The 55226-nt window shown below is 65.6% G+C and carries 53 protein-coding genes and 1 riboswitch (1 of these 54 only partly in view); of the genes, 26 read left to right on the top strand and 27 right to left on the bottom strand.

Going from position 1 to position 55226, the window contains the following annotated elements; translation table 11 throughout:
• Both mgtA and AC4ELH_RS32390 read right to left on the bottom strand, forming a co-directional pair.
• Nucleotides 1–964 carry the 5' portion of a magnesium-translocating P-type ATPase gene (gene mgtA, locus AC4ELH_RS32385; RefSeq protein ID WP_498888906.1) on the bottom strand. It extends 1721 nt beyond the left edge of the window, so 964 of the gene's 2685 nt are visible here — the first part of the coding sequence; the start codon lies at nt 962–964; its stop codon lies off the left edge, out of view.
• A gap of 167 nt (nt 965–1131) precedes the next feature.
• Nucleotides 1132–1305, bottom strand: a complete 174-nt coding sequence (locus AC4ELH_RS32390) for a hypothetical protein (protein WP_088304959.1) — start codon at nt 1303–1305, stop codon at nt 1132–1134.
• A gap of 285 nt (nt 1306–1590) precedes the next feature.
• Nucleotides 1591–1762: riboswitch (M-box (ykoK) riboswitch) on the bottom strand.
• Nucleotides 1763–1984: 222 nt separating this feature from the next.
• Between AC4ELH_RS32390 and AC4ELH_RS32395 the strand changes: the two genes are divergently transcribed.
• Both AC4ELH_RS32395 and AC4ELH_RS32400 read left to right on the top strand, forming a co-directional pair.
• A complete protein-coding gene (locus AC4ELH_RS32395) occupies nt 1985–2725 on the top strand; it encodes an ATP-binding cassette domain-containing protein (protein ID WP_498888909.1) in 741 nt (246 codons plus the stop codon).
• Between the two features lie 14 nt (nt 2726–2739).
• Complete coding sequence (locus AC4ELH_RS32400) at nt 2740–4734, top strand: YhgE/Pip domain-containing protein (protein WP_064887330.1); 1995 nt, start codon at nt 2740–2742, stop codon at nt 4732–4734.
• 95 nt (nt 4735–4829) lie between these two features.
• Here AC4ELH_RS32400 and AC4ELH_RS32405 read toward each other — a convergent pair whose 3' ends face one another.
• Nucleotides 4830–6302 carry a carboxyl transferase domain-containing protein gene (locus AC4ELH_RS32405; RefSeq protein WP_448441717.1) on the bottom strand — a complete coding sequence of 491 codons (1473 nt, stop codon included), beginning with the start codon at nt 6300–6302 and terminating at the stop codon, nt 4830–4832.
• A 72-nt stretch (nt 6303–6374) separates the two neighbouring features.
• Nucleotides 6375–7799 carry an RNA-guided endonuclease InsQ/TnpB family protein gene (locus AC4ELH_RS32410; RefSeq protein WP_498888912.1) on the bottom strand — a complete coding sequence of 475 codons (1425 nt, stop codon included), beginning with the start codon at nt 7797–7799 and terminating at the stop codon, nt 6375–6377.
• 151 nt (nt 7800–7950) lie between these two features.
• Between AC4ELH_RS32410 and AC4ELH_RS32415 the strand changes: the two genes are divergently transcribed.
• The 5 genes from AC4ELH_RS32415 to AC4ELH_RS32435 all read left to right on the top strand — a co-directional run bounded on the left by AC4ELH_RS32415 (nt 7951) and on the right by AC4ELH_RS32435 (nt 13064).
• Nucleotides 7951–8685 (top strand): enoyl-CoA hydratase, encoded by a 735-nt coding sequence (locus tag AC4ELH_RS32415; RefSeq protein WP_498888913.1) that lies wholly within the window; start codon nt 7951–7953, stop codon nt 8683–8685.
• 1 nt (nt 8686) lies between these two features.
• Entirely contained in the window at nt 8687–9802 is a 1116-nt protein-coding gene (locus tag AC4ELH_RS32420; protein ID WP_498888915.1) for an MBL fold metallo-hydrolase, read from the top strand.
• A 66-nt stretch (nt 9803–9868) separates the two neighbouring features.
• The gene (locus AC4ELH_RS32425; protein ID WP_498888917.1) at nt 9869–12361 is read left to right on the top strand and encodes a cation-translocating P-type ATPase; all 2493 of its coding nucleotides are present in this window, start codon (nt 9869–9871) and stop codon (nt 12359–12361) included.
• A gap of 70 nt (nt 12362–12431) precedes the next feature.
• On the top strand, nt 12432–12611 hold the full coding sequence (locus AC4ELH_RS32430) for an antitoxin (RefSeq protein WP_055117413.1): 180 nt from the start codon (nt 12432–12434) through the stop codon (nt 12609–12611).
• A 3-nt stretch (nt 12612–12614) separates the two neighbouring features.
• Nucleotides 12615–13064 carry a type II toxin-antitoxin system Rv0910 family toxin gene (locus AC4ELH_RS32435; protein WP_036447721.1) on the top strand — a complete coding sequence of 150 codons (450 nt, stop codon included), beginning with the start codon at nt 12615–12617 and terminating at the stop codon, nt 13062–13064.
• Nucleotides 13065–13104: 40 nt separating this feature from the next.
• Here AC4ELH_RS32435 and AC4ELH_RS32440 read toward each other — a convergent pair whose 3' ends face one another.
• The 13 genes from AC4ELH_RS32440 to AC4ELH_RS32500 form a co-directional block, all read right to left on the bottom strand.
• Complete coding sequence (locus AC4ELH_RS32440; RefSeq protein WP_498888920.1) at nt 13105–13674, bottom strand: isomerase; 570 nt, start codon at nt 13672–13674, stop codon at nt 13105–13107.
• Complete coding sequence (locus AC4ELH_RS32445; protein ID WP_498888922.1) at nt 13671–14888, bottom strand: cytochrome P450; 1218 nt, start codon at nt 14886–14888, stop codon at nt 13671–13673. The genes AC4ELH_RS32440 and AC4ELH_RS32445 overlap by 4 nt, the downstream gene beginning before the upstream one ends.
• The gene (locus tag AC4ELH_RS32450; protein WP_498888924.1) at nt 14881–15294 is read right to left on the bottom strand and encodes a hypothetical protein; all 414 of its coding nucleotides are present in this window, start codon (nt 15292–15294) and stop codon (nt 14881–14883) included. Before AC4ELH_RS32450 ends, AC4ELH_RS32445 begins: the two co-directional genes overlap by 8 nt.
• Nucleotides 15291–16349 (bottom strand): NAD(P)H-dependent amine dehydrogenase family protein, encoded by a 1059-nt coding sequence (locus AC4ELH_RS32455; RefSeq protein WP_498888926.1) that lies wholly within the window; start codon nt 16347–16349, stop codon nt 15291–15293. Before AC4ELH_RS32455 ends, AC4ELH_RS32450 begins: the two co-directional genes overlap by 4 nt.
• A complete protein-coding gene (locus AC4ELH_RS32460; protein ID WP_498888928.1) occupies nt 16342–17391 on the bottom strand; it encodes an NAD(P)H-dependent amine dehydrogenase family protein in 1050 nt (349 codons plus the stop codon). The genes AC4ELH_RS32455 and AC4ELH_RS32460 overlap by 8 nt, the downstream gene beginning before the upstream one ends.
• Nucleotides 17388–18608, bottom strand: coding sequence for a cytochrome P450 (locus AC4ELH_RS32465; RefSeq protein WP_498888930.1), 1221 nt, complete (start codon nt 18606–18608; stop codon nt 17388–17390). Before AC4ELH_RS32465 ends, AC4ELH_RS32460 begins: the two co-directional genes overlap by 4 nt.
• 8 nt (nt 18609–18616) lie before the next feature.
• Nucleotides 18617–19045: a hypothetical protein gene (locus tag AC4ELH_RS32470; protein WP_064887320.1), complete on the bottom strand. Its 429-nt coding sequence runs from the start codon at nt 19043–19045 to the stop codon at nt 18617–18619.
• Between the two features lie 32 nt (nt 19046–19077).
• On the bottom strand, nt 19078–19779 hold the full coding sequence (locus tag AC4ELH_RS32475; RefSeq protein ID WP_064914346.1) for a hypothetical protein: 702 nt from the start codon (nt 19777–19779) through the stop codon (nt 19078–19080).
• Entirely contained in the window at nt 19776–19907 is a 132-nt protein-coding gene (locus AC4ELH_RS32480; protein WP_269085858.1) for a hypothetical protein, read from the bottom strand. The genes AC4ELH_RS32475 and AC4ELH_RS32480 overlap by 4 nt, the downstream gene beginning before the upstream one ends.
• A 15-nt stretch (nt 19908–19922) precedes the next feature.
• The gene (locus AC4ELH_RS32485) at nt 19923–20723 is read right to left on the bottom strand and encodes a CbbQ/NirQ/NorQ/GpvN family protein (RefSeq protein ID WP_498888933.1); all 801 of its coding nucleotides are present in this window, start codon (nt 20721–20723) and stop codon (nt 19923–19925) included.
• Entirely contained in the window at nt 20720–22249 is a 1530-nt protein-coding gene (locus tag AC4ELH_RS32490; RefSeq protein WP_498889518.1) for a nitric oxide reductase activation protein NorD, read from the bottom strand. Before AC4ELH_RS32490 ends, AC4ELH_RS32485 begins: the two co-directional genes overlap by 4 nt.
• 151 nt (nt 22250–22400) lie before the next feature.
• Entirely contained in the window at nt 22401–23003 is a 603-nt protein-coding gene (locus AC4ELH_RS32495) for a TetR/AcrR family transcriptional regulator (protein ID WP_064887318.1), read from the bottom strand.
• 56 nt (nt 23004–23059) lie between these two features.
• On the bottom strand, nt 23060–23791 hold the full coding sequence (locus tag AC4ELH_RS32500; protein ID WP_064887317.1) for a hypothetical protein: 732 nt from the start codon (nt 23789–23791) through the stop codon (nt 23060–23062).
• A 151-nt stretch (nt 23792–23942) separates the two neighbouring features.
• On the opposite strand from AC4ELH_RS32500, the gene AC4ELH_RS32505 reads away from it, so the two are divergent.
• From AC4ELH_RS32505 to AC4ELH_RS32515, 3 genes are all read left to right on the top strand, one after another.
• On the top strand, nt 23943–24731 hold the full coding sequence (locus AC4ELH_RS32505; RefSeq protein ID WP_498888935.1) for an SDR family NAD(P)-dependent oxidoreductase: 789 nt from the start codon (nt 23943–23945) through the stop codon (nt 24729–24731).
• An 18-nt stretch (nt 24732–24749) separates the two neighbouring features.
• Nucleotides 24750–25823 (top strand): NAD(P)H-dependent amine dehydrogenase family protein, encoded by a 1074-nt coding sequence (locus tag AC4ELH_RS32510; protein WP_498888937.1) that lies wholly within the window; start codon nt 24750–24752, stop codon nt 25821–25823.
• Nucleotides 25824–26451: 628 nt separating this feature from the next.
• Entirely contained in the window at nt 26452–27276 is an 825-nt protein-coding gene (locus AC4ELH_RS32515) for a DUF4231 domain-containing protein (protein WP_498888939.1), read from the top strand.
• 355 nt (nt 27277–27631) lie between these two features.
• Here AC4ELH_RS32515 and AC4ELH_RS32520 read toward each other — a convergent pair whose 3' ends face one another.
• From AC4ELH_RS32520 to AC4ELH_RS32540, 5 genes are read right to left on the bottom strand one after another with little or no spacing between them, the layout of a single operon-like run.
• On the bottom strand, nt 27632–29116 hold the full coding sequence (locus AC4ELH_RS32520; protein WP_498888941.1) for an acyl-CoA synthetase: 1485 nt from the start codon (nt 29114–29116) through the stop codon (nt 27632–27634).
• Complete coding sequence (locus tag AC4ELH_RS32525) at nt 29113–29880, bottom strand: SDR family NAD(P)-dependent oxidoreductase (RefSeq protein ID WP_498888943.1); 768 nt, start codon at nt 29878–29880, stop codon at nt 29113–29115. Before AC4ELH_RS32525 ends, AC4ELH_RS32520 begins: the two co-directional genes overlap by 4 nt.
• Entirely contained in the window at nt 29880–31436 is a 1557-nt protein-coding gene (locus AC4ELH_RS32530; RefSeq protein ID WP_448441749.1) for an AMP-binding protein, read from the bottom strand. The genes AC4ELH_RS32525 and AC4ELH_RS32530 overlap by 1 nt, the downstream gene beginning before the upstream one ends.
• A gap of 18 nt (nt 31437–31454) precedes the next feature.
• Entirely contained in the window at nt 31455–32192 is a 738-nt protein-coding gene (locus tag AC4ELH_RS32535; RefSeq protein ID WP_448441751.1) for a GntR family transcriptional regulator, read from the bottom strand.
• Between the two features lie 5 nt (nt 32193–32197).
• A complete protein-coding gene (locus tag AC4ELH_RS32540; protein WP_498888946.1) occupies nt 32198–33808 on the bottom strand; it encodes a Vgb family protein in 1611 nt (536 codons plus the stop codon).
• 153 nt (nt 33809–33961) lie between these two features.
• Between AC4ELH_RS32540 and AC4ELH_RS32545 the strand changes: the two genes are divergently transcribed.
• The 13 genes from AC4ELH_RS32545 to AC4ELH_RS32605 all read left to right on the top strand — a co-directional run bounded on the left by AC4ELH_RS32545 (nt 33962) and on the right by AC4ELH_RS32605 (nt 47968).
• Nucleotides 33962–34807: an SDR family NAD(P)-dependent oxidoreductase gene (locus tag AC4ELH_RS32545; protein WP_498888948.1), complete on the top strand. Its 846-nt coding sequence runs from the start codon at nt 33962–33964 to the stop codon at nt 34805–34807.
• Nucleotides 34807–36222: an aromatic ring-hydroxylating oxygenase subunit alpha gene (locus AC4ELH_RS32550; protein WP_498888950.1), complete on the top strand. Its 1416-nt coding sequence runs from the start codon at nt 34807–34809 to the stop codon at nt 36220–36222. Before AC4ELH_RS32545 ends, AC4ELH_RS32550 begins: the two co-directional genes overlap by 1 nt.
• 65 nt (nt 36223–36287) lie before the next feature.
• Complete coding sequence (locus AC4ELH_RS32555) at nt 36288–37460, top strand: LLM class flavin-dependent oxidoreductase (RefSeq protein WP_055117395.1); 1173 nt, start codon at nt 36288–36290, stop codon at nt 37458–37460.
• Nucleotides 37457–39313 (top strand): flavin-containing monooxygenase, encoded by a 1857-nt coding sequence (locus AC4ELH_RS32560; RefSeq protein ID WP_498888953.1) that lies wholly within the window; start codon nt 37457–37459, stop codon nt 39311–39313. Before AC4ELH_RS32555 ends, AC4ELH_RS32560 begins: the two co-directional genes overlap by 4 nt.
• Nucleotides 39310–40140: a TauD/TfdA dioxygenase family protein gene (locus tag AC4ELH_RS32565; RefSeq protein ID WP_498888955.1), complete on the top strand. Its 831-nt coding sequence runs from the start codon at nt 39310–39312 to the stop codon at nt 40138–40140. The genes AC4ELH_RS32560 and AC4ELH_RS32565 overlap by 4 nt, the downstream gene beginning before the upstream one ends.
• The gene (locus tag AC4ELH_RS32570; RefSeq protein ID WP_498888957.1) at nt 40137–41060 is read left to right on the top strand and encodes an SDR family NAD(P)-dependent oxidoreductase; all 924 of its coding nucleotides are present in this window, start codon (nt 40137–40139) and stop codon (nt 41058–41060) included. Before AC4ELH_RS32565 ends, AC4ELH_RS32570 begins: the two co-directional genes overlap by 4 nt.
• The gene (locus AC4ELH_RS32575; RefSeq protein ID WP_498888959.1) at nt 41057–42208 is read left to right on the top strand and encodes a CaiB/BaiF CoA transferase family protein; all 1152 of its coding nucleotides are present in this window, start codon (nt 41057–41059) and stop codon (nt 42206–42208) included. The genes AC4ELH_RS32570 and AC4ELH_RS32575 overlap by 4 nt, the downstream gene beginning before the upstream one ends.
• 33 nt (nt 42209–42241) lie before the next feature.
• The gene (locus AC4ELH_RS32580) at nt 42242–43411 is read left to right on the top strand and encodes an acyl-CoA dehydrogenase family protein (protein WP_498888961.1); all 1170 of its coding nucleotides are present in this window, start codon (nt 42242–42244) and stop codon (nt 43409–43411) included.
• Between the two features lie 5 nt (nt 43412–43416).
• Nucleotides 43417–44340, top strand: coding sequence for an acyl-CoA dehydrogenase family protein (locus AC4ELH_RS32585; RefSeq protein ID WP_448441770.1), 924 nt, complete (start codon nt 43417–43419; stop codon nt 44338–44340).
• The gene (locus AC4ELH_RS32590; RefSeq protein ID WP_498888964.1) at nt 44337–45500 is read left to right on the top strand and encodes an acyl-CoA dehydrogenase family protein; all 1164 of its coding nucleotides are present in this window, start codon (nt 44337–44339) and stop codon (nt 45498–45500) included. The genes AC4ELH_RS32585 and AC4ELH_RS32590 overlap by 4 nt, the downstream gene beginning before the upstream one ends.
• Nucleotides 45501–46544 (top strand): acyl-CoA dehydrogenase family protein, encoded by a 1044-nt coding sequence (locus tag AC4ELH_RS32595; RefSeq protein WP_498888966.1) that lies wholly within the window; start codon nt 45501–45503, stop codon nt 46542–46544. It abuts the gene before it with no gap.
• A gap of 18 nt (nt 46545–46562) precedes the next feature.
• On the top strand, nt 46563–47123 hold the full coding sequence (locus AC4ELH_RS32600; RefSeq protein ID WP_498888968.1) for a hypothetical protein: 561 nt from the start codon (nt 46563–46565) through the stop codon (nt 47121–47123).
• A gap of 71 nt (nt 47124–47194) precedes the next feature.
• Entirely contained in the window at nt 47195–47968 is a 774-nt protein-coding gene (locus AC4ELH_RS32605; protein ID WP_064887298.1) for a VOC family protein, read from the top strand.
• Here the strand turns inward: AC4ELH_RS32605 and AC4ELH_RS32610 are convergent.
• A complete protein-coding gene (locus AC4ELH_RS32610; protein WP_064936043.1) occupies nt 47943–48395 on the bottom strand; it encodes a cupin domain-containing protein in 453 nt (150 codons plus the stop codon). The genes AC4ELH_RS32605 and AC4ELH_RS32610 overlap by 26 nt on opposite strands.
• A gap of 19 nt (nt 48396–48414) precedes the next feature.
• Between AC4ELH_RS32610 and AC4ELH_RS32615 the strand changes: the two genes are divergently transcribed.
• Both AC4ELH_RS32615 and AC4ELH_RS32620 read left to right on the top strand, forming a co-directional pair.
• Complete coding sequence (locus AC4ELH_RS32615; protein WP_064881348.1) at nt 48415–48852, top strand: hypothetical protein; 438 nt, start codon at nt 48415–48417, stop codon at nt 48850–48852.
• On the top strand, nt 48852–49457 hold the full coding sequence (locus tag AC4ELH_RS32620; RefSeq protein WP_064881350.1) for a GNAT family N-acetyltransferase: 606 nt from the start codon (nt 48852–48854) through the stop codon (nt 49455–49457). Before AC4ELH_RS32615 ends, AC4ELH_RS32620 begins: the two co-directional genes overlap by 1 nt.
• Here AC4ELH_RS32620 and AC4ELH_RS32625 read toward each other — a convergent pair.
• Nucleotides 49454–49903 (bottom strand): Hsp20/alpha crystallin family protein, encoded by a 450-nt coding sequence (locus AC4ELH_RS32625; protein ID WP_064881352.1) that lies wholly within the window; start codon nt 49901–49903, stop codon nt 49454–49456. The two genes, AC4ELH_RS32620 and AC4ELH_RS32625, sit on opposite strands and share 4 nt — an antisense overlap.
• Nucleotides 49904–50441: 538 nt before the next feature.
• Between AC4ELH_RS32625 and AC4ELH_RS32630 the strand changes: the two genes are divergently transcribed.
• The gene (locus tag AC4ELH_RS32630) at nt 50442–51614 is read left to right on the top strand and encodes a Cmx/CmrA family chloramphenicol efflux MFS transporter (RefSeq protein WP_448441782.1); all 1173 of its coding nucleotides are present in this window, start codon (nt 50442–50444) and stop codon (nt 51612–51614) included.
• Here AC4ELH_RS32630 and AC4ELH_RS32635 read toward each other — a convergent pair.
• Genes AC4ELH_RS32635 through AC4ELH_RS32645 form a run of 3 tightly spaced genes read right to left on the bottom strand, consistent with a single transcriptional unit; the run spans nt 51580 to nt 55143 of the window.
• The gene (locus AC4ELH_RS32635) at nt 51580–52488 is read right to left on the bottom strand and encodes a winged helix-turn-helix transcriptional regulator (protein ID WP_498888972.1); all 909 of its coding nucleotides are present in this window, start codon (nt 52486–52488) and stop codon (nt 51580–51582) included. The two genes, AC4ELH_RS32630 and AC4ELH_RS32635, sit on opposite strands and share 35 nt — an antisense overlap.
• Entirely contained in the window at nt 52481–53932 is a 1452-nt protein-coding gene (locus AC4ELH_RS32640; RefSeq protein ID WP_448441786.1) for a carotenoid oxygenase family protein, read from the bottom strand. The genes AC4ELH_RS32635 and AC4ELH_RS32640 overlap by 8 nt, the downstream gene beginning before the upstream one ends.
• On the bottom strand, nt 53929–55143 hold the full coding sequence (locus AC4ELH_RS32645) for an acetyl-CoA acetyltransferase (protein ID WP_448441788.1): 1215 nt from the start codon (nt 55141–55143) through the stop codon (nt 53929–53931). The genes AC4ELH_RS32640 and AC4ELH_RS32645 overlap by 4 nt, the downstream gene beginning before the upstream one ends.
• Nucleotides 55144–55226 lie beyond the last annotated feature (83 nt).

The raw sequence follows: 55226 nt of genomic DNA on the forward strand, positions 1-55226 counted from the left end.
GGGTGAGCCCGACCGCGACGGCCAGTGCGAACAGGAATGCCTCGGGCCAGTCGCCCTTGGTGAAACCGTTGATGAACAACACGATCGGCACCATCACCGACATGAACCTGATCAGCAGCCAGCTGACGCTGTTGACGCCGCGGTCGAAGGCCGTCTCGGCGCGAGAGCCCACGACCGCCTTGGCCAGCGAGCCGAAATAGGTGTGTACGCCGGTCGATACGACGACCGCGCTGGCCGTGCCGCTCACCACATTGGTGCCCATGAAGCAGATGCTGGGCAGGTCGAGCGGATCGGCCGCGTCGTCGGCGCCGCAGGTGTCGTACTTCTCCACCGGCAGGGCCTCGCCCGTCAGCGCCGCCTGGCTGACGAACAGATCGCGAGAATCGAGCAGGCGGAGGTCGGCCGGAATCATGTCGCCGGCTGACAGTTGGACGATGTCACCGGGGACGATCTGCGCCATCGGGATCTCGGTGAGTTCGGGTGTGGCATCTGGGCTGGCCCGACGCCGGACTGTCGCGGTGGTCCGCACCATCGCCTTGAGTGTCTCGGCTGCCTTGCCCGAGCGGTACTCCTGCCAGAACCGGAGGAGGGCGCTGAGCGCGACCATGGTCACGATGATCAGCACACCGGTGTAGTCCGGCTCCTGCCCATCGCGCATCGGAAGGTAGATGTCGGTCACCGAGCTGATCGCGGCCAGCACCATGAGGACCGCGATGAACGGGTTCTTGAAGGCCTCCAGGAACTGGAGGATCGCGGGAGGCGCCTTGTCGTGGGCGACCTCGTTGGGGCCCTCGCCGGCGAGGCGTTCTGCGGCATCCTCGGATGTCAACCCGTCGAGGTGGCCTCTGACATTCGCCAGCGTGACCTCCACATCGTTGTGTGCTTCGGTGGCTGCGCGCAGGGAGAGTCGGCGGTCATCGTGCTTGGCGGGGGTCAGGGCGGTCTGCTCGACAGCGGTGTTCATGTGGCTGCTCCGGTCGGTGGTGCGCGCGCACCCCAAGTCACACCGAACCTCCTGGCGGAAGCCGTGATTCGGTGTGACTTGGGTGTGCTGTGCGGTATGGAAGGTGTCAGTTCACGTCGGTGATGGCGTGAAAGACAGTCGAATGAAGGGAATCTGGGATCACCCGGTTATCGGGCGGTATGCGAGCCGCCGCCCAGGGATGCGGTCAGGACCGCCACCGGGGTGTTGCTCATCCTCAGATTGTGCCGCTCCTGCGGGGTCAGCGACGCACGCGTGTGAATCCACGCGATGGGGCCCTTGACCGCGCTTTGGGCGTGACGAAGAAAGGTGTTGCGCTGCATTGGATCATCTCCAGTTCAATCGGAGCTCTCCGCGTCGATACGCATGCGGCAGCCTGCCACCACGGGTGTCTCGGGGTGGCGGCCCTAGCCGGTCATCGACAGCGGAAAGGCGTTTATGGACAGACGTTTTCGAATCGGACTGGGATACGGACTGTCACTCGACGTCATGTCGTCGTCACCTCCTCGCTGTCGGGCGCGCGGCGCGCCGCTGGTCTTGACGCAACCGTCAGATGCAAACACGCTGAAGAGGAAGTTTGGGCACATGGCCGAACGCGTCAACTGACGCGAGCACTTCCTCATCAGAGCTTTGGCACTACACGACGTGTCCCACCAGGATGGGAAGCCACTTCGGGTCATCCCTTAAGCCGGGAAGACCTGTCCTAATCCTGGGCGTCTCTCGACGTCGTCGGATCAGTGGCCTGTGTTCGTGTAGGAGCCTCACCTAACGAAGCGCGGTTTTCATTAGAGACCTTACACGAGCCAATTGTCAACACGGTTCGCGGTTGGATTTCAGTTCCCAAATGGGTTGTGTCAGTTGGGTAGTGACACATCTCGCCGTTTTGGTGACGGCCGTCACCGGAAGTCTCGGAGCGGTTCCACAGCATTCACCCAAGAATCGGCAGGGCAACGGGGTTTGCGGTTGCCTGTGCGCGCCCGCCGGATGTGTTGTGATGTGCCTATGCCTGAGCAAAGTCTCGAGCCTGACGCCGGCGAGGACGAGCAAAAGCCACCTGCCATCACTGCGCGCGGAATCATGATGCACGGGCCATGGGGCCCGGTGTACGGACCCATCGACCTCGACATCGACGAAGGCGGCGTCACGGTGCTGGTCGCGCCGTCGGGTACCGGGCGCACCGCACTGCTGATGACGCTGGCCGGGCGGATGAGAACCGCGCGCGGGCAGCTGACCGTGTTCGGGCGTACCCGGGCACCCGACATCTTCCGCTCCGCGGCGTTGGCCGGCATCGACGAACTCGACACGGTGTCGGAGTCGGTGACAGTGCGCGACCTCGTGACGGAGCAGCGTCGGTGGGACGCCCCCTGGTACACGCTCGTGGGTCGGGCCGACGAAGAGGCGCTGGCCGCGATGTGCGCGCCGGTGTTCGGTGAGCTGCCGCTGCCGTCGCTGACGTCGTACTTCGACGGCCTCACCGAACTTGACCAGATCCTGCTGCGCATCGCGCTGGCCAACACCGCGACCCCGCCGCTGCTGGTGGTCGGCAACCTCGACCACCTCACCGACGACCGCAACCGCGACATCCTGCTGGGGCGGCTGTTCGCGCTCGGGGAGAAGCAGACCGTGATCACCGCGACGGTCAACGGGGTGCCCGGCCATCTGGTCTCGGCCGTGCGGGCGCAGGTGGCAGTACCCAACACGACGCTGGCCGAGCTGGCCGGTTCGCAGAAAGGTGGCGAGTAACCGTGCTAGCCGGAATGTCGTTGGGCACTGACCTCAAACGATTCTCGCGCGGCACGATGCCGCGGATCGCGCTCGTGACGGTCATCCTGCTGCCGCTGTTGTACGGCGCGATGTACCTGTGGGCGTTCTGGAACCCGTTCGGCGAGGTGAACAAGGTTCCGGTGGCGCTGGTGAACGAAGATCAGGGCGCCGTCGCGGAGGGACAGCAGGTCAAGGCCGGGGACGAGGTCTCCGATGCCCTGGTGGATTCGGGTCAGCTTCAGCTGCATCGGGTTTCGGCGCAGGAGGCAGCCGAGGGGGTGGCTGACGGCAAGTACTACTTCTCGATCACGCTGCCGCAGGATTTCAGCACCAGCATCACGTCTCCGTCGGGTGGGTCGCCGCACCAGGCCAACGTGCGCTTCACGTTCAACGACGCGAACAACTACCTGGGCTCGATCATCGGCCAGAATGCCGCCCGTGAGGTGATCAACCAGATCAACGCGAAGATCGGCGAACGCACCCTCGGCACCGTGCTGACCGGGCTGACGGATGCCGGAACAGGTCTGGTGAAGGCGGCCGACGGCGCGCAGCAGCTGGCCACCGGCAGCGCGGCGGCCAATGACGGTGCGCACCGGTTGTCCACCGGCGCCAACGCCTTGACGGCGGGCCTGGTCACCGCGCGCGACGGGTCCGCGCAGCTGGCCGCGGGCACCAGGCAGCTGTCGACGGCGGTCGACACCGCGACCGATCCGCTGCTCACGGTGCTGGACCGGGTCAGCGGGCTCGGCCTGGACCCCAACGAGGTCGGCATGGCTGCGCAGCGGCTGTCGGGGGCGGTGCGCTCGACCACCGACCGGATCGCGGCGCTCAACATCGATCAGGCGCAGGCTGCGGCGATCGTCGATCAGGCGGTCGGTTTCTTGCGCAACAGCCCCGATCCCGCAGTGCGCGACACCGGGGAGTTCCTGGCCGGCGCGCAACGGCTGCTGCAGGCGCGCGGGCTCGACCCCACCACCGACGAGGGTCTCATCCGGTTGCGGGACAACGCCACCCAGTTGGAGAACGAGCTGGGCGACCCGAACAGCAAACTGCGGGTGTTCCTCACCAAGGCGGTCACCGGAGGTTTGCGTTCCGACGTCGTCAAATTGCGCGACGGTGCGCACCAACTCAACAGCGGCGCGCAGCGGCTCAACAGCGGTCTGGTGCAGCTGACCAACGGCGGGCGCCAACTGTCCAGTGGGGCAGGCGAACTGGCTGCCGGTACGGAGAAGCTGCAGGCCGGCAATCAGCAACTGGCGACCGCGCTCAAGGAAGGCTCGACCCAGGTTCCGTCGTGGACCCCGCAGCAGCGGACCGACGTCGCGCGGACCTTGGCCGCGCCGGTGGCGCTGGACATCCAGACGCACAACCCGGCCGCCACGTTCGGCACCGGTTTCGCGCCGTTCTTCCTGCCGCTGGCACTGTTCATCGGCGCGCTCATCATCTGGATGTTGTTGAAGCCGTTGCAGTCCCGTCCGGTGGTCAATGGGCTGGGGGCGCTGCGTGTGGTGCTCGCCTCCTACTGGCCTGCCCTGCTGATCGTGTTCTGCCAGGTCGTCGTGATGTATGTGGTGGTGCATTTCGGGGTGGGCCTGCAAGCCAAGTATCCGCTGTCCACCGTGGCGTTCCTGCTGTTGGTGGCGGGCACGTTCCTGGCGCTGATCCAGGCGTTCAACGCCTTGTTCGGGGTGTCGGTGGGCCGGGTGGTGACCCTGGCCTTCCTGATGCTGCAACTGGTCTCGGCCGGCGGTATCTATCCGGTGGAGACCACCGCGAAACCGTTCCAGATACTGCACCCGGTCGATCCGATGACCTACGCCGTCAACGGACTTCGCCAGCTGATCGTGGGCGGGATCGATTCCCGGCTGTGGATCGCGATCGCGGTGCTGCTCGGTGTGCTGGTGGTGTCGCTGGCCGCCAGTTCGTGGGCGGCGCGAAGAGACCGGCAGTACACCATGGACCGATTGCACCCACCGATCGAAGTGTGAGCCTCGCAAAAGCTCCCGAGAGCAACGTTATGGTCGTGAATCCTCGAGCCGAGCGACCACAGCGTTGATCTGGGCGGTGCCGGAATCGGAGAAGCTCAGGCCAACCCGATGCGCCGGTAGCGGTCCATCCGAGTCTGCAGTCGCTGCTCGCCGGGCACCGCACGCAACTGGGCAAGCTCGCTGCCGATCGCGGTCGACAGTCGCTGGGTGAAGGCCCGTGGCTCGTCCGCGGCGTCGGGATGTTCGGGCACGATCACATCGACGATGCCGGCCCGCAGCAGATCTGTCGACCGAACTCCTTGTGCGGCAGCCAGTTCCGGGGCGTGCGCGGTGTCGCGGAAGACGATCGCGCTGGCCCCCTCGGGCGGCAGGGGCGCCAGCCAGCCGTTGGCCGCGGCCAGCACCCGGTCGGCGGGCACCATCGCCAGGGCGGGCCCGCCGCTGCCCTGGCCCATCAGCACCGACACCGTCGGGGTGTCCAGCGTGACCAATTCGGCCAGGCAGCGGGCGATCTCACCGGCCAGCCCGCCCTGCTCGGCTTCGATCGACAGGGCCGGGCCGGGGGTGTCGATCACCAGGACCAGCGGCAGCTGCAGTCCGGCCGCCAAGGCCATGCCCCGGCGGGCCTCACGCAGCGCGCCGGGTCCGACCAGCCCACCCTCACTACGGCGCTGGCCGAGCACCACCGCGGGCTGCCCACCGAAGCGGGCCAGGGCCAGCAGCATCGTCGCGGCCTCGCCGCGTTCGGTCCCGGAGAGCAGCACCCGGTCCGTCGCTCCGTGCCGCAACAGGTACCCCACTCCGGGGCGGTCGGGCCGCCGCGAGGCCAGCACCGACTCCCAGGCGGGCACGTCGGGCAGTGGTTCAGGGGCCGTGGGCGCAGGCGGCGGGACAGGGGTGTCCACGACCACCCGCAGCGTGCGGTCCAGGGTGTCGCGTAGCAGTGCGAGGGGCACCACCCCGTCGATCACGCCGTGGGCGTGCAGATTCTCGGCGGTCTGCACGCCGGAGGGGAACGGTTCGCCGTACAGGTGCTCGTACACCCTGGGCCCGAGGAAGCCGATCAGCGCGCCGGGCTCGGCGGCGGTGACGTGCCCGAGTGAACCCCAGGAGGCGAACACCCCGCCGGTGGTGGGATGCCGCAGGTAGACGAGGTAGGGCAGATGGGCCTGCTTGTGCAGTTCGACGGCCGCGGCGATCTTGACCATCTGCAGGAACGCCACGGTGCCTTCCTGCATGCGGGTCCCGCCCGAGCTCGGGGAGGCCAGGATCGGCAGCCGCTCGGCTGTGGCTCTCGTCACCGCGGCGGTGATCCGCTCGGCGGCGGCCACCCCGATCGATCCGGCCAGGAAATCGAACTCGCAGGCCACCACGGCCACCCGGCGGCCGAAGATGGTGCCCTCGCCGGTCAGGACGGATTCGTCGAGCCCGGTCAACGCCTTCGCCTCGGCCAGTTCGCGCTGGTAGTCCTCGGAACGGGCCACTTCAAGGGGCGCCGTATCCCAGCTCTGGAACGAGCCCTCGTCTAGCACTGCATCACGAAGCGCGCGGGCGCCGATCCGACTCACGCGGCCAGCCTATATAAAGCGTGTCGAACAGCTCGGTGCGTTCGGCACCGCCCTTCTCGGGCGTCCATTGGTTCAAGCCGCGGGTGCGGTGTGAACGTTGGTTCCCGCGTCACTCGGGCTGGTTTCACCAACACCGCGGTGTTGGTCAGCGCCGTCCCGTCGGCGGGCATTGGTGGCCCGGCCTCCTGCTTGGGGGTCCGGGGTTCGGGGCGGGTCGTGATAGGCCTGGCTCCATCGGGCCAGATTCGTCGCCGCGTTGGTGTCTCTGTCGGCGGTATGCCCGCAACGACAGGCAAATACCCGATCTGCCAACGTCATTGCATGATCGACTGCCCCGCATCGGGGGCATAGCCGGGTCGACGGATACCAACGGTCGGCCTCGATGATCTGCCCGCCGCGCCACGCCTGTTTGTAGCGCAGCATCCGGGCGAACTCCGACCAGCCGGCATCGGATATGGCCCGAGCCAAGCGATGGTTTGTCAGCATTCCCGCCACGTTGAGGTTCTCGATGACGATCCGGTCGTGAGTCTTGACCAGCTCGCCCGACACCTGGTGGAGAAAATGGCGCCGAACATTGGCGACGTGATAGTGATGCCGCCCGAGTCGGGCGGCGGCATCCTTGCGGTGTTGTGATCCTTTCTCTTTGCGTGACAACGACTTCGTCAGCCGTCGTTGCTGCTGTATCCCAGCGGCCAACGCCTTGGGCGCGTCGGCGATGCGAGCGACCTCGGTACCGTCCGCAGTGGCGGCGACTACAAATGCCGACAGGCCGCGGTCCACGCCCACCCAGCCGCCATCGCTAGGGCGGGTCGCGTGCTGCAGACTCGGGTGCAGGTCGGCGGCCACAACGTTCAGCGAGATCCACCATCGGCCCCCGTGGCAGCTAATGGTGGCGAACAGGATTCTCGCCCGCCCCTTGGTCAGCATGCACCGCACCCGGCGGGTGTCGTCATGCACACTGATCACCCCGATGCCGGGCAGGGTCACCGAACGAGGACGGTTACCATCCCCCACACGGATCGCCGGCCGTTTGCCCGTGGGATACTTGTTGCGCAGCCGAAACGATGGGATTTCGCGTGTCTTTCTTTTGAATTTCGGGAACCTGACACGCTTGCCATTTCGCTTGCCCGACCGCGAATCCGACCACGCTTTCAAGCCTTTACTCAGGTCGACAGCGGCCTCTTCGAACACCTGCTGGTACACGTCATGCCGCCAGATCAGACCTGTCACGTTGACCTCGGCAATGCCGCGGTGATCGACGACGAAGACCCGTCCGGCGTCGGCAGTTTTCTTCCACGCATTGAACGTGTTGATCAGATCAAACCCCGTCCATGGCATTTCGACACCAGGATTGAGCTTGCGTTGGTCGAGTGAGGATTTCACCAATCTCAAGCACTGGTTGAACGAGAACCGCGAGGCCCCGGCATGCCGAGCCAGAACCTCACGCTGCTCGACTGTAGGTTCGAGGCAGAACCGGAAAGTGGTGTGCCGACTCATCACCCAACAGCGTTTCACGACCCACCGACAGGTCCCCTGCCAGCGAAGACACGCTCCAATCACGGGAGGGTATTCAGCTATCTGCCAGGCCGTGCCGCCAGTCCGTCGACTCGACAACTGCCAGTTGTTCGACACGCTTTAGGCTGGCCACATGATTGGTGTGACCAGAGACGGCAGTGTCCTGACCCTGGAACTGCAACGCGAGGAGCGGCGCAACGCGCTGAACTGCGAGCTTGTCGACAGCTTGCGGGAAGCGGTCGAGCATGCCGCTGAGCAGGACATCCGGGCCATCGTGCTGACCGGCGCGGGCCCGGTGTTCAGCTCGGGCGCGGACCTGACCGACGCCGCGGGCATGGCCGAGAAGCTCCCCGACAAGGCCCTGGCGCTGAACTTGGCGATCGACAAGGCGCCCGTTCCGGTCATCGGCGCGATCAACGGCCCGGCGATCGGTGCGGGCGTCATCTTGTCGATGATCTGCGATCTGCGGGTCGTCGCCCCCGATGCCTACTTCCAGTTCCCGGTCGCGAAGTACGGCCTGGCCTTGGACAACTGGAGCATCCGGCGACTGACCTCGCTGGTGGGTTACGGCCGGGCGCGCGGCATGCTGCTCGGCGCCGAGAGGCTCACCGCGGAGACCGCGCTGCAGACCGGCATGGCCAACCGCATCGGCACGCTGGCCGACGCGCAGAAGTGGGCCGCCGAGCTCGCCGGGTTCGCCCCGCTGGCGCTGCAGCACGCCAAGCGGGTGCTCAACGACGATGGCGCCTACGAGGAGTCGTGGCCCGTCCACAAGGAGCTGTTCGACAAGGCGTGGGGCAGCCAGGACGTCATCGAAGCCCAGGTGGCCCGGATCGAGAAGCGGCCACCGAACTTCACCGGGGCCTGACATGCTGGGCGCTGCGCTGCGGTTGGGTGTCAGGTCGGCTTCACTGCTCGCCGGCGGGTGGCTGGTGCGTGCGCTGAACGGCACCTACGCGTCGGTGGGGGCACTGCCCCGCGACATCCGCCCGGTGGCGCAGCGGTCCCTGCAGTACGCCGACGGTGTGTTCGTCAACATCGAGCCGGCCTCTCCCGGCGTCACCATGAGCCGGGAAGAGTGGCGCATGCTGCTCAGCGAGATGCTCAGCTCGCGTTCGGCCAGCCGGCCGCCGGGGCCGATCCCGCTCGCCGAACCCACCGAAAATGACGGCGGAGAAGCCGCGTCGTGCGCGGTGTCCTGGTTTGGCCATTCCACCGCGCTGGTGGAGATCGACGGGTACCGGGTGCTGACCGATCCCGTGTGGAGCCGTCGCTGTTCGCCGTCGCGCGTGGTGGGCCCGCAGCGGCTGCATGAGCCGCCGCTGCCGCTGGAAGCTCTGCCGGCCGTGGACGCCGTGGTGATCAGCCACGATCACTACGACCATCTCGATATCGAGACGGTCCTGGGGTTGGTCCGGACCCAGCGGGCGCCGTTCGTGGTGCCGCTGGGTATCGGGGCGCATCTGCGCAAATGGCGGATACCCGAAGAGCGGATCATCGAGCTGGACTGGAACGAGAGCCACCGGATCGGCGAGCTGACCCTGGTGTGCACGCCGGCCCGGCACTTCTCCGGGCGGCTGTTCCAGCGCAACACCACGCTGTGGGCGTCGTGGGCCTTCGTCGGGCCGCAGCACCGGGCTTTCTTCGGCGGAGACACCGGCTACACCAAGAGCTTCGCCGAGATCGGTTCGGAATACGGGCCTTTCGATCTGACCCTGCTTCCGGTCGGGGCGTATCACCCGAGTTGGCCCGACATCCACATGAATCCAGAGGAGGCGGTGCGCGCCCATCTGGACGTCACCGATTCCGGGTTGTTGGTGCCGGTCCACTGGGCGACGTTCCGGCTGGCGCCGCACCCGTGGGCCGAGCCGGTGCGCCGATTGCTGACTGCGGCCGATCCGGCCGGGGTGCAGATCGCGGTGCCGCGCCCGGGGCAGCGGGTGGACGCCGCGTCCGCGGCACTCGACCCGTGGTGGGAGTTCTGACCGGTTTCCGGTGGCAAACTGACGGCTTGAGCTCCACGACACCGACGGGACGAGGACTTTTCGCGGATGACGACGATCAATGTCACTGGTCTCACCGATTCCGAGGTGGCCCAGCGGGTAGCCGAGGGTAAGAGCAACGACGTCCCGACGCGTGCGGCGCGCAGCATCTCCGAGATCATCCGCGGCAACGTGTTCACTCGGATCAACGCGATCCTGGGTGTGCTGTTTCTGATCGTGCTGTCCACCGGTTCGTTGATCAACGGGGCGTTCGGCCTGCTGATCATCGCCAACAGCGCCATCGGCATCATCCAGGAGATCCGGGCCAAGCAGACCCTGGACAAGCTGGCCATCGTCGGACAGGCCAAGCCCACGGTGCGGAGAGAATCCGGTAGCCGCGCGGTGCTGCCCGCCGAGGTCGTGCTCGACGACATCATCGAACTCGGCCCGGGCGATCAGATCGTGGTGGACGGCGAGATCATCGAGGATTCCAATCTTGAGGTCGACGAGTCGTTGTTGACCGGCGAGGCCGATCCGATCGTCAAAGCCGTGGGTGACGCGGTGATGTCGGGCAGTTTCGTGGTCGCCGGTTCCGGCGCCTACCGGGCCACCAAGGTCGGGCACGAGGCGTACGCTGCCAAGCTTGCCGAGGAGGCCTCCAAGTTCACGCTGGTGAAATCCGAACTGCGCAACGGCATCAACAAGATCCTGCAGTTCATCACCTACCTGCTGGTGCCCGCCGGCCTGCTCACCATCTACACCCAGCTGTTCACCACCGACCCTCGGGTCCTGGACTCGCTCAAGCGGACCTACCACGACATCGTGGCCAACGAGGGCGGCTGGCGAGAGTCGCTGGCAATCATCATGAGTCAGGTCTTCACCACCGATGCGGTGTGGCATGAACCGGTGTTGCGCATGGTGGGAGCCTTGGTGCCGATGGTGCCCGAGGGCCTGGTGCTGATGACGTCAATCGCATTCGCGGTCGGGGTGGTGCGGTTGGGCCGACGCCAGTGCCTGGTCAACGAGCTTCCGGCGATCGAAGGTCTGGCCCGCGTCGACGTGGTGTGCGCGGACAAGACCGGCACGTTGACCGAAAACGGTATGCGGGTAAGCGATCTGAAACACTGTCACGGGGATCGCGAAAATACTGTCACAGAGGCGTTGGCACAGTTGGCTGCCGATGACGCCCGGCCCAATGCGAGCATGCTGGCCATCGCCGAGGCTTTCGCGACGCCGCCGGGATGGAAGGCCACCGCGACGGCTCCGTTCAAGTCCGCCACCAAATGGAGCGGTGCGTCCTACGGCGAGCACGGCAACTGGGTGATCGGCGCCCCGGATGTGTTGTTGGACTCCAGCTCACCGGTGGCCGAGGAAGCCGAGCAGATCGGGGCCCAGGGGCTGCGGGTGCTGCTGGTCGGGTCGTCCGACCTTGCGGTCGACGCGCCGCAGGCCCCGGGCACGGTCACCCCGGTCGCATTGGTGGTGCTGGAGCAGCGGATCCGTCCCGATGCCGCTGACACCATCGAATACTTCGCTTCCCAGCATGTTTCGGTCAAGGTGATCTCCGGGGACAACGCGGTGTCGGTGGGCGCGGTGGCGGGCAAGCTCGGACTGCACGGCGAGACGATGGATGCCCGCCAGTTGCCTCACGAACCTGAGCAGTTGGCCGAAACCCTGGACGAATACACGACGTTCGGCCGAGTTCGTCCGGATCAGAAGCGGGCCATGGTGCACGCCCTGCAGTCACGCGGACACACGGTGGCGATGACCGGTGACGGCGTCAACGACGTGCTGGCCCTCAAGGATGCCGACATCGGCGTCGCGATGGGCTCGGGCAGTTCGGCGTCGCGTGCGGTGGCGCAGATCGTGTTGCTGGACAACAAGTTCGCCACGCTGCCCTATGTGGTCGGTGAGGGCCGGCGGGTGATCGGCAACATCGAACGCGTCTCGAATCTGTTTCTCACCAAGACCGTGTACTCGGTGTTGTTGGCGATCCTGGTTGCGCTGGCCGGATTGTCGTCCAAGTTGTTCGGCACCGATCCGCTGTTGTTCCCGTTCCAGCCGATCCACGTGACCATCGCGGCCTGGTTCACCATCGGTATCCCGGCGTTCGTCCTGTCGCTGGCCCCGAACACCGAGCGCGCCCACACGGGTTTCGTGCGCCGGGTGATGACGGCCGCACTGCCCTCCGGCCTGGTGGTCGGCACCGTAACTTTCATCTCCTACCTGGTGGCCTATCAGGGCCGGGATGCCGATCTGACGGAGCAGACGCAGGCCTCGACGGCGGCGCTGATCACGTTGCTGGTGTCCTCACTGTGGGTGCTGTCAGTGGTGGCCCGCCCGTATGAGTGGTGGCGCGTGGCCCTGGTCGCGTTTTCCGGGTTGGCATACGTGCTGATTTTTTGTTTGCCGTTGGCTCAACGCCTGTTCATGCTCGATCCGTCGAACCTCAAGGTCACCGCGGTTGCGCTGGGCATCGGCCTGGTCGGAGCATCGCTGGTGGAGGTGCTCTGGTGGGTTCAGGGGAGGGTCCTGGGGGAGAAGCGCCGGTTGTGGAGATAGACTGGCGCGGCGGACGCCGGTGGAATCTGCGCCAGCGTTTCCGCTGGTCACGAGAAGATAGGGTGGGCTGATGGGATTCCTGGACAAGGCCAAGAGCCTGTTGTCGCAGAACGCTGACAAGGTGGAGCAGGTCATCGACAAGGCCGGCGACATCGTCGACGAGAAGACGCAGGGCAAGTACAGCCAGCATGTCGACAAGGCGCAAGAAGCGGCGAAGAACGCCCTCAACAAGGAAGAACCGCAGCAGTAAGTTATGGCCAAATTGTCTGTCTCCGTCGATGTTCCGTTGCCGCCGGAGAAGGCGTGGGAGTACGCCTCAGATCTGTCCCGTTACGACGAGTGGCTCAGCATCCACCGGGCGTGGCGTTCGAAGCTGCCCGAAACCCTGGAAAAGGGCACGGTCATCGACTCGATCGTCGAAGTCAAGGGCATGTTGAACCGCGTGAAGTGGACGCTGGTGAACTACAAGCCGCCGCAGTCCCTGACCCTCAACGGCGATGGTCGTGGCGGGGTAAAGGTCAAGCTGATCGGAAAGATCACGCCGGCCCAGGTGGATGGCGGAGAGGGCGCGAAAGTGTCGTTCGACGTACATCTCGGTGGGCCCGCCCTGTTCGGGCCGATCGGCATGGTGGTCGCCGCCGCGCTCAAGGGCGATATCCAGCAGTCGCTGAACAAGTTCAAGGCGCTCTACGCGTCGTCGTAGTTTCTCGCGAACAGCCCCTGCTTGCGGGGGCTGTTCGGCGTCAGCGGCGAAATCGCCGGCTGACCAGCTTGCTGAACTCGGCCGTCGAACGCCGTACGGATTCGAACTCCAGAGACACCAGCAGCGTGTCGACCATCGCGAAGGGCAGCGTGGTCACGACTGCGCCGCGGCCATATTCGAGGTGCCACGACCCGGGGTGGATGGTCAGGCCGCGGGCATGCCCGCGCTCCAGACAGGTGCGCTCGCCGGGGAGCAGCATCGGCAACGGCACCATGTCGTCGGAATCGAGGTCGTAAGAGTCGATCTGTCCGGCGAGCAGGAACTTGTGGATGTCGACGTGCTTGTAGCGTCCGGAAAAGCCCTGTGTCCCAGTGGGGGAACCGAAAAGCACGAGATACTCACGGCGGCTGAAGTACAGGAACCTGACCTTGCCGAGGATTCCCCCGGCCTTGCTGCCCACCCACCGGCCCGGTCCGGTGTCGATCAGGTCGGGATACTCGGCGGCGAGCCGTTCGATTGCGTGTGCGAGTAGCCCGCCGTCTTCCAGTGGCAGGCCGACGACCTGCTTGGCCACGGTGTGCAGCACATCCGGGTCGATCTTGTACGTCATCGGTCGAACTCCAGCGGCAGGCTGGTCGGGCCGCTCAGGCCGAGTAGTGGCTTCCAGGGAACCGGTCCGGCCACGCGAGGGTTCGGAAGCCGGCGAGACAGGATCGTGAGTGCCTCGGACAGCTCGAGCCGCGCCAGGTTGGCGCCCAGGCAGTAATGCACGCCGCCACCGAAGGTCAGGATCGGCGGCGGGTCCTCGCGGGTGATGTCGAAGCGGGTCGGGTCGTCGTAGACGGACTGATCACGGTTGGCCGCATAGGTGTTCACGATGATGAATGCCCCTGCGGGAAAACTGTAGTCGCCGATCTCGGCGTCATCGGCGACGCTGCGCACGGTGCTGCACATCGACGGCGAATGCCGCATGGTTTCTTCGACGGCGCGCATGGCCAGGTCGGGCTGCTCCCGCAGGAGCGCCCACTGGTCGGGGTGGTCGCAGAGCACCTGCATCGAAGCCGCCAGTTGGCTGCGGGTGGTGTCGGTTCCGGCGATCAGGATGGAGAACGCCAGCATTCGTAGTTCGGCGGCGTCCAGCCGGTCGCCGCCGTCTTCGATCCGGATCAGGTCGGACAGCAGATCATCGGTCAGGTGGCGACGCCGGTGGGCGATCATGTGGTCGATGTAATCGTCGAACTCGCCCCACGCCTTCAATACGACGGGCTCCTCCTGCGCGAGATCGCAGTCGAAGCTGACGATTTTGAAGATGTCCTCGGCCCAGCGGGAGAATTGCTGCCAGTCCTCGCGTGGTGCGCCGAAAAGGGCGCAGATGATCGGAATCGGATACGGCCGCGCGACGTCTGCCACGAACTCGCACCGGCCGGAGTCCTGAATACTGTCGATCAATTCGTTGACGACACTGTGGATCGCGTCGTGCATGCGCGCGGTGGCACGTGGGGTGAAAGCCCGGGCGACCAGGCTGCGCAACCGGCGGTGTTCCTCGCCCTCCATGTTCAGGATGCTGCGGGTCACCCTGTCCCACAACGGACCTGACGTGATGCCATGGGCGGACAGATGTATGCCCTGGGGGATCCCGAACCGCGGATCGCGCAGTACGGCGCGCGCCATCTCGTAGGACAGCACTTCGGGCCCGATCGGGCCCAGTGCGATCGGCGCGACCTCCTGAGCCTCCCGGAACTGCGAATAGATCTGCTGCGGGGTGTCGGTGACGGAGTAGTCGAGGGTCGGCAGACCTGCGTCGAAAACGCTCGGCTTACACATTGGTGGACAGGAATGTCAGGGGCAGTCCCAGGGCGGACAGGTCGATCTCGTCGAGGTAGGAGCCTTCACCGGAGAATCCCTGACGGAATCGCGTCACCGACCCGTACCGCTGTGTCACGGCCTCAGCCGCCCCGGCGTCGGGCACACGGACCACCACGGTGTAGACACCGTCGCCGTGGCGGTCGAGGAAGTCGCTGACAGAGGCCGCCACCGATGCGGTCGAACCGGGCAACGGGCTGATCAGCTCGACGCCGCGGTCCCAGTCCAGGTGCACGTGGACGCCGAGGTCGGTGAGTTCGGCCGCGTTGAAGGTGAATCCGAGGTCGGTGAACATCTGCACCATGTCGGCTGTCCGCTCCGCGGCGACCGCGAACACGACGTGGTGCAGTGCCGGTTGGGAGGTCATCGGCGGACGAGCCCTCGGGGCCGGATGAGCCCGAGGTCGAGGTGGTTGTGCCAGCCGGGCGGGGCATCGCAGACATCGGGGATCGCGTTGATGGCGCCCATGGCCGTCCAGTCGTAGCCGGGATGGGTCATGGTGCCGTCGGCCCGCCGGACACCTTTGAGGGTCAGCTCGGTGGGCGGGTCGCCCTCGATCACGATCTCGTACCGGGTCTCGCCCCAATCCCATGCCGGTTCGAGCTTGTCGGGGCCTGCGGTCACATAGATCGCGTGGAAGACGATCAGTGGTTTCCCGCCCACCCACGCGGTCCATTCGTGGCGCTGCGCGGCGACGGTGCCCTTCGGGATCGCGCCCTCGTCGTGGAGGATTTCCGCGGCAGCGGTCGCGACTTCGACCTCGGCCGCGGTCACCTCGTCGATGGTCACGCCGAGTCCGTCGGCGATCATGTGCATCGATTGGGCGAAGAACGGCAGGCCGAGACCCAGAATCGTTGGCTCCGCGAGGAATTTGTCCTTGTCTTTGCCGAATCCCATCCAGTCGATGTGGTCCATCGGGGCGTCCTTCAGTACGTCGACGACCTCGTACACATGGATGGTGTCGATCCTGCTCATCACGCGGGCCAGGGTGAGCGGCAGGATGTCCCCGGCGTAGCCGGGATGGATACCGCCACCGTGGAACGACGTCCCGCCGTCGGCGCAGGCCGCCCGGATCTGTTCGGCGGGCTCGCTGAAATCCGGTGAGGGATGAAAGAACCCGCTCGTGGTCACCACGTTCTTGCCGGACCGTAGCAGCTGGCACACGGTGTCGACGTCCATGATGATCGGCGTGTAGAAGACGCAGTCGGCGTCCAGCGCGACGATGGCGTCGACGTCGTCGGTGGCGGTCACACCGATCGGTGCGATACCCGCGATCACGCCGGCATCTTTGCCCACCTTGTCTTCGCTGTGCACCAGGACTCCGACGAGGTCGAACACGGGGCTCTCGGCGAAGTGTCGCACGCCGGCCCGGCCGACGTCGCCGGTCATCCACTGGATGATCCGGTAGGTCTTGTCAGACATTGAGCACACCTCGCGGCAGTAGTAGGGGCAGGTCGTTGTAGGTGGCGATGCCCGGGGGTGCGGCCACCACCGTGGGGATCGCGGTGATTGCGGGCATGGCGGTGATCGTCAGCCCGAGCATGATGAAGTCCTCGATGGTTTCGGCCACGAAGTCCGGGGGAGGTTCAAAGCTCAAGGTGCTCTTGATCGTCGGCCTGCCCTCCACGGTGACGGTGTAACCGAACGTGGTCGACCAGGCCGGTTCCAGCGACTGGCCTTTGGTCCACACGCCGCGGATCTCGATCACATCCCGCCCGCCGGCCGTGCCGATCCACCGGACGTCGATGCCGGCGACGCAGCCGGCGGCGATGGTCCAGTCGCCGGGCAGATCCAGGTCTTCGGTGGTCTGGGCATAGCTGGGGTCGCACCGGATACCGTCGAGTTCGACGCCGAGAGCGACGGCAACCAGCTGGACCGCTTCCCGGAAGATGCCCGATCCCTTTTCGGTGATCGCCTGCAGATCAGGGTGGTCGATGGGATAACCGAAGCCCATCGGGATCTCGGTGGCCGGCGAGTTGTAGATCGTGGTGTCGAACGACTCCAGGATGGAGATCCGGTCGACGCGATCAGAGATGCCTGCGGTGACCACGGCGAACAACTGGATGAAGCCCGGGTTGATGCCGCTGCCGAAAATGGTTGAGCCGCCTCGTTCACAGGCGTCGATGACACGATCGCGGCCCTCGCCCAGGCCGTGCCCGTTGATGAACTCGGACGTGGTGACGACGTTGATGCCGGCGCCGAGAATGCGAACCAGTACGTCGACGTCGGCGAACATCGGGTTGTAGACGACGCAGTCCGGCTGCAGGGCCAGCAGCGCGTCGGCGTCGTCGGTGGCTGCCACGCCCAGCGGTTCGATGCCGCTGAGCTCGCCGACGTCCTTGCCCACCTTGTCGGGTGCCCAGGCGTAGCAGCCGACGAGCTCGAGTTCGGCATTCGCGACGATGGCGTGGACCGACTTGCGGCCGACGTTGCCTGTCGTCCACTGCACGACCCGGTAGGTCATGTGGTGGTCCGGTCGCCGGGCGTGAAAGTTACCGGGACCGAGCGGAATCCGCGGGTGACGGAGTTGCCGTGAAACTTCGCCTGCTCTCCCGCTGCGAGCGTGAAATCGGGCATCCGGGACAGCGCCCGCTCCAGGCCCACCTGGAATTCCAGCCGAGCCAAATTGGACCCGAGGCAGCGGTGCACGCCGGCCCCGAAACCGAGATGCCGGTTCTCGCGGCGGTCGAGGATGCACCGGCCCGCGTCGGGAAACTCCTGTTCGTCGCGGTTGGCGGCGGCGTAGTTGACGATGACCGACTCGCCCGGCGAGAACGTGCAGCCGTTCAGTTCCACCTCTTTGGCCACGGTGCGGGGGATGCCGTGGATCGACCCGGCGAACCGGATGAACTCCTCGACGGCACGGGCGAGGAGTTCGGGATCGCCGATCAAGCGGTCCCGCTCGGCCGGGTTGGTGGCGAGGTAGTGATAGGCGAAAGACATTGCGCTGGCGGTGGTCTCGAGACCGGCCTGGACCAGGAGCATGGCGTTGGACACGACATCGCCGAATGACAGTTTTTCTCCGTCGATCTCGGCGGACAGCAGGACGTCGATCATGTCGTCACGGGGCGGCTGGTCCATACGAGCGGTCACGGCGTCGTGCAGGTGCTGGTACAGCCCGCCCCAGGCGCTCATCCGGTCCTGTTCGGTGGCGCCGTTGAGCGCGGTGTCGGTCAGCTCGATGCACAGCGGGACGTCTTCGATCGGCATGCCGAGCAGATACTTGAAGAACACGATTCCGGGCTGGCGCCAGGCGATCTGGGCGAGGTCACCGCGACCGGACTCGATGAATTCGTCGATGAGCCGATCGGTCTCGATGCCGATCTCGGGGCGCAGTGCCTTCATCCGTGCCGGCGAGAAGTACGGGTTCAGGACCTTGCGGAACTTCTGCTGCCGCGGTGGGTCGAGGGTGATCACCAGATCACCGGCGAGCTGCTCGGCGCCCTCGGGCGTCGGGTTGCTGGAGAAGTGCTCCCAGTCCTGCAGAATCTGGACACATTCCGCGTAGCGCACCGCCACCCACGCGCCGGCCGGCGTCGCGCTGAGAAACGGCTTGTCGGTGCGCGCGAACGGCGATTGCCGTCGCATCACCGAGTAGACGTCGTAAAGAAAGTCGTTGTCGTTGAAATCCTGGTGGCGCAGGTCCCAGTTCTCGGCGTGGCGTTCGAGTGACTCCGGCACGGTGGCTCCTAGCGGCTCTGCTGCTGTTGCTGGGCTGACTCACGTGCTTCTCGTTCTTCGTGGATCCGCACCAGCTCACGGAACCCGATCCGGTGGTACTTGGGTACCGGCTGGATGCCCCACTCGTCCTGCGCGGTGTCCTTGCCTTCGGCGCCCTCGGGTGGGCCGAATGCCGGGTAAGGGACCTTGCATTCGAGGGTGTCGTCGGAATAGCGAACCTTGAGCAGTTCACTGCAGATCTGGGTGAGGCTCAAGGTGGGGTAGCCGTAGTAGACCGCCATGAACGGCAGGGTGAAGGCGCCCTCGAGGACGAGGGCGACCAGGCACACCAGCACCGCGCGCTTGATCCACTTGTGCATGCGCGCGTAGTAGGGCGTGGTGCCGGGAGGGAGATCCTCGGGCTTCTGGTCTTCGGTGGCTTCAGGTGTGGTTGTCACAGTGGCTCTCCTATGTGCTGCATCAATTATGTTCAGTCGGAGAAGATTTCGCGGTTCACCGTGTGCAGGTACGGGATCGCGAGGAACGGGGTGATGTAGAAGATGTCGTAGAGCCACCACCCGATCACCGGGAACACGACGCCTGCGTAGCGGACGTCGGCATACATCGTCATGTTGAACACGTACAGGCACCAGATCAGCACACCCATCCAGCAGGTGATGATCATCCACTGGTGGCCCCAGCGCTTCATTTGCAGAAAGCCGATCGCGGCGGCGCACCGCATCGCGAAAACGGTGAGGATCATGCCGAACACCATGGACTTCTCGCCCGGCCCGGCGGCGCCGCCCATCCACAGTTCGTTGTAGTGCCAGAAATATCCGGCGTCGAACATGGCGCCCCAGCCGACCATCAGCACCCGGTTGATCAGCGTGTGGTTGGCGACCAGGTCGAGGGCCCAGCCGAGGCTGTTGAGCATGCCGTCGATCAGCACGAGATAGCCGATGAGCGTGACGATCATCGGCCGGACGGAATACCCCGCGCGCAGTGCCTGGCGCTGCAACCACACACCGCGCATGAAGATGGGGAAGCCGATGAGCCCGGGTGCCCACATGCCCATCAGCGCGGCACCGACGATCATCCACTTGTCGGCCCGCCGCTGCGCCAGGCGGGACTGTTCGTGATGCTCTTCGAGGTTGAGGGAACCCTCTGCCGGGACGGATGCCGTAACCTTCACAGGTCCCACCAGCCTCGGGTGAACGACATGTAGAGCTGAATCCCGAACATCATCAACAGGTATCCGTAGATGACGATCTGCAGGACGATGAGGGCTTTCTTGCGGTTGCGTTCCTTCTGATCCACCATGGTGGCGATTCCTTCCTAGGCGCTTGGGCTGTCGGCGTCGGCTCCGAAGAGGCACGCGGACGCGACCTCCCGCAGCCCTTCGGTGATGGCGCCGTCGCTGGACAGCGGGGCGAGGACACAGGCCTCTGCGGCTTCGAGTTCCGTTGCACCGGCGGCGATCAGGTGTGCCGCCGTGACCAGTACCCGAGTCGACGGCGGTTCGAAGTGGAATGCCTCGTCCGCGGTACGGATCGCGGTGGCACACCGGACCAGCCGCTGTGCGGTGGGCAGTCCGACGCCGGCTTCGGTAACGATCACCTCGGCCTCGCGTTCGGGCGGCAGGTACCGCATCGGCAGTGTGACGAAACGCTGCCGGAAGGAGGGTTTGAGCTCCTTGAGCGAGCTGCGGTAGGCAGGGTTGTAGGAGCACACCAACATGAAAGCCTCTGGCGCATGGACGACTTCGCCCGCACGATCCAGGTAGAGCGTGCGCCTGTGGTCGGTGAGCGAGTGCAGCACGGCCAACGAGTCGTGGCGCGCCTCGACCACCTCGTCGAGGTAGCAGATCGCTCCGGCCTTGACCGCCCGCGTGAGGGGCCCGTCGGTCCAGACCACGTCACCGCCGGTGACCATGAACCGGCCGACGAGGTCGGAGCTGGTCAGGTCGTCGTGGCAGCTGATGGTGACGACCGGACGGCTGAGTAGTAGTCCCATGTGCTCGACGAGGCGAGTCTTGCCGCATCCTGTCGGACCGGTGAGCATCACCGGCAGGCGCTGGCGGCAGGCCTGCTCGAACAGCTGAACCTCGTTGGCATTGGCGTAATACGTGTCGGTCATGCAGATACCAGCTCCCGGTGGACGTGGGCGAGGACTCGGGGTAGTTCTTCGATTCGTCGGATGCGTTGGGACCGTTTGGGTCCGAATACCTCCGGCAGGGGATCGACGCGGACGGGGCCGACGCCGACGTAGTACATGGAGACGCCGGCGTCGTTGGCTTCCTCCACGGCGTGGGCGGCATCAGCCCAGGCGTAGCGGCCCTCGTAGCCTTCGTCCGAGATCAGGCCGTCACCGATGACGATGAGCAACCTGCGCTCCGAAGGCTGCGCGAGCAGCCGGCCGGTCATATGCCGCAGCGGCGCACCGAGTCTGGTGTAGCCGCCGGTGGACAGACCCAGGCTGCCGGGCGGTACGAAACGGCGGTCCGCGAAGTCCTTGAGGCAGCTGACTTCCACGCGATGGCGAGTGTTCCCGGTGAAGGTGAAGATGCCGTGGCGTTCCCGGGCCGAGGTCATCGCGCGGGACAGGGCGTCGGCGCAGGCGAGCTCCAGTTTGAAGATCCTGCCTCCGTGTACGCCCAGCGAGGAGCTGCCGTCGAGGAGCAGCGCGGTTGTCACGTCGCGGCTGGCGGGCAACAGTTCGCGGAAGAGGCGCGGTTCCACCGCCTCACCGGTCGTCAGGTCGATGAAGTGGTTGACGTACTGGTCGACGTCGAGGTCGGAGCCGTCTTCCAGCCGGCTCTTCATGGCCCGATGGGTGTTCTGCTCGAACCACTTCCGCACATCGACGGCGACTGTGGCCGCCTGCCGGTCGCGGCCGGAACGTGCCTGCTCGAGAACCGCGACGTGGTCAGGCATGAAGCTCTTCGTCCACGCGTTCCATTCCGGGTAGGGGATTCCCGGCCGGTGGTCGGGGGTGATGTCGAGGTCGTTGTCCTGAGGCCGGCTGGGTGGGGGAAGGTTGGAGTTGCGGACCCCTCCGTCCCCGCCGGCGGGGACGGAGTGTGGTGCCGGTGAACGCTTCTGGTTGGTGGTCCACGGCAGCCGTCCGAACGTGCGGCGCAGCTTGTCGGACAGCCCCTGCGGCAGGGTGTATGCCCGCGGCAGGCTGCCGAGCAGTGGGTCGATGGAGAACTGCTGTGAGGTACGCGCAAGCGCGATGGCCCGATTCAGCATCTCCTCGGCGTCCGTGTCCGCGCCGGCCGGTTCCAGGTGCGGCAGCGCTGCGCGCAGGTCGGCCAGCAGTCCGGGCCAGTTCTCGGCGACCCAGCCCAGCGCGACACCGGCCTCGACGAGGGTGAGCGCGGCTAGTTCGCGGGTCGAGAGCTCGTTGAGTCGGTAGTCGAGGATGCGCTCTTTGGACGGTGAGCACTGCAGTGCCACACCGCAGGTCAGCGTTCGGCGGGTCCAGTCACGATGCGGGGGATAGGGCACGTGCACGACATCGAGTAGGGAACTCAGACCGAAGCCGCGGTGCTGTCCGCTGACCAGGCGCGCGCCGGTGCGGCGCTGGTCGCTCAACGCCATGGCGGTGACGGCGCAACTGCGCTCGGTCGCCATGGCGTGGGCCTCGTCGAGTTCGGGCATCTGCTGCGTCACGCCTTCAGAAGGTGCCGATGTTGGAGAACATCCAGTACCAGAACCAGATGATCAAGCCGGTGCCGCCCCAGGCGGCCACGTAGCGGAGTATCTCCCAGATCCAACCGGCCACGTCAGTTCTCCTCGCAGAAGGGATGATTCATCGGACCTCCAGTCCTCGTAGTGCGGTGATGACCAAGTTGGCCAGCATCGCGTCGCGGTGCTGGCTGTTGGCGGTGGTGGTCAGGACGCCGTAGATCCCCAGGAGAAAGAATGCGGCGCTGTAGAAGGCGTCGACCTCGGGATGCACCTCACCGTCGCCGCGGGCACGCTCGATCTCACGGACGAGCAGAACGATCATCGGGTGGTCGCTCCATTCGTCCTTGGTCGGACGCGTCGGCGAGAAGTGCAGCGCAAGTAGTTCTTTGAACAGAAGCGGTCCGAATCGTTGCTCCAGGCTGCCCACCAGACGGACGAGCTCGGTCAACGCCGTCGCGAGATCATGCGTGTTCTCCAGAAAGCCGGCGAATTCGGCTGCCATGCGCGTCTCTTCACGCCGCTCCAGTTCGAGCAGAACGTGTTCCTTGCTGGGGAAATGAAAGAAAAAGGTGCCGTGGGCGACGCCGGCGGCACTGACGATCGCGCCGACGTCCGCCCCGGCCATGCCTGACGCCTGGAACTCGGCGACGGCCGCGCCGAGTATCCGTTCCCGCGTTTGCAGTCGGCGCAACTCGCGCGCCGACTGCTTGGTCTGTGGCGTCATGTTGCGCTCATTTCTAACTCACTTACTGATTGCAGTCAATGAGTTAAGTCATTGGGCTAGTCGGAGAAGATCTCGCGATTGACCGAATGCAGGTACGGGATCGCGAGGAACGGAGTGATGTAGAAGATGTCGTAAAGCCACCACCCGACGACCGGCAGTACGACGCCGGCGAACCGGACATCGGCGAACATCGTCATGTTGAACACGTAGAGGCACCAGATGACGATGCCCATCCAGCAGGTGATGATCATCCATTGGTGGCCCCACCGCTTCATCTGGAGGAAGCCGATACCCGCGGCGATCCGCATGGTGAAGACCGTGAGGATCATGCCGACTTCCATCGCCTTCTCGCCGGGTCCCGCGGCCCCGCCGATCCACAGCTCGTTGTAGTGCCAGAAGTAGCCGGCGTCGAACATTGCGCCCCAGCCGTTCAACAGGATTCGGGCGAGAATGGTGTGGTTGGCGGCGACGTCGAGGGCCCAGCCAACGGTGTTGATGGCGGCGTCGATGATGACCAGATAACCGATCAGTGTGACCAGCATCGGCCGGACCGACAATCCGTCGCGCTGAGCTTTGCGAAGCAGCCAGACGCCTCTGAGGAACAGCGGCAGGCCGAAGATGCCGAGGGCTGCGGAGCCGATCAGCAGGCTGCCGGAGATGAGCCATTTGTCGGCCTGGCGCTGCGCACGCTGGGAGGCCTCCAGGTGTTCGTCGAGCCCGCTGGCCGACGGGCGCGCCACGTCGTCCGCACTGCCGCCACGCTTCAGATTGAACGTTGGCAAGTTCATGCAGACTGACTATAGTCAATCAACATGGGCAGTCAATCGCCTGCCCGCCCTCTCGCCGAAATTGCATTCCAGCCGGAGCTCACTCGAATTTTCACTGCTGGAATGCCATTTCGGCGGAGCTGGTTGACAGCACCTCGACGGGGAGACGCGCATGGCAATGGAGCAGTTCGGCCTGAAAGGTCAGGTCGCGATCGTGACCGGCGCCGGAAAGGGCGTCGGGCAAGGTATCGCGCGAGTGCTGGCAGAGGCCGGCGCGACCGTAGTCGGCACGGCGAGAACGGAATCCGACATCGTCGAGACCATCGCCGGCATCGAAGCCGCGGGCGGTAAGGGCATGGCGGTGGTCGCCGACGCGATGAGCCGGCCCGACGGGGAGCGAGTGGTGGGCACGGCCATGGAGCGGTTCGGCCGCATCGACATCCTCATCAACAACGTCGGCGGATCCACCTATGCGCGGTTCCTCGACGTCACCGACGAGGACTTCAGGCACACCTTCGACTGGTGTGTCACTTCGGCGTTCATCATGAGTCAGCTTGTCGCGCCACACATGATCGCGGCCGGACACGGCTCGATCGTCAACATTTCTTCGGGGTCGGCCCGATTCGGCATCCGTGCCTTGACCGCCTACTGCACGGCAAAAGGCGGTCTTGAGGCGCTCACCCGTGCGATGGCGCAGGAGTTGGCGCCCAAGATCCGGGTGAACGCGATCGCGCTGGGGTCGTTCGCGACCGATGGTTTACAAGGAAGCCTTGACTTGTTACCCGGGTCGTTGGAGAAGATGAAGGAGGCGACGCCGTTGCATCGCCTCGGCGATGTGGAGGACCTCGGAAGGTTGTGCGTGTATCTGTCCACGCGCGACTGCTACGCAACGAACGCCATCTTCCACGTTGACGGCGGTATCGACTCGAACAACTCGCCGCTGCCGATCCCCGACTACTGAGCAGGAACAGGATTGACGATGCGCAGAGTGGTCCAATTCTCGACCGGGAACGTCGGCAGGCATTCGCTGGCCGCGATCATCGGCAGGCCGGATCTCAAGTTGGTGGGTGTTCATGCCTCCGGCCCGGACAAGATCGGCCGCGATGCTGCCGAATTGTGTGGAATCGCCGAGCCGACGGGTGTCATCGCGACCGACGACATCGACGCGCTCATCGCGCTCGGGCCCGATTGCGTGCTCTACACAGCCTTGGGCGAGACCAGGCCGATGGAGGCGATCGAGCAGATGTCGCGGTTCCTGGCAGCGGGGATCAACGTCGTCGGAACCTCCATGGTGTGGCTGGTGACACCGCGCCAGACCGACGACTGGTTGCGGGTGCCGCTTGAAGAGGCGTGTTCGGCGGGGAACTCCTCGCTGTATGTCAACGGCATCGACCCCGGGTATTCCGGGGACACCGCGGTGTACGCGGCGCTCAGCCTGGTCACGCGTGCCGAGTCGGTGACAGTCAAGGAGATCTTCGACTACGGCAACTACGACGACTACGAATACACCGGCACCGCCATGGGTTTCGGCACGACCCCCGACGACGACCTGCCGATGGCATTCCAGCCGGGGGTGATCACGGCGATGTTCGGCGGTCTGGTGCGCAACCTCGCCGAACGGCTGGGGGTGGAACTCGACGAGGTCGGTCAGCGTTTCGAGCCGTGGTACAGCCCCGAGCGCATCGAGTGCACGATGATGACCGTCGAGCCAGGACAACTGGCCGGAGTGCGGTTCGCCGCCGAAGGGGTGCGCGGCGGCGTTCCCATCATCACGATCGAGCACACCACCCGGCTGACCCCGGCGGCGGCGCCGGATTGGGAGTATCCGCCGGAAGGTCAGTCCGGCGTGCACAAGGTGATCGTGGAGGGCGAGCCGCGTATCGAGGTGAGCACTGAGCTGTCCCATCCGACGCTCGACGTGACCGACGCCGGATGTGTGTCCACCGCGGCACGGGTGGTCAACGCGATCGACTGGGTGTGTGACGCTCCGGCGGGATTGATTGCCGCCGAGGATATCCCGCCGACTGCACTGATCCGCGGGCTGATGTGGTGAATGTGCTGATCGGCAGCTTTGCGCGGGCTAGCGATGTCATGTCGGCTCTCGGTTGTCCGTGCACCGAAGGTCAAGCCGCATATCCCGGTGATCCACCTTTCGCGTTGTTTAAAGTTGCAGCGGGGTGAGTTGTTTCCGTAATGTCCGGCCGGTTAGTTCTGATCGCGACTGCGTAAGAGTCCAGCGTCGATCATGAATGATGGCTCACCAATCCAATTTGTTGTCCACATGCAGCTACGAGCCCCGCGGGCGGCGCTTGTAGTGCCGGCGACCACGCATGGCCATCTAATGCTCATGCACGGAGTTAAGCTCGTTGCTAGATCTTGCGGTGGCGCCGCCTTCGTCGTCGCGTGCCAGAGCCAAGAGCAACGTTCATCCCGTAGTACGTTCTTCCGCTGCGGAGTCCAATCCAGATGCAGTTCTTGTGCCCCCGGTGAAGTGCTTTCGCCGGGGCTCCGACGACGTTGCGCGTGCGCAACGGACGATTTCTGCGGGGATTGGATGTAGGGAATTCGTCCAATCGGAGAACAATGGATATGTCTTTCGATCGGGTTCCGCGCGCCACACCTATCAGACGGTCGCTGGTACGATCAACGCGGCCCGTCCAACATTATTAATGGGAGAACGCTTGACCGAGCAACTGCACAGCACCAGCGGTCCCCAGGCGCGTCTTCTGGCGCATAATGAGCGAATTCTCCTTCTGCAAGAAGCGATTCGTGTCAGGCGTCTTGAGTTGAGGATCAGGTTGGTTTTTGGTGCGGCGGCGATCGCCTCGGCGCTGACCATTTTTGTGGTTACAACGCTGACATGGGGCAAATTAGATCTTGGTCAGATAAATCGGGTTGCAATTCCTATCACTTTGTTGGTAATTCTGGCATTCGTGGCGCTTCTTATGATTGAGTATGATCGTCCCAAAGATAAGAGGACGTCGGTTCGTCGCCTACAGTTGGATCTAGAGTTAGCAGAAGAATCTCGTCGAATTAACGCGGCGCAGCTCGGTCTGCCGGTTTATCAACGTCAGTACGCTTACAAAGACATGATTCCGCGAGAATTGAGGCAACTGCGAGCCGAGGCGAAGCGGTACGGACGAATCCATAATGCATTTCAATCGATTATCATCATCGGATCTCTTGGTACTACCACCGCGGCGAGCCTCGCGGCAACGCCGTCATCGCTTAAATGGGTGACTGTAGGCCTCAGTTTCTTGGTGGGTGTGTCTGCTGGATTCACCGGATACTTCAAATACCGAGAGCGCAGTTTCTACTTGCAACAGACCGCCGACAGCATCGAGCAAAACATGTCGGCGTTTGATTTGGGAATACACCCGTACGATGCGACGGACGAAAGTCTGAACCTTCACAAACTGGCGACGGATATCGAGATCCTTAAGGCCGAGCAGCGGAAGCGCCAGCAACAACTCGATCAGCCGCATGAAGCGAAAAGCGATACTTAGCGATAGGGGGCACGCGGGCCTTGAGATTCGTCAAGGAATCGTTTGTGATTCAGCACCGCTCATTGTCGTACTCTCGATCCGGTGGGCGCTCTGGGCTGTTCCGCGCTGTGAGCTTGCAAGCCATCATGCGGACCGCTCATCCCTTTTCTTCCCCGAAGCACGCGATGCCCACAGCGGTAGCAGTTAGCTATCCATGCCATGGCGCATATGTGACCGCCCCCTCTGAGTTACAACAGTCAAAGAGCAAGTGTGGTCACATGCCCCGGCGGACTGACAGACGTCGCCTTCACGTTCCGATTGCCGTCGCGGCCTCAACATTTGGCGCCGCAGAACGGCTCAGCAGGCCCTCAAGCACTCATCGCTTCAATCGCTCCCGCAGTTCGCGCTTGAGCACCTTGCCATAGCTGTTCTTGGGCAGCGCGTCGATGAACTCGTAGCGCTTGGGCCGCTTGAACCGGGCGATGCGTTCCAGCAGGTGAGCATCCAGGGTGGCGGCGTCGACTTTGCCTGTTCCGGAGCCCACCACAAACGCGACCACCACCTCACCCCAATCCGCATCGGGTGCACCCACCACACCGGCCTCCACCACATCGGGGTGTTCCAGCAGCGCTTCCTCCACCTCGCGGGGATAGATGTTGCTGCCCCCGCTGATCACCACGTCCTTGGAGCGGTCGCGCAGGGTGAGGTAGCCGCGCGCATCGAAGGAACCCATGTCCCCGGTGTGCAGCCAGCCGTCCTTGAGCGTGGCGGCGGTGGCGGTCGGGTTGTTCCAGTAGCCCGACATGACGACGTCGCCGCGGCAGACGATCTCACCGATCTCGTCGACGGCGGCGTGGGTGCCGTCGTCGTTCAGCACGGCCACCTCGACGCCCGAACGCGGATATCCGACCGAGCCCAGCGTCGCGTCGTCCGCTCCGACGTGGTCTGCCCGGCGCAGTCCGGTGATCGTCATCGGCGCCTCGCCCTGTCCGTAGAGCTGCACGAAGATCGGACCGTAGGCGGCCAGAGCCTTCTTGAGGCTGTCGACGTACATCGGCCCGCCGCCGTAGACCACGGTCTTCAGGTTCTCGGGGCGGGGCCTGCCCGTCTGGATCAGGCGCTGCACCATGGTCGGAGCCAGAAACGCGCTGCTGCCGGGGTGGTGACCGCACAGGTCCAGGAACTCGTCGGGTTCGAACGCGGCGGATTCGGGCACCACCTGACGGGCGCCGCGCAGCACGTAGGGCGGGATGTACAGACCGGAACCGTGGGACATCGGGGCACCGTGGATCAGGCTGCAGTGCTCGTCCGGATCGTCGAAATCGGCCAGGTGCGCCAGTGTCATCGCCATCAGGTTGCGATGGGACAGCATGGCGCCCTTGGACTTTCCGGTGGTGCCGCTGGTGTAGAACAGCCAGGCCAGAGCCGCGGGATCGGTCGACGGCGGGTCCGCGGGCCCGGCATCGAACCGGGCCGCATAGGTCTGGTCACCGATGGTTTCGACGGGCACCCCGGTCACCGATGCCAGCCCCTCGGCGACCTTGGCCGAGGCGAACACCTGCACGGCACCGGAATCGTCGAGGATGTCGGCCATCTCACGAGGATGAAGCTTGTAGTTGATCGGCACGAACACGCATTCGGCCGCCCAGATCGCGAACATCAGCTCGATGATCTCGGGCCGGTTCTCACTGGCGACGGCGATGCGTGTGCCGCGATCACCGAGGGCCTTCAATGTGGTGGCCAGTCGCAGTACCCGGTCGCGCAACTGTGCCCAGGTGCGGACTTGGCGTTCCCCCAGGAACACCGCGCCCTGGTCGCCGAACCGGTCGGCGGCCTGATCGAGGACCACGAAAGTGTTCACTCTGCAACCCACTTGGCGTTCAGCGCGAAATCGGAAAGATACTTCGTCGAGCTCCAGCCGCCGTCGACGACGATGGTCTGACCGTTGATGAAGCTGCCCCCGTCGGAGCACAGGAAAGCGACGGTGGACGCGATGTCCTCGACCCGGCCCAGTCGGGTGTGTGGAGTCATCTCGGTCTGCATCTTGCGGAAGCCGGGATCGTTGAGCCGTTGTTCGACCATCGGCGTCACCGTCACCCCCGGGGCCACCGCATTGCAGCGGATGCCCTGGGCCCCGTACTGGCAGGCGATATGGGTGGTCAGCGCCGTCAGTCCGCCCTTGGCCGCCGAATAGGCCCCGCCGCGGAGGCCGCCGACAACGGCGAACGTCGAAGTGATGTTGATGATGGCCGAACCAGAACCCAGGTGCGGGATGACGTCGCGGGCCAATCGAAATGGTGCGCGCAGCATGATGCCCAGGAAGTGGTCGAGGGTTTCGTCATCGGTCTCGTGCAGGGGCTTGGGGCTGCCGACTCCGGCGTTGTTGATCAGAAAGTCGATGCGGCCCCAGCGGGATAGTGCGGCCTCGACGATTAGTTGTGGGGCGTCATCGGCAGTCAGGTCGACGGCCAGTGTCGCGATCCGATCCGGGGCGACCCGTTCGAGTTCGGCCAGCCGGTCCTCGTCGCGGCCGGTGCCGAGCACCGCCATGCCTGCCTCGGCAAGCGCGGTGGCACAGCCGAATCCGATGCCACTGCTGGCTCCCGTGACGATCGCAACCTGCATTAGTCGTGCCCCTTCAGCGTCGCTCGGATCTGATGCTTCAACACTTTGCCCGCGTCGTTCTTCGGCAGTTCATCCCAGATCTCGACCCGCTCGGGTGTCTTGAACCGGGCCAGCCCGTGTTCGGCCAGCACCCGGCCCACGTCTGCCACGTCGGGGCGTTGGCCGTCGGCGGTCACCAGCACCGCGCAGGCACGTTCGCCGGTGCGTTCATCGGGCAGGCCGACGACGGCTGCCTCGGTGATGCCGAGTTCACCGACCAGGATGTCCTCGACTTCCTTGGGGGAGATGTTCTCGCCGTTGCGGATGATGAGGTCTTTGGCCCGTCCGGTCACCTGCAGATAGTCGCCGTCCACCCAGCGGCCGAGGTCCCCGGTGCGGAAAAATCCGTTCTCGTCGAAGGATTCGATCTCGTCCTCGGGGTGCAGGTAGCCCCGCAGCATCTGGGGGCCACGAGCCCTGATCTCGCCGGAGACGAGCCGGACCTCGGCGATCCCTGGGCGGCCGTCGGTCTCGGCGGCGTGCTCGACGCCTCCCGGGGCCAGTGAGCCGACGGTGGTAACCGGGACCTCGGTCGAGCCGTACACGCGGCTTACCACGGCCCGGTCGAAGTAGTCCGACGCCCGCCGGATCAGTGACGGCGGTACCGAGGCGCCGCCGCAGATGAACACCTTGAGGTCGGGAAGCCGGGTGCCGGCGTGTTCGGCGGCGGCCAGCAGTTGTTCCAGAAACGGTGTGGCCCCGGCCATGTGGGTGCACTTGCGGTCGGTCATCAGAGCCACGCCGTCCTCGGCGTTCCAGCGCTCCATCAACACCGCGGTGCTGCCCAACAGCAAGGGGCATTCGAAGGCATAGATGGAGCCACCGATGTGGGCGATGGGGGAGGGCACCAGGAAGGTGTCGCCGGGGTCGATCATCCAGTGCTCGCGCAACTGCAGGATCAGCGCGTTGATCGAGTTGTGGCTGTGCAGTACTCCTTTGGGGCGCCCGGTGGTGCCGGAGGTGTACATGATCATGCGGACGTCGTCCGGATCGAGTGCGGGCAGGTCTCGGTCGGGAGCGGGCGGCAGCGCGTCGAATGCGCGGTGCGGCCCCGGATCTCCGCGCAGCACCACCACCTCCGGTGGCCTGTCCATCTGGCTGCACACCCGGGTCAGCATTGCCGCGTAGTCGTGTTTACCGAACTGGGCGGGGATGAAGATCGCCCGGCTCTGCGCGTCGTCGAGGATGAAGCACAGTTCCCGGTCGCGTAGTGACGGCAGGATCGGGTTCACCACCATGCCCGCCAGCGTGGCGCCGAGGTAGATGGCCGCGGCCTCGTGCCAGTTGGGCAGCATGAACGACACCACGCTGCCGGCCGGCATCCACGCGGCCAGCTGCAGCGCCAGAGCCTGTGCCCGGCGGTGTAATTCGTGGGCGGTCAGCCTGGTTTCCCCGTCGACCAGCAGCACCCGGTCGGGGTTGTCCCGCGCGGCATCGGCCAGCGCGTCGGCCAGGGTCGTGGACACCCACAGGCCCCGGGCGTAGGCGTCGGTCGCACGCGCCTGGTCCCGTCGCACCAGATTTCGCACCGCGCCTCAGCCCTTGACCCGGCGCATCGTCATGGAGTGGCGGAACCGGCCGGACGGGTGAGTGTTGACGGTAACCTGAGCGATCTCGCCGTCGGAGGTGGTATAGGTCCGTTGCATCTGCAGCGCCGCGGTGCCTGCGGTGACCTTGAGGCCCGCGGCGAGCTCGGGCGACGTGACGATCGCTGAGATTTCCTGGTGCACTTCGACGATGCTGACTCCGAACAGATCCTCGATCAGCGGGAAGATCGGCCCGGAGTGCCGTTGCAGCAGCCGCCCCACCGCTGCGAAGCTGCGGTTGACGTAGTACTCGGTGCGGCACACCGGCGCGGGGTCACCGTCGGCCTGCCGGTAGCCGCGGACGGCCAGCCATTGCTCACCGAGGGGGAGTCCGGTGCGTTCGGCCAACTCGCCGTCGATCGTGACCATGGCATTGGACTCGATCGTGAACTGGGCGCCGGTGGCGAAGGCCAGCAGGTCGTTGATCGAGACCACGTCCTGCGCATAGGTATTGGTCGCGGCTCGCTGGGCCACCGTGGTGCCCGCACGGGGCCGTGAGGTGACCAGGTTGTCGTCGCGCAGCCGCCGCAGCGCCTCGCGCACGGTGTAGCGGCTGACCTCGAAGCGCTCGCACAGTTCGTGTTCGGTGGGCAACTGCGAGCCCACCGGGTACACCCCGTCGACGATCTCCTTGCGGAGGGTGCGTGCGACCTGCAGGTAGCGGTGGTCGGCCGGCGTGACGGTCATCGGTGTCAGCCTCTGCGCAGCGCCAGGACGCTGCCGTCGCCGTCGCCCGAGATGTAGAGCGTCCCATCGGTTCCCGCGGTGATCCCGGCGAACGGGCCCTGCGGGCCGGAGAACGGCGGCATGCCCTTGAGCGGTTTGGGGGTCACACCGGGCGGCGGGCCGACCGGCAGCCCGGTGGCGATCGTCGTGCGGCCCGCATCGCTCAGATCGTGGCCGATGAGCTCCTTGCTGCCCGAGTCGACGATGTAGAGAACGCCGTCGCGCACGAGAATGCCGTGCGGCGTGTGCAATCCGTCGACCAGCGGCGCGACACCTCCGCCGCTCACCCGCACAACCGCACCGGCCACCGACACCAGCGGTGCGCTGTCGGGTCCGATCACCACCCCGACCGGGGTGTCGAGGCCGGAGGCCAGGACGCTGACCGATCCGTCGCGCACCGAAAGTAGCCGTCCCGCACCCTGTTCGACGACCACCACGGACCCATCGGGAGCCTGGGCCACGCCGTAGGGCTGGTCGATTCCACTGGCAAGAACCTGGCTCACCTCCTCGTCGGCTGCCCCGGGGCGGAAGCGTGCGACGGTGTCGGCGGCGGTCGTGACGATGAATTCTCCCGGGCCCGAGGCGGTCACCCCACGGAGGAAACCGGGATAGCCCGGTGAGAAGAGCATCGCGACTGTCTGCAGGTCCCCGTCGGGGCCGACCCGATAGAAGTAGGTGCCGTCGGCGACATAGAGGTTGCCGTCGGCGCCGACGGTCAGATCCAGCGGCCAGTTCAAACCACCCGGCAGTACCGCCTGGCTGCCGCTCGATGAGATCTCGGTGATCTCACCGGTGAAGTTCGAGACGAAGAGCCGGTCGTCGACGAAGGTGCAGTTGTCCAGGCCGGGGTTGAGCTGGGCCAGCAGCGTCTGCTCGCCATTGCGCGGGTCGATGCGCAACACCTGGCCGCTGGCCACCTGGGTGGAGATGATATAGCCGTCGGCGTCGAACTTGACCGAGTCCGGTACCCCGAGCCCGCCGGCCACCACCTGGGGCTCGCCGCCATTGGGGTCAATGCGCCAGATCTCGTTCGCGCCCATCACGGGGAAGTAGAGGAGTCCGTCGGGGCCCACCTCCATGGCGTTGGGCGAGGGCACGTTCTCCAGCAGGATGCGCGGGGCGCCGCCGGCCAGGTCGAACTCCATGAGCCGGCCACCCTCGCGGCATTCTCCGACGAACAGCCGTCCCTGATGGAAGGTGATGCCGTTCGCGGAGGGGATGTCGTCGCGCATGACGCGGGTGGTGCCGTCCGCGGCGCGCACGCTGACCCGGCCGTCCATCACCTCGGTGGCATACAGGTTGCCGCTCGGGTCGAACGCGACGTCGTCGGGGGCGATGATGTCGCCGCCCTTGGCGCTGATGGTTTCGAGCTGTCCGGTTTCCACGTCGAGTGCGCTGATCTGGCTGCCGGTGACCTGGGCAACGTAGATCCGGCCATCGGGTCCGGTGCGCAGGCCGTTCGCGCCGAACAGCCTGCTGGGGCCCGTGACCTGCTGCAGCGTCCAGTTCTCGGCGACGGACGGGTTTGCGGTGTACCTCGCATTGGCGATGCCGGGATTTGCCGATAGGGCGCTCATGACCTCGGACGTTAGCAACTTGCCGTAGTCCAGACAATAGCCGCCGAAAACCTCGGATCGACCCTTGACGGTTGAATAAGTGCTGGGGAATAGTGTTCTCCAATATGAAGATCGTCATTTGTTGTCCGGACAATTAAGCCGATTGGGGTGCGGATGGACAGTTCCCTGAGCTTGGACGGCCGGGTTGTGGTGGTGTCGGGCGCCGGTGGCGGCGGCATCGGCACCACTGTCACGCGGATGGCAGCCGAGGCCGGGGCCACGCTGGTGGCGGTGAGCCGGTCGCAGGACAACCTCGACACCCACGTCGTACCGTTGGCCGACAAGGGACTGAACGTGGTGACGGTCGCCGCCGACGCCTCCACCGATGAGGGCATCGCGACGGTGCTCGACGCGGCCCGGGCCGCCGAAGGAACGCTGTACGGGCTGGTGAATGTCGCCGGCGGCGCGGCGCCGTCCACCTGGATGCCGGCCACCCGGGTCTCGCGGGCCGACTGGCGCGAGCTGTTCGCCGCGAACCTGGAGACCATGTTCTTCATGAGCCAGGCTGTGGCAGCTGAGATCCGCAGCCAGGGGACCCCGGGCTCGATCGTGTCGGTGTCCTCGATCAGCGGGATGAACACCGCGCCGTATCACGTCGCCTACGGCACGGCGAAGGCCGCGATCGTGGCGGCCACCCGGACCATGGCCGCAGAGCTGGCCGCCGAAGGCATCCGGGTCAATGCTGTCGCCCCGGGTGTGACCGAAACCGCCGCCTCGGCAACCTATGTCGATGCCGACCCCGAGCGGGACCAGCGGGCGATCGCGATGGGCCGCCGCGGTACTCCCGAAGAGCAGGCCGGGGCCATCCTGTTCCTGCTCTCGGACCTGTCGAGCTATATCACCGGCCAGACCATCCTGGTCGACGGCGGGCTCAACCTGCGCTGGACCCATCTCGGTGCCGACAACACCTCGTTGTTCCTCAAGGACAACGACTTCCGCGAAGCGATCAGGAGGATCTGATGGCGCATACCGAATCCCATCTCGACGCGACGCTGGAGGTCGATGCCGAACCGGATGGCGCGAGCGGAGAGATCGCCGAGGACTTGTCACAGCCGACCACCATCCCGGTCGAGGCCTACATCTCCGAGAGTTACGCTCGCGCCGAACGAGATCGACTGTGGCGCAAGGTCTGGCAGCAGGTCGGCCGGGTCGAGGAGATTCCCGAGGTCGGAAGCTACCTGACCTACGACATCCTCGACGACTCCATCATCGTCGTGCGTACGGGCCCGAATGAGTTCACTGCCCACCACAACGTCTGCATGCACCGCGGACGCAAGCTCATCGACAATCCCGAGGGCGCCAAGAACGCGACCGGCCGGGCGCGGAAGTCCTTCGTCTGCGGATTCCATGGCTGGACCTACGGTCTCGACGGAACCTGCACGCATATCCGGGAACAGGACGACTGGCAGGGCAAACTCACCCCGCGCAACACCCACCTCGCTCCCGTGCAGGTGGACACCTGGGGCGGGTGGCTGTTCATCAACATGGATCCGGACTGCGAATCGCTGGCCGACTACCTGATGCCGGCGGCCAAGATCCTCGACCCGTTCGGTCTGGAGAACATGCGCTACAAGTGGCGCAAATGGTTGTATTTCGACTGCAACTGGAAGGTCGCGATGGAGGCCTTCAACGAGACCTACCACGTGTTCACCACGCACCCGGAGTTCAACAAGTTCGGCGAGTTCAAGGGCTGGGCCAAGGCGCAGGGCAAGCACAGCAACATCGGCTACGACGCGCCGAAGGGCCTGGACGAGACCAAGTCCAAGATCCGTCTGGGAATCGGTGATCCGCGCATCTCCACTGCCGAGATGCAGGTCTACACCATGGAAGAGACCAACGCGACGACGACGAAGACCTTGGTGAACGCCGCCAAGCGGCTCGTCGACGAGCTGCCCGAGGGCACGCCCGCCGACGAGGTGCTGCAGCACTGGCTGGCCTCGGCCCGCCGCGATGACGAGGCACGTGGCGTGACCTGGCCGACCATCCCGCCCGACATCCTCGGGCAGAGCGGCACGGCTTGGCAGATCTTCCCGAACTTCCAGGTGGGGCAGGGCCTGACCAGTGCGCTGTGCTATGCCGCACGGCCCGATCCGAGTTACAACCCGGACAAGTGCATCTTCGAGGTCGCTGTCTTCGAGCTGTACCCGAAAGGCGAAGAGCCGGACACCGAATGGGCCTACACCCCGAAAGATTCACCGAACTGGCTGTCGGTGCTGCCGCAGGATTTCTCGAACATGGCGGCGGTGCAACAGGGGATGAAATCGGCAGGCTTCCCCGGAACTCTGCCGAATCCCTACCGCGAACGCAGCACGGTCAACCTGCATTACCAACTTTCCAAGTACATGGGCACCGGAGAACCCCGAGACATCCAGTGATTTGGGTGCGTCCAGCGGCGGTCAGCGCCGCCAAATGCACACAAATCGCCGAGTAAGGAGACAACATGAAGGTCAATCTGGGTACGGGAGCGCAGAACTCCCACGACTGGGAGCGCGTGCTGGCCGGTGACTTCAGCACCCCGCCGGCCACCCCCGACTACAAGTGCGTGCAGGCCGCGCTGGCCCTCGGCGACCTCGCCGAGCCGCTCGGCTTCGACGGGATCTGGTTCCCCGAGCACCACGGCACGCCATACGGCATGACGCCCAACCCGATCCAGGCCCTGACCTACTTCGCCGGACGCACCGAGCGGGTCAGCCTGGGCACGTTCGTGGCGGTGGTGCCATGGTGGAACCCGATCCGGCTCGCCACCCAGATCGCCTACCTCGACATCGTCTCCAACGGTCGCTACACCACGATCGGCCTGGGTCGTGGCGTCTCCAAGGGCGAGTTCGCAGCCGTGGGTGTGCCGCGCGAGGAGAGCCGCGACCGCTTCAACGAGACGCTGGACATCCTCAAGCTGGCCTTCTCCGGTGAGCGGTTCTCCTACGAGGGCAAGATCTTCTCGTTCCCGGAGATGTCGCTGCGACCCGAGCCGATCAGCACCGACCTGTTCGACCGCATCTACAGCTCGTCCTCGACCGCCGAGTCGCTGGAGATCCTGTCCCGTCGCGGCATGGTCCCACTGTTCGTCGGCAACAAGCCGATCACCGATGCCGGTGAGGAGGTGCGCAAGGTCAACACCTTCCGTGCCGAGGAAGGCCTGGGGCCCTGTCAGCCCAAGAACGTGATGTTCATGTACTGCGTGGGCTCCGAGGACGAGGTCGCTCAAACCGAAGAGTGGATCTGGACGGCCAATCGGGATGTCAACGTGCACTACGGCTTTGCCGACGCGTCCAACTTCAAGGGGGTCAAGGGCTACGAGGCCTACGCCGCCCGCGAGGCCAGCGCCACCGCGGTGCTGGCTTCCGAGGTCGGCAACCAGAAGAAGGGCGGCCCGCCTGGGTACCACGCCTCCAACCTGCTGATCGGCACCCCCGAGACGGTGTTCGAGAAGCTCAAGGCGGCCCAGGAGGCCTGCTCGTTCTGTGAGGTCACCATCGTCCCGCAGTTCGGCACCATGCCGTACGAGAAGGCGATGGAGTCCACCAAGCTGTTCGCCGCCGAGGTGCTGCCCGCGGTTCATGACATGCCCGCTCCCTTGCACGCCGCCGCTCTCCCCGAGAAGGCCAACGCATGACCCAACCGAACACGTGCGGGCCCACCGAAACCCCAACCGATTTCGACGTCGACGCGATCCGGGAGAAGTACGCCGCCGAGCGGGCCAAGCGTCTGCGACCCGAGGGTGGTGACCAGTACCTGGAACTGGACGGTGATTTCGCCGAGTTCTCCGAGGTCGACCCTTACACCACAGTGACCGAGCGCGACCCGATCGCCGAGGACGCCGACGTCGTCATCCTCGGCGGTGGTTTCGCCGGCCTGCTGGCCGGGGCGTACTTGAAGAAGGCCGGTGTCGAGGGCATCCGGGTCATCGAGATGGCGGGTGACTTCGGCGGGGTGTGGTACTGGAACCGCTTCCCCGGAATCCAGTGCGACAACGACGCCTACTGCTACATCCCGCTGCTCGAAGAACTCGACTTCATGCCGAGCAAGAAATTCGCCGACGGCGCCGAGATCTTCCAGCACTGCCGCAACATCGGTAAGCATTTCGGCCTCTACGACGGCGCGTTGTTCTCCACCCAGGTGCGCGAACTGCGTTGGGAGGACGAGACGCAGAGATGGCGGATCAGCACCGACCGGGGCGACGACATCCGCGCCCGCTTCGTCGTCATGGCGCAGGGCTCCTACAACGTGCCGAAGCTGCCGGGCATCCCCGGTATCAAGGAATACAAGGCCGCGGGCGGACACGTGTTCCACTCGGCGCGCTGGGACTACGACTACACCGGAGGCACCGCAGACGGCGGCCTGCACAAGCTGGCCGACAAACGCGTCGCCCTTGTCGGCACCGGCGCAACCGGTATCCAGCTGGTACCGCACCTCGGCCGCGACGCCAAGGAACTCTTCGTCTTCCAGCGCACGCCGTCCTCGGTGGACGCCCGGACCAACCCGCCCACCGATCCGGCCTGGGCCGCGTCCCTGCAACCCGGCTGGCAGGAGGAGCGCAAGCGCAACTTCCACAACTGGTCGCCGTTCGTCGGTGTGGTGTTCGGCGAACCAGACCTGGTGTGCGACTTCTGGACCGAGCTCGGACGCAACCTGACCGCCCGGATCGCGGCGAGCGAGAACCCCGCCGAAGTGACCATCGAGCAGATCATGGCGTTCCGGGAAGAAGAAGACTTCAAGATCATGGAGCGGCTGCGGCGGCTCGTCGCCGAGATCGTCGAGGACCCCGATACCGCCGAGGCGCTCAAGCCGTACTACCGCTTCATGTGTAAGCGACCGACGTCCAGTGAGCATTATCTGTCCACGTTCAACCGCCCCAACGTGACGCTCGTGGACGTCTCGGCATCCAAGGGTGTCGAGCGGTTGACCGAGAAGGGGATTGTCGCCGACGGCGTCGAATACGAGGTCGACTGCGTGGTTTTCGCAAGTGGCTTCGAGATCTCCACCGAGATCAGCCGCCGGTTCGCGATCGACAAGATCGTGGGCCGCGATGGGCTGGAGCTGTTCGACTACTGGCAGAACGACTACAAGACCCTGCACGGGATGACCAGCCGTGGCTTCCCCAATCAGTTCTTCATGGGCTTCATCCAGGGCGGCGTGTCGGCCAACACCACGGCGATGTTCGAACAGCAGGCCAAGCACATCGCCTACATCATCGCCGAGGCGCAGAACCGGGGCGCCACCACGGTCGAGCCGAGCCAGGAAGGGCAGGACAGCTGGGTTTCGACGGTCCGTGAACTGTCGATCGACAACTCGGCGTTCGAATTGTCGTGCACGCCCGGCTACTACAACAACGAGGGCCGCGGTGGTGCCGAACGCAACGGCGCGTTCCTCGGTGATTTCTACTCGCCGGGGTTCTACGCCTTCGACGAACTGATCGCCGACTGGCGCGCCAAGGGCGACCTCGACGGATTAGAGCTCACCTCATGACGACTACGACCGCTCTTCAGACCCGGGATATCAAGCCGCGCATCGGAACCGAGATCCGGGCCGACAAGGCTGCGCTGCTGTCGGGGGAGCACGCCGGGCGGATCCGAGAACTGCTCGAGCAGCGCGGAGTACTGGTGTTCCCGCAGATCGGGTTCACCGATGACGAGCAGATCGCGTTCACCGAAACCCTGGGCACGTTCGCTCCCGAGCACCAGGGCGAGAAGCTGTACAAAGTCTCTCTCGATACCGAGGTGAACAAGCAGGCCGACTATCTCAAGGGCTCGCTGTACTGGCACATCGACGGCACGATGAACGAGGTGCCGATTCTGGCCTCGCTGCTGCAGAGCGTCGCGCTGGGCAACCCGGAGGAAGGCGACACCGAGTTCTGCAACACCTACGCCGCCTACGACGACCTGTCCGATGAGGACAAGGCCGAGATCGAGGGTCTGCGGGTGATGCATTCGGCGTGGAACACGATGTTCTACTACGACCCGGAACCCAGCGCGAAGGCGCTGCGCCGGATGATGGCGATCGGTGACCGGGAACTGCCGTTGGTGTGGACGCATCAGTCCGGCCGCAAGTCGCTGGTGCTGGGTGCCACCGCACGGCACATCACCGACATCGACTTCCGCAAGAGCGCCGAACTGCTGGTGCGGCTTCGGGATTGGGCCACCCAGCCGGACTTCACCTACCGGCACAAGTGGACCGTCGGTGACCTGGTGATCTGGGACAACACCGGAACCATGCACCGGGCCACACCGTATGACCCGACGTCGGGACGGCTGTTGCAGCGCACCAAACTCGAGGGCGAGGAGCCCTTCGCTTGAGCACACTCCTCAGATTCGACGATCGCGTCGCCGTCATCACCGGCGCCGGACGGGGACTGGGCCGCGAATACGCCCTGCTACTCGCGTCGAGGGGCGCAAAGGTCGTCGTCAACGATCCTGGTGGCAGCCTCACAGGAGACGGGACCGACACCGCACCGGCGCAGCAGGTGGCCGACGAAATCGTCTCGGCCGGTGGAGAAGCCATTGCCGTCACCGACTCGGTGGTGACCGCTGAAGGCGGTCAGGCCATCATCGATGCGGCCGTCGAGCGCTTCGGCCGCATCGACATCCTGATACACAACGCCGGCACGGTGCGCCGCGCGTCGCTCAAAGAGATGAGCTACGACGATTTTGACGCCGTGCTCGACGTGCACCTGCACGGCGCGTTCCACGTTGTGCGCCCGGCTTTTCCGCTCATGTGCCAGGCCGGGTACGGGCGTGTGGTGCTGACCTCGTCGATCGGCGGGCTGTACGGCAACCACGAGGTGGCCAACTACGCTGCGGCCAAGGCCGGGATCCTCGGCCTGTGCAATGTGGTGGCACTGGAAGGTGCCGCCGAAGGTGTGTTGTGCAACGCGATCGTTCCGGGCGCGGTGACCCGGATGGCCGAAGGTCTGGACACCTCGGCCTACCCGCCGATGGGCGCGGACCTCGTGGCCCCGGCAGTGGGCTGGCTGGCCCATGAAACCTGTTCGGTCACCGGCGAGTTCTTGGTGGCGATCGCCGGGCGCATCGCCCGTGGCGTCGTCGCCGAGTCGCCCGGGGTGTACCAGCCATCGTGGACCGTAGAGGAGGTCGGCGAGCAGATAGACCGCATCCGCGACGTGAGCGAGCCGGTGATCTTCCCGGTCGTTCCTGACGGGCACGCCGACCACATCCGCTACAGCTTCGGACGTGCAGCAGAGGGAGCCCGATCATGAGAACCGGTCCATTGCAAGGGGTTCGGGTCGTTGATCTCACCGCCATGGTGATGGGGCCGTACTGCACGCAGATCATGGCCGACATGGGCGCCGACGTGATCAAGGTCGAGACACCGGCCGGCGACAACACCCGTTACATCTCGGTGGGCCCGGCTCCCGGGATGAGTGGCGTCTTCGTCAACGTCAACCGCGGCAAGCGCAGTGTGGTGCTGGATCTGCGGTCGGAACAGGGCAAGGCCGACCTGCGCGCTCTGATCGCCGACGCCGACGTGTTCATTCACTCGATGCGGGCCAAGGCCATCGCCAAGCTCGGCTTCGGCTACGACGACGTGGCCGCGATCAACCCGGGCATCGTCTACACCAATTGCTACGGGTATGGCCGGCGCGGCCCGGACGCCGACCGGCCGGCCTACGACGACACCATCCAGGCCGAGTGCGGATTGCCCGCGGTACAACAGCAATTGACCGGCGAGGCCTCCTACGTGGGCACCATCATGGCCGACAAGGTGGCCGGACTGACCGCGCTGTACGCCACGACGATGGCCTTGTTCCACCGGGAGCGCACCGGCGAGGGGCAGGAGGTCGAGGTCAGCATGTTCGAGACCATGGCCTCCTTCATGCTGGTCGAACATGCCAACGGCGCCATGTTCGACCCCCCGCTGGGGCCCGCGGTGTATCCGCGGGCGGTCACTCCCAACCGCAAGCCGTACGAGACCAAGGACGGTCACATCGCGGCGCTCGTCTACAACGACAAGCACTGGAACGCCTTCATCGACCGAGTGCAGCCCGCGTGGAACACCGAACAGTTCGCGACACTCGAACAGCGCGCCCGGCAGATCGACACGGTGTACGGGCTGGTGGCGCAGACTCTCAAGGAGCGCACTACCGCGGAGTGGCTGGATCTGTTCGCGGAGTTGGAGATTCCCGCGGCCCCCATGCTCACTCCCGACGCGTTGTTCGAGAACGAGCACCTCAATGCCGTCGGGCTGTTCGAGACCGTCGACACCCCGCACGGCCGGGTGCGGATGCCGGGCGTGCCCACCTGGTTCTCCCGGACTCCGGGTCACGTGGCCGGGTATGCACCGGAACTGGGTGCGGATACCGCCGCGGTGCTCGCCGAGCTCGACCCACGGGACATCGCCGGGTAACGGCGTACCAGAGCAGGAACAGAAAGGCCAAGAGTGGATTTCGATTTTGGCGAGGCGGCCGGCACGCTGCGGGGTGAGCTGCGGGCGCTGATCGCCGATCAGGTGCCCGCCGATTTTCTCGGTGCGTTCACCGATGACCCCGCCGATCTTGCGGTGGCCCAGCAGTTCTGCCGCACGCTGGCGCAACAGCACCTGCTGTGCATGTCGTGGCCGAAGGAGTTCGGCGGCGGCGACGCCTCGGTGTGGGAGCAGACGGTGGTGCGCGAGGAGATGTGGGCGCACCATGAACCGCGCGGTGCCCAGTACATGGGTGTCAACTGGGTGGGCCCGATCATCATGCGGCACGGCACGGAAGAGCAGCAGCGCAAGCACCTGCCGCCGATCGCCAACGGTGAAGTGATCTGGTGCCAAGGCTTTTCCGAGCCTGAGGCGGGTTCGGACCTGGCCTCGCTGCGTACGTTCGCCCGGCGGGAGGACGACGGCTGGCGGGTCAACGGTCAGAAGATCTGGACCTCCTACGCCACCATGGCGCAGTGGATCTTCCTGCTGGCCCGCACCTCCAAAGTGGGAGAAGGCGCAACCCAGAAGAAACAACAGGGCATGACGATCTTCCTGGTGCCGATGGATTCCCCGGGGATCACGGTGCGCCCGATCCGGACCATGATGGGCCCGCACCATCTCAACGAGGTGTTCTTCGATGACCTCTTGGTCACCGAGGCCGATGTGTTGGGCACCGTGGATCAGGGCTGGTCGATCGTGCAGGACGTGGTGTCCTTCGAGCGCGTCGGTATTGCCCGCTACGCTCGTTGTGAGCGGCTACTGCAAACCGCACCCGAGATCCTCGGCGACGCCTGGGAGCAGCTGCCCGCCGAGCTGCGGGGCCGGTGGACCCGGATGCTCACGCACTGCCGCCGGGCCCGTTTGATGGCCTATCGGGTGGTGTCGATGCAGGCCACCGGGAGGGTGAATCCCGGTGACTCCGCGGCATATCGGATCGCGGTGACGAGGCTGGACCAGGAGAGTGCCGAGGTGCTCATGGAGATCGCCGCCGCGGTGCCCCGAGGTGGAAGCCCGGAAGCCGAGTACTTCCGCGCCGAGGTCGAGGACCATTGGCGGTACTCGCAGGCGTCGACGGTGTCCTCGGGCAGCATCGAGATGCAGCGCATCCTGCTGTCGCGCACCTTGCTGGCCGGAAAGGCGTGACGGCGATGATTCTCGATCTCAGCGATGACGCGAAAGAGTATGGCCGTCAGGCTCTGAAGGCATTCGAAGCAGCTGGCGGCGATCAGCTGCTGGCTCAGGCCGACGCCAAGCCGCACACCCGCGCCGGCCTGACCACGCCCGTGCTGGAAAGTCTCGGCGCCTTCGAACTGGAGCCGCGCACCGATGCGGACTCGTTGGAAGCCGCAGCTGCCCTGTGTCGCAGTGCGGGCTATTGGGCACTGCCCTATCCGGTGGCCGAGCGGCTTTCGCGCCCGGCAAACCTCGACGTCGACGGCCTGGTCATCGTCGATCCCGACGCGCCCGAGGCGGCGCTGCAGGGCCTGGACAACCGCTGGGCCACTGTCACATTGGATGGTCAGCGCAGCACAGTGACCAAGACGGGTGCGTCGGGTCCGTCATTCACCACCGCACTGGAACTGTCGGCGCTGGACGACGCGGGCACCGCAGATGTCGCCTTGGGCCTGGTGCTGCCGTCGTGGACGCTGCTCGGCATGCTGGATCGGGCCATCGACCTGACGGTCGCGCATGTCAGTCTGCGCAAGCAGTTCGGCCAGCCGCTGTCGGCCTTCCAGAGTGTGCAGTTCCAGCTGACCGACGCTGAAGTGGAGCGCAGCGGTGTCGACATGCTGGCCAAACACGCGCTGTGGAGCCTGGGCATCCACCCCGCAGACGAGGCGATCAACGACGCACTGGCGTTACGACTGGCCACGATCGAGGCAGCAGAGGTGGTCTTCCGGGTGTGCCACCAGCTGCACGGAGCCGTCGGCTTCTGCGACGAGACCGTACTGTCCTGGTTGTCGCGCTACAGCCAGCCGTTGCGCCGCTTGCCGTTCGGGGTGTCCAAGACCCGCGATACCCTCACCGCTCGGCTGGGCCGGCGCGGACTCACCGGATTGTTCTCGTCATGACGGACCTCGACGATTTCCGCACCACCGTCAAGGACTGGTGCGCACGCCACGTACCGAAGGACTGGCGCCCCAACCAGACCGGCGTCGGCGACGAAGAGTTCGTGTCGTTCCAGAAATCCTGGTTCGCCGAGCTGCACACTTCCGGGTACGCCGTGCCGCACTGGCCTGTCGAATGGGGCGGCGGCATGTCCGTGCCTCAGCAGATCGTGCTGTACCAGGAATTGGCCGCCCACGATGCGCCCCGCCTGGTGCTGGCGTTCGTCGGGATCCACCACGCCGCGTCCACGCTGCTCGCGGCGGGTACCGACGCGCAGCGCAGCAGACACCTGCCCGCCATCCTCGACGGTGAGATCTGGGTACAGGGTTTCTCCGAGCCGGAGGCCGGATCCGACCTCGCGGCGCTACGTACCACGGCCAGAGCTGATGGCGACAACTTCATCGTCAACGGCCAGAAGCTGTGGGCCAGCGGCGCGATGCACGCCGACTGGTGTCTGCTGCTGGCCCGCACCGATCCGGACGCACCCAAGCGGCACGGCATCTCGTACTTCCTGATGGACATGACCACACCTGGCATCGATGTGCGGCCGATCCGAAATGCCGTGGGGGATTCGCATTTCTGCGAGATCTTCCTCAACGATGTGGTGGTGCCCGCGGCCAACCTGATCGGCCCGGTGAACAAGGGCTGGCAGGTCGCCCAGGCCACCCTCGGTGCTGAACGTGGCATGACCATGCTCGAACTGTCCGAACGCCTGGGCAATGCCGGTTTCACCTGGCTGCTGGAGGCTGCGCCGACAGATGATCCGGTGGTGGCAGACCGGTTGGCGCAGTTCGAAATCGAGCTGACTGGCCTGCGTGGGCTGTGCCGAGATCTGGTCGAGCGCACCGAGGCAGGGAAGGCCGGACCGGCCGACGCCTCGATCGTCAAGCTCTACTACAGCGAACTGTTGCAGCGGATGACGGGTTTCGGTGCCGAGATCGGTGGCCTGGCCGCCCACACTGTGCTGACCAAACCGGCTTCCAGCGGATGGGAGTCGGGATCCTGGATGCTCGATTTCATCGGATCGTGGGAATGGACCATCCCCGGCGGCGCCAGCGAGATCCAGCGCACCATCATCGGTGAGCGCGGACTGAGCCTGCCACGAGAACCGAGTGCGGTGTAGATGAGCGACGTTCCTGATTTTGCGGCGATCCACGACGAGCTGCGTTCGGTAGCAGCCGATCTGCTGGCCAAGGACACCATCGACTGGCCGCTGCTGATCTCGGCAGGCTGGATCGGGCTGGATGCGCCGGAGGATGCCGGTGGTGCCGGCGCCACGTTCGCCGAGGTCGCGGTGATCTGCGAGGAGCTCGGTCGGGCCGCCGCGGCCACCGGTTATCTGGGCGGTGCCGTGCTGGCCATCGGTGTCCTGAATATGGTGCACCCCAATGAATCGCGCGACGCACTGCTCAAGGCCGTCGTGTCCGGAAGTATCCGGACCGCGATCGCGCTGCCCGGAGCAGGCGATCCGGCGCCCTTCGAACTGGCCACCACCAGGCTGGGCTGGCGCATCCACGGCAGTGCCGCGTTTGTACCGGACGTCGTCGGAGCTCAACGGCTGCTTCTGCCTGCCCGTGACGCCGATGGCGTGGCGGTGCTGGTGGACGTGGCGGCCGGCTCACCCGGTCTCACGGTCACCGAGCAACCGGTGCTCGACGAGACCCGCACGCTCGCCACCGTGACGGCCGAGGGTATCGAGGTCGACGAGGACGCGGTCTGGCATTTCGATGGTGCTCCCGACTCCGGCTTGGATGCACTCACCGACCGGGCCGCGCTCGCGGTTGCCTGCGACAGTCTCGGTGTCGCGCAGGCCATGCTCGATACCACGGTGTCCTACACCGGGGTTCGCCAACAGTTCGGCCGTCCGATCGGCTCGTTCCAGGCCGTCAAGCACGCCTGCGCCGACATGCTGGTGCAGATCTCGGTGGCCAGACAGCTCGTCGGGGCCGCCATCGCGTCTCTCGATCCCCGCGCGGTTTCCATGGCCAAGGCGTACACGACCGAGGCCGCTGTCGAGGTGGCCGGCAAGGCCATGCAGTTGCACGGCGGCATCGGCTACACCTGGGAGAGCCGGGTGCACGTCTATCTCAAGCGAGCCGCGCTCAACCGTTCGCTCTACAGCTCGCCCGCCGAGCACCGCGCCAAGGTCGCGCAGCGTTATCGGTGAGCTGCGTACAGTAGCTGCGTGCGGGTAGGCGCGCGGGTATCAGCGATTGTCGGCGTATTTTTCTGCGGTCTGGTCGCTGCCGGGTTTCTGTTGTCCGACTACTACCGTCTGCGTCCGTTTCTGCTCCACCCCGTGATCTTCGGCGTGGCAGGTTGCGTGGCGCTGGCCATCGCCTGGGGGTTGGGGATTCGTCAGCCGGTGGTCAAATGGCTGGGCGTGGTGCTGATCGTGGTGATCGGCGTGGTGTGGGGCGGCATGGCGTGGTTTGCGATGTTGCTTGCCAGCGGCGGACGTGGGAAAGAGAGCCAACGGCTCCCATCACCGAACGGTGACATGGAGCTGGTCGTGTTCAGAGGCGGCGGGATCACGATCGACCCGATCACGTCGGTGCAGGTGTACACCGACAACGGTCTGCTGTCGCGGGAGAATTATCTGGGTTGCGTCAACGGCGACCGTGACGGGCTCAAAGATGTCGAGTGGACCGGTCCGAGGACGGTGCGGGTCGAGCTGTTGCGTGGCGGACCGACCACCATCACGCTGGACGACCGAGGTCGGCCGGATCAGACCATCAGTTGTTGAACCGGGCGATGAGTTTTCCGCGCGGCAGTGGTCAGACCTAGCGACTGTCCATTCCGTGAAGGAGAAATATCGTGGTTACCCGTCAGAGCGCCCCGCTGGGCGCCCCCAATTGGATCGACCTGGCCACGTCCGACCTTGAGCGTGCCCAGCAGTTCTACGGTGCGGTGTTCGGGTGGACGTTCGAAACCGGCGGTCCCGAGTACGGCGGTTATGTCACCGCGGCGGTCGATGGTCAGGTGGTCGCCGGGTTGATGCGCAATGATCCGCAGTGGAATGCACCCGATGCCTGGACCACCTACCTGCACACCGCCGATGCCGATGCCACGGTGGCGGCGACGATCGCCGCCGGCGGGAGCAATTGCGGTGGCGTGATGGACATTCCGGCCAAGGGGCGGATGGCGATGATGACCGACACCGCGAACGGGTTCTTCGGTATCTGGCAGCCTGCGGGGCACGACGGCTTCGCCCTGTTCAACGAGGCCGGCGCACCGGTGTATCACCAGCTGACCACCAGTGACTACGCCAAGGCGCTGGACTTCTATCGGACGGTGTTCGGCTGGACCACCCAGGTCGTGTCGGATACCGATGAGTTCCGTTACAGCACAGCATCATTTGATGGTGAGGAATTGGTCGGTGTGATGGACGGGGCGGCGTTCATCCCCGAAGGCGCGCCGTCGGCCTGGACCACGTTCTTCGGATCCGATGACGTGGACAAGACGATCGAGCTGTTAGTCGCCAACGGTGGTTCGGTGGTGCGTGCGGCCGAGGACACCCCCTACGGGCGGCTGGCCGCGGTGGCCGATCCGACCGGGGCCGGCTTCAATCTGTCGTCGCTGCAGGGCTGAGCGCGAAGTCGGCGAAGTCGAAGCCTGGCACCACCACGCAACTGACCAGGGCCGGCTCGTCGTCGCGGGGCTTTGCGCGCTGCCAGTGGCCGGGCGGCACCAGCAGTTGCGGGTGCTGCCCGGCTTCGATGTCCGGGCCCAGCAGGCGGGTGCCCGCCGTGTTCCGGTCCGCGCCGATCTCCAGGACCAGCGGGCTGCCCCGATGGTGGAACCACAGTTCGGCGCTGCGGACGGTGTGCCAGGCCGACTGTTGGCCAGGCATCAGCAGGAACAGGATCGCGGTGCCGGCGCTGCGCGGCCCGGAGTAGCCCGGTGGCAGCGAAGACTGGCTCACCGTCAGTTCGCTGCGCCATGTTTCTCGGTACCACCCGCCCTCGGGGTGCGGGGCGAGGTCGAGCTGTCTGGCCCAGTCGGGGAGTTCGGTCACAACCGATAGTCTCGTCGTCATGGTTCGTCTGCGTCCAGGGTGGCGCGTTGCCCCGGGGTGGTTGATCGCCCTGTGTGCCGCGGTCCTGGTGGTGGTCGCCTGGTTGCCGTGGCTGACCACCAGCGCCAACGGCGGCGGCCGGGCCAATGCGATCGGCGGGGCCGTGGGAAGCATCGTGCTGCCGCGCGGTTTCGGCGCGGGGCAGCTGATCGTTCTGTTGGGCGCCGGATTGATCGTGGCGGGTGCGATGGCCGGGCGGGGCCTGTCGCAGCGGTGGGCTTCGGCTGTGGGGCTGCTGATTTCGCTGGGCCTGGTGGCGTTGACGGTGTGGTACTACACGCTCAACGTCAAAGGCCCGGTGGCCGCGGGCTACGGGCTGTACGTCGGCGGCGCGATGGCGGTGCTGGCGGGATTGTGTTCGGTGTGGTCGCTGTTGTCGACGTTAGGTGAGCAGTGATGAGCGGATTCGTCACGCCGGTGGAGTTGACCGGGCAACGGTGGGTGACGTTGGAACCGTTGACGACCGCGCACGTTCCTGAGATCGACGCCGCGGCCGCCGACGGTGAGTTGGGCTCGCTCTGGTACACGATGACGCCGAAGCCCGGCGGTGCCGCCGAGTGGGTGCAGCGCATGTTCGAGTTGCGCGCTGCCGATCACGGCGTGACCTTCGTGGTGCGCAATCTCGACGGCAAACTGGTGGGGTCTTCCAGCTACCTGCATGTCGACGGCCCGAACCGCCGGCTGGAGATCGGGCATACCTGGTACACCGCCGCGGCCCGGCGCACCGGCATCAACGCCGAGACCAAGCTGTTGCTGCTGGGGCATGCCTTTGATGAGTTGAATTGTGTGGCAGTGGAATTCCGCACCCACTTCTTCAACTTCGCCAGCCGCGCAGCCATCGAAAGGCTCGGTGCCAAACTCGACGGAGTGTTGCGCAGCCACCAGTTGCTGCCGGACGGATCCCGCCGCGACACTGTCGTGTACTCGATCTTGGACATCGAATGGCCCGCGGCGCGGTCCAACCTGAAGTTCAGGCTGGACCGCCGCGGCGGGATCGGTTAGTCCGCGTCGACAGTGGTTGTTTCGATCGACTTGCGATCGGCACCGTGGGCCACTGCGATCTTGCGGGGCCTGGCACGTTCGGCCATCGGGATGGTGACGGTGAGGACACCGTTCTCGTACGTGGCGGAAATGGCCGACGTATCGATCCCGTCGCCGAGCGACAACTGGCGTCGGAATTTGCCGAAGAACCGCTCATTGGTGAGCCACTGCGCGGATTCTTCCGAACGAGCGGTTCGATGCGCCGAGATGGTGAGTGTGCCGTTGTCGACGTTGACGTCCACCGAACCCGGGTCGACACCGGGAAGGTCGGCTGTCAGGACGTAGTGGTCGCCGATCTTGCATAGGTCCATCGGCATGAACCGGGGTGTACGCGTTGACCCTGAATCACCTGACAGCAAACTTCTGGTCAACACATCAAGGTCGCTGAACGGATCAAAACGAAGCACAGTAATTCACCTCCCGTACCAACTCAGAGCCCGCCACCCTGGCGGGCAACCAATCACTGTGCAGCGCCGATATTAGCACTCGACTAGGTGGAGTGCCAGAATATTCTCGACGATATTTTCGGTGGTTCTTGCATTCCAGAGCGGTTTACCCGGATGTGAGACCTCTCGTGACGGCGTGCGCCGAGGCGGAAGGTTGATGGCGACGCCGTGAGCTCCACCGGGGAGCGGGTGAGTGTACGGTCGGCGCACGACGACGACGCCCCACCTCTGCCGTCGCCGACCTCGGCAGGTTCGACCAAACCAGTAGCAACCTTGTCATCGGCGGTCGTCCCGCCCGGGGCCAGATGAAATCGGTTGCGTTGGTGCCACGGGCGTTTAGTAGGGTGGCGGCATGTCGAGCCCCGAAGCGCACAAGATGGGGGCTTTCGGTCACGCCGTCAGCCCCCTGAATCACTGACTCCTCAGTTTTCCGCACTCCTCGGGTGCTGGCCGTGGTGACGAGACGCCTCCTGTTCATACCTTTGTCTCGGAGTCCTCGATGCCTTTTGCTCTCTATCTGCTTGCTCTGGCGGTTTTCGCCATGGGCACCTCGGAATTCATGCTCGCCGGGCTTGTTCCGGATATCGCCGCCGGTCTCGGCGTCACGGTCGGCGCTGCCGGCCTACTGACCTCCGCCTTCGCCATCGGAATGGTCATCGGTGCGCCGGCCATGGCCGTGCTTGCGCGTCGGTGGCCGGCCCGGACCAGCCTGCTCGGATGTGTTGTCGCCTTTGCGCTCTGCCACGTTGTCGGCGCGTTGACGCCGACCTTCACGATCCTGTTCGGCTCCCGCGTCGTCGCCGCATTGGCCAACGCCGGATTCTTGGCGGTGGCGCTCAGCACGGCCGCTGCACTGGTTGCGGCGGACCAGAAGGGCCGCGCGCTGTCGGTACTGCTCGGCGGGACGACAGTGGCGACCATTGCGGGTGTGCCGGGAGGCGCCGTGCTGGGCGCACTTCTGGGCTGGCGATCGGCGTTCTGGACGATCGCCCTGCTGTGCCTGCCCGCTGCACTCGGCATCTGGCACGGGATTCCCGGTCGTTCTGAAGGGAATTCGGGATCGGCGGTTGGTGACCCACCGCTACGTGGTGAGCTCGCCCAACTTCAATCGCCGAGACTGGCCTTGGCCGTGCTCCTCGCCGCACTGGTCAACGCGGGCACGTTCGCCGCCTTCACGTTTCTGGCGCCGATAGTGACCGACGTTGCCGGATTGCCGCAGCTGTGGGTGCCGGTGGTGCTGGTGCTTTTCGGGTTCGGGTCGTTCATCGGGGTCACGGTGGCCGGCCGGTTCTCCGACCATCGTCCCTGGCTCGTCATCGGCGTGGGTGGCCCGGTGTTGCTCGTCGGATGGATTGCGTTGGCCGCTTCGGCCGCTCATCCGGTGGTGTTGCTGATTCTGGTCCTGGCACAAGGAACCTCGGCCTTCGCGGTGGGAAGCACCCTGATTGCTCGGCTGCTCTACGCGGCGTCCGGGGCTCCGACCATGGGCGGCGCCTATGCGACGGCGGCGCTCAATATCGGTGCCGCCTGCGGCCCGGCATTGGGCGCTGCCTCGCTCGCAGGCTCGGCGGGGAACCTCGGGCCGGTGTGGGTAGCCGTTGCGCTCACTGGGATTGCCCTACTGACGGTGTTGGCGATCATGATTCGACGACGGACACCGCTGCGCCGGTGAGCCGCTCACCGCACTGATCGCACGTCAACACGGGGGAGAAGGGGTGTCCGTGGCCGGTGTGGGTGAGGAGCACTGCCGGGCCTTCGACGGCTGGGAACGACCGCTGCGCCCACGCCAGAGCTGTGACGAGGACGGGTAGGAAAGCGGCACCCTTCGGGGTCAGCCGGTACTGGCGGTCGTCGGTCGTGGTGAGAATCCCGTTGGCCCGGAACGTCTGAAGCCGGTCGGCGAGCGAAGCCGGCGGGGCGGACAGCACCCGTTGAAAGTCGGAGAACCGGGTGGTGCCGGTGAAGGCGGCGACCAGGATCGCAAACGCCCAGCGGTTACCGAGCACACTCATGGTCTCGGGGAACTGGCCGGACGGGGAATCGCGCCGATCGTCGTCGGAGCGCCGCCGCGTCGTCACCACGGGCAGTGAACGATCCCAGCCGCCGCTCGGTCCCCACACGGCGGTCACCTCGCCGGAAGTGGTCGGTGCATCGCAGCTGCCACACGTCAGGACCGGGGTGAAATCGGTGCCGCAGCGCAGATGCCGCATGGCAGGCAGGGTTTCGCGGTGCTCGGGCACCCAGTGACGTTCCCACTCCCAGATCGACAGCAGCACCGGCCACAGTGCCCGGCCCCGCGCGGTGATCAGGTATTCGTCGCGCGGGGGCCGCTCCTGATAGCGGTGGCGTTGCAGCAGAACGTCTTCGGTCAGAGACCCGAGGCGGCGGGTCAGCACCGAGTTGGAGATCGGCAGCCGGGTCCGGAACTCTCCGTAACGCGTGGTGCCCAGCAGGGCCTGCTGCATCACCAGCAGCGTCCATTCGTCGCCAACCAGCGCGAGCATCTGCCCGACGGCGTTGGTGCCGCCGGTGCGAGCGTCAGTCACGCACCAGCCATCGGCGCAGCTGGTCACCCGGCGCCCAGGTCGAGTGGGTCCCGCTGGAAACCCGTTCCGGCAGAGCAAGTTTGCACACCGGCCCGTCAGGAACGCGGGCGGCGTCGAACACCAGGCAGTAGGAGGCGTCGTCGTTCATGTCTGTGGTGATGGTAACCAGGTAGCCGTCGTCCTCACCGGTGCTGCCCACCCGCGGCGCCATGGCGGTCTCGCTGCCGTACACGCCGTCTTCGAAGGCATAGCGCTGTTCGGATCCGGTGTGCAGGTCGTGGCGGACCAGTCCGTCGAACAGGAACCAGCCCGGTTTCCCGGTCGCGGCGTAGGCGTAGCGGTAGTCGCGCCCGGCGTGGCCGGGGTTGATCATGCCGAATTCGGTGATGCTGTCGGATAATTGCTCTTCGCGGGTCTGGCCGGTGACCAGATTGAACCGCCAGCGGTGCAGCCGGGTCTGCATCTTGTCCAGCGCCAGGGCCGGGGTCGCGTCGCCCTGGAAGAACCCGTCGAGCACGATCTCGTCGCCGTCTTCGTAGGCGTTGGTGAAATGCAGGACGTAGGTGGTGTCGGCCTCGAACCACTTGACGTCGCCCGGTGCGCCGCGGCGGGGCAGGATGGCGAACCGGGACGGCAGGTCGCGGTGCAGCTTGGGCAGATGCACATTGCTCTGGAGGAACTTGGCGTCCCAGAACAACGGAAAGTCGTTGAGAATCACATAGTTTTCGGTGAACGCCATATCGTGGGGCAGTCGGGGCCCGGGCAGTTCGACGTCGACGTAGTGCACCAGGCGATTGTCGGCGTCCACCACGCCGTAGTGCATGTACGGCGCCTGCTTGCCGTAGTTGAAGAACAGCAGTTCGCCGGTGGCGTCGTCGGCTTTGGGATGCGCCGAGACGCCCCACTCGGCGGGAAACGCCCCGCCCCAGTCCTCCTTGCCCAGGGCATCGCCGGTGTACGGGTCGATGCGATACAGGTCGCCGCACTGGTAGAAGCTGGTGAGCGCGATGCCACGGTGCACCGTCACGTCCGTGCTGGAGGCGTCCTTCATCAGCGTGCGCGCACCCCAGCCGTGGTCGCGTTTGGCCAGTTCGATCGGTTCGGCGATTCCCGGCCACAGCGGCCCGCCCGCCTCGATCTCGGCCAACAGTCCGTCGGTGGGGATGAACCTGTTGCGGTAGAACGCTTTTCCGTCCCGGAAGCCGACGATGTGCAGCATGCCGTCACCGTCGAACGGATGGTAGGTCTGCAACGCCGGATGCAGTGGGTTCTCGGTGTTACGGAGGTAGACACCGTCGAGGTCGGTCGGGATCTCGCCGTCGATCACCCGCAGGTCGTCGGCATCCCATTCGGTGGTCTGTGGCCGCCACGCCCCGGTGCGGTAGGGGTGGTCGTCGTCCTCCGGCAGGGTGGACAGGTACTTGGCGACGACTTCGGTGTTCATTGCTGGGCTCCTCCCACGACGAAGCTGACGGTGGTGGCGGTGCTGCCGCCGAAGTTCAAGGTGCCGAACGTCTTTGCGCCCTCGACCTGATAGGGCCCCGCGGTAGCGCTGATTTGCTTGGCGGCGTCGAGCAGCATCCGGACCCCCGATGCGCCGACCGGGTGCCCGCCGCCGATCAGCCCGCCGCTGGGGTTGATCGGCAGCCGACCACCGATCTCGATCTCACCGTTCTCGATGGCCTTCCAGGATTCGCCGGGGCGGGTCAGTCCGATGTGGTCGATGGCCAGGTACTCGCTGGGGGTGAAGCAGTCGTGGACCTCGAACCCGTCGAGGTCTTCGAGCGTCACTCCGGCGCGGCCGAAAGCGTCCAGCACTGCGTGGCGCACATGCGGAAGCAGATACGGATCTGCCGCACTGCGGTCGAGTTTCTGTTGCAGACCCAGACCGACGGTGCGGTGGCCCCAGCCGTCGATACGCGCGATCGGTCGGGCTTGTGGATGCGCGCGCAGGTACGTGTCGCTGACCAGCACCACTCCCGCTCCGCCGTCGGTCATCTGGCTGCAGTCGAAGCGGCGCAGGCGCCCCTCCACCACCGGATTGGTGGCGTCGTCGTCCCCGATCGGGTCGGGCACCGACCAGTCGCGGGTCTGCGCGTTCGGGTTCGCCTTGGCGTTGCGGAAGTTCAGTGCGGCGATGGCGCGCAGATGTTCGGCGTTCAGGCCGTAGCGCTGGTCGTAGGCGTCGGCCACGTCGGAGAACATCGACGGCCACACGAACCGGGCGTCGTCGGCTTCGTGACCGGTCCACGCGGCAGCGCCGAGGTGCGCGGCGGCGGTGTTGCCGGGCACTGTCTTCTCCAGCTCCACCCCGATGACCAGGGCGCTGTCGTAGGCGCCCGAGCGCAGGTCGGCGACGGCCGCCAGAGTCGCGACGCTGCCCGACGCACATGCGGCCTCATGCCGAGATGCCGGGGTTTCCCACAGGTCGGGATGCACGGTGGCCGGCATGGCGCCGAGGTGGGCCTGACCGGCGAACAGGTCGCCGAAGGCATTTGCGACGTGGACGACGCCGATGCGGGCCGCGTCGATGCTCGCGCTGTTCAGTGTGTGGTCGACGACCTCGTGGGTGAGTCCGGCGAAGTCCACCTGCTCACGGGTGAGGTTGCGGCCGAAATCGCTCTGGTAGCCGCCGAGAATCCAGACATCCTCCATGGCGGCGACGCTACTACAACTAAGAGAGTGACTAAAGGAGATCAACGAGAAAACGCCGTGGCGGGAATCCAGGTTCAGATTCC

The sequence above is a fragment of the Mycobacterium shunyiense genome, from assembly GCF_058270075.1.

What these genes read in the sequence shown, in the direction of transcription:
- AC4ELH_RS32390 (WP_088304959.1), bottom strand. Translation starts at nt 1,305, where the DNA reads ATGCAGCGCAACACCTTTCTTCGTCACGCCCAAAGCGCGGTCAAGGGC.
- AC4ELH_RS32395 (WP_498888909.1), top strand. Translation starts at nt 1,985, where the DNA reads ATGCCTGAGCAAAGTCTCGAGCCTGACGCCGGCGAGGACGAGCAAAAG.
- AC4ELH_RS32400 (WP_064887330.1), top strand. Translation starts at nt 2,740, where the DNA reads ATGTCGTTGGGCACTGACCTCAAACGATTCTCGCGCGGCACGATGCCG.
- AC4ELH_RS32410 (WP_498888912.1), bottom strand. Translation starts at nt 7,799, where the DNA reads ATGAGTCGGCACACCACTTTCCGGTTCTGCCTCGAACCTACAGTCGAG.
- AC4ELH_RS32415 (WP_498888913.1), top strand. Translation starts at nt 7,951, where the DNA reads ATGATTGGTGTGACCAGAGACGGCAGTGTCCTGACCCTGGAACTGCAA.
- AC4ELH_RS32420 (WP_498888915.1), top strand. Translation starts at nt 8,687, where the DNA reads ATGCTGGGCGCTGCGCTGCGGTTGGGTGTCAGGTCGGCTTCACTGCTC.
- AC4ELH_RS32425 (WP_498888917.1), top strand. Translation starts at nt 9,869, where the DNA reads ATGACGACGATCAATGTCACTGGTCTCACCGATTCCGAGGTGGCCCAG.
- AC4ELH_RS32430 (WP_055117413.1), top strand. Translation starts at nt 12,432, where the DNA reads ATGGGATTCCTGGACAAGGCCAAGAGCCTGTTGTCGCAGAACGCTGAC.
- AC4ELH_RS32435 (WP_036447721.1), top strand. Translation starts at nt 12,615, where the DNA reads ATGGCCAAATTGTCTGTCTCCGTCGATGTTCCGTTGCCGCCGGAGAAG.
- AC4ELH_RS32440 (WP_498888920.1), bottom strand. Translation starts at nt 13,674, where the DNA reads ATGACGTACAAGATCGACCCGGATGTGCTGCACACCGTGGCCAAGCAG.
- AC4ELH_RS32445 (WP_498888922.1), bottom strand. Translation starts at nt 14,888, where the DNA reads ATGTGTAAGCCGAGCGTTTTCGACGCAGGTCTGCCGACCCTCGACTAC.
- AC4ELH_RS32450 (WP_498888924.1), bottom strand. Translation starts at nt 15,294, where the DNA reads ATGACCTCCCAACCGGCACTGCACCACGTCGTGTTCGCGGTCGCCGCG.
- AC4ELH_RS32455 (WP_498888926.1), bottom strand. Translation starts at nt 16,349, where the DNA reads ATGTCTGACAAGACCTACCGGATCATCCAGTGGATGACCGGCGACGTC.
- AC4ELH_RS32460 (WP_498888928.1), bottom strand. Translation starts at nt 17,391, where the DNA reads ATGACCTACCGGGTCGTGCAGTGGACGACAGGCAACGTCGGCCGCAAG.
- AC4ELH_RS32480 (WP_269085858.1), bottom strand. Translation starts at nt 19,907, where the DNA reads ATGGTGGATCAGAAGGAACGCAACCGCAAGAAAGCCCTCATCGTCCTG.
- AC4ELH_RS32485 (WP_498888933.1), bottom strand. Translation starts at nt 20,723, where the DNA reads ATGACCGACACGTATTACGCCAATGCCAACGAGGTTCAGCTGTTCGAG.
- AC4ELH_RS32490 (WP_498889518.1), bottom strand. Translation starts at nt 22,249, where the DNA reads ATGCCCGAACTCGACGAGGCCCACGCCATGGCGACCGAGCGCAGTTGC.
- AC4ELH_RS32495 (WP_064887318.1), bottom strand. Translation starts at nt 23,003, where the DNA reads ATGACGCCACAGACCAAGCAGTCGGCGCGCGAGTTGCGCCGACTGCAA.
- AC4ELH_RS32500 (WP_064887317.1), bottom strand. Translation starts at nt 23,791, where the DNA reads ATGAACTTGCCAACGTTCAATCTGAAGCGTGGCGGCAGTGCGGACGAC.
- AC4ELH_RS32505 (WP_498888935.1), top strand. Translation starts at nt 23,943, where the DNA reads ATGGCAATGGAGCAGTTCGGCCTGAAAGGTCAGGTCGCGATCGTGACC.
- AC4ELH_RS32510 (WP_498888937.1), top strand. Translation starts at nt 24,750, where the DNA reads ATGCGCAGAGTGGTCCAATTCTCGACCGGGAACGTCGGCAGGCATTCG.
- AC4ELH_RS32525 (WP_498888943.1), bottom strand. Translation starts at nt 29,880, where the DNA reads ATGCAGGTTGCGATCGTCACGGGAGCCAGCAGTGGCATCGGATTCGGC.
- AC4ELH_RS32535 (WP_448441751.1), bottom strand. Translation starts at nt 32,192, where the DNA reads ATGACCGTCACGCCGGCCGACCACCGCTACCTGCAGGTCGCACGCACC.
- AC4ELH_RS32540 (WP_498888946.1), bottom strand. Translation starts at nt 33,808, where the DNA reads ATGAGCGCCCTATCGGCAAATCCCGGCATCGCCAATGCGAGGTACACC.
- AC4ELH_RS32545 (WP_498888948.1), top strand. Translation starts at nt 33,962, where the DNA reads ATGGACAGTTCCCTGAGCTTGGACGGCCGGGTTGTGGTGGTGTCGGGC.
- AC4ELH_RS32550 (WP_498888950.1), top strand. Translation starts at nt 34,807, where the DNA reads ATGGCGCATACCGAATCCCATCTCGACGCGACGCTGGAGGTCGATGCC.
- AC4ELH_RS32555 (WP_055117395.1), top strand. Translation starts at nt 36,288, where the DNA reads ATGAAGGTCAATCTGGGTACGGGAGCGCAGAACTCCCACGACTGGGAG.
- AC4ELH_RS32560 (WP_498888953.1), top strand. Translation starts at nt 37,457, where the DNA reads ATGACCCAACCGAACACGTGCGGGCCCACCGAAACCCCAACCGATTTC.
- AC4ELH_RS32565 (WP_498888955.1), top strand. Translation starts at nt 39,310, where the DNA reads ATGACGACTACGACCGCTCTTCAGACCCGGGATATCAAGCCGCGCATC.
- AC4ELH_RS32575 (WP_498888959.1), top strand. Translation starts at nt 41,057, where the DNA reads ATGAGAACCGGTCCATTGCAAGGGGTTCGGGTCGTTGATCTCACCGCC.
- AC4ELH_RS32585 (WP_448441770.1), top strand. Translation starts at nt 43,417, where the DNA reads ATGATTCTCGATCTCAGCGATGACGCGAAAGAGTATGGCCGTCAGGCT.
- AC4ELH_RS32590 (WP_498888964.1), top strand. Translation starts at nt 44,337, where the DNA reads ATGACGGACCTCGACGATTTCCGCACCACCGTCAAGGACTGGTGCGCA.
- AC4ELH_RS32595 (WP_498888966.1), top strand. Translation starts at nt 45,501, where the DNA reads ATGAGCGACGTTCCTGATTTTGCGGCGATCCACGACGAGCTGCGTTCG.
- AC4ELH_RS32615 (WP_064881348.1), top strand. Translation starts at nt 48,415, where the DNA reads ATGGTTCGTCTGCGTCCAGGGTGGCGCGTTGCCCCGGGGTGGTTGATC.
- AC4ELH_RS32620 (WP_064881350.1), top strand. Translation starts at nt 48,852, where the DNA reads ATGAGCGGATTCGTCACGCCGGTGGAGTTGACCGGGCAACGGTGGGTG.
- AC4ELH_RS32630 (WP_448441782.1), top strand. Translation starts at nt 50,442, where the DNA reads ATGCCTTTTGCTCTCTATCTGCTTGCTCTGGCGGTTTTCGCCATGGGC.
- AC4ELH_RS32640 (WP_448441786.1), bottom strand. Translation starts at nt 53,932, where the DNA reads ATGAACACCGAAGTCGTCGCCAAGTACCTGTCCACCCTGCCGGAGGAC.
- AC4ELH_RS32645 (WP_448441788.1), bottom strand. Translation starts at nt 55,143, where the DNA reads ATGGAGGATGTCTGGATTCTCGGCGGCTACCAGAGCGATTTCGGCCGC.